This is a genomic window from Marinobacter sp. F3R08 (assembly GCF_018860425.1).
In the GTDB taxonomy this organism is placed as follows: Bacteria; Pseudomonadota; Gammaproteobacteria; order Pseudomonadales; family Oleiphilaceae; genus Marinobacter.
The window spans coordinates 55,860-113,349 of the sequence record NZ_JAHKPI010000020.1 but is presented as its reverse complement, the minus strand read 5'-3'; the positions used below and the strand labels follow the sequence as shown (position 1 = coordinate 113,349).

The window sequence follows — 57,490 nt, the reverse complement described above, 5'->3', positions numbered from 1 at the left end:
ATTATCGAAGGCCTGAATGGCGTGAGGGCTGATATCGAGGCCGGCGACTTTCAGTGGTCTGTGAGTCTGGAAGACGTTCACATGAACATCGAGGCACGCCTCACCGACCGTATCGGCATTACCGGCAAGAAGCTTCACACCGGTCGGAGCCGTAACGATCAGGTGGCTACCGATATCCGCCTTTACCTGCGGGATGAAATCGATGTCATTGCCGAAGAGCTGAAACGCCTGCAATCCGGGTTGCTGGATCTGTCTGAGCGGGAGGCGGATACAATCATGCCCGGTTTTACTCACTTGCAGACTGCACAGCCGGTGACTTTCGGACACCACTTACTGGCCTGGTATGAAATGCTGGTGCGTGATGCCGAACGCCTGCAGGACTGCCGGAAGCGGGTGAATGTGATGCCTCTGGGTGCGGCGGCGCTGGCCGGTACGACCTATCCTATTGATCGGGCTATGACGGCCAGGCTGCTGGGCTTCGATCGGCCGACCGAGAACTCCCTGGACTCGGTCAGCGACCGGGACTTTGCCATTGAGTTCTGCAGCTTTTCGGCACTGCTGATGACTCACCTGTCGCGGTTCAGCGAGGAACTGGTTCTCTGGACGTCTGCCCAGTTTGATTTCATCGACCTGCCGGACCGGTTCTGCACCGGCTCCTCAATCATGCCTCAGAAAAAGAACCCGGATGTGCCTGAACTGGTCCGGGGCAAGACCGGCCGCGTTAATGGCCATCTGATCAGCCTGCTGACCCTGATGAAGAGCCAGCCGCTGGCCTACAATAAGGACAATCAGGAAGACAAAGAGCCCCTGTTTGATACCGTTGATACCATCAAGGGCTGCCTGAAGGCCTATGCTGACATGATTCCGGCCATTCGCTCCAAGGCTGACAACATGCGGGTAGCGGCCAAGCGCGGTTTCTCCACGGCCACCGACCTGGCCGATTACCTGGTGAAAAAAGGCGTGCCGTTCAGGGATGCCCATGAAATTGTTGGTAAGTCCGTGGCCTTTGGTGTGGCTGAGGGGCGTGATCTGTCTGAAATGACTCTGGAAGAGCTGCAGCAGTTCTCCGATCACATTGGCGCGGATGTCTTTGAAGTCCTGACCCTTGAAGGTTCTGTTCAGGCCCGTGATCACCTCGGTGGAACAGCGCCGGACCAGGTTCGCGCGGCGGTTGCCCGGGCACGCGCTCAGCTGGACTGAGCCTGACGCCTGATACGGGGCTGGATGGCTAGCCGCCAATCCGCCCCGTGGTCAGATCCACCGCCGCCGGGGTGAGTTCGGCCAGGGGGCGAGGGCGGAACAGCCGGTAACCCTGGCCGTAATGAATGCCCAGGGTACGGACCTTGCGCAGTGCATCCTCGTTCTCGATAAATGTTGCCACTGTGACCTTGCCGGCGGCCTCGGCGATCCGGTGCAGGGCTTCGAGCATGACCTGCTGTACCGGATCCTCATCCAGTTTCTGAACCATTCTTCGATCCAGCTTGATGATGTCCACTGGTAGCCTGGCTGCCAGGCTGTAACTTTCGACGGAGGCCCCGGCGCCGTCCAGGGCAATGCGCAAGCCTGCCTGGTGCAGCGCGTCACACAGCACCGCAACGTCATCAGGATATTGGGTGGCGTGAGCCTCGCGAACTTCCAGGCAGAAACAACCAGGATCAAACGGTGATTCGCTCAGGATTCCGGCCATGAAATCGGGGAAGGTATCGTCCAGCACGCTGGCCAGCGACAGGTTGAAACCGCAGTATTTCAATCGTGGCTGCAGCAACGGTTGCCTGGCGAGCCAGTTCAGGGTTTGCCGGATTACCTGGCGGTCCAGCCGTTTGGCGAGGTCAAAACGCTCTGCAACAGGAAGAAAATCGTGGGGCTTGAGTGTCGTTTCGTTTTCTTCCGATGTCGGAATGCGGCAGAGAATTTCAATATGGTCACCCCAAGTGGGGCTCGCCACGGGTCTCATAGCCTGGTATTCGAGAATGAGATGTTGCTTGTCCAGTGCTTTGCGGATCTGCTCGACCCGTTTGCCGGCGGTTGAATCGTCGGCCTGATGGGCCGCAGCCCTGGCAGCGTGGACCCGGTTGCGACCGGACATTTTGGCGGTATGGCACAGGTCTGCCGCCTGGCTCAGCAACTGTTCCGGGTCGACGGGCGTGTCGTCGTCGAGAATCAGCAGGCCGCCGGAAGCGGTGGTCTGCAGCTTCTGGCCCTGCCACTCGAAGACAAAGTTACTGATCAGCTCAAGGGTCTCCTGGGCAATTTTTCGGGCTCGCGCTTCCGGACAGTTCTCAATGAACAGGGTGAAGGTGTCTCCGGCCAGGCGGGCCAGGGAGTCCCGCTGACGCACGCGGACACCGAGATTGCCGGCCAATTCCCGCAGATAGCGGTCGCACGTGCCACTTCCTGCGAGGTCGTTAAAGCGCTCAAACTCATCAAGGTCAAGGTAGAGCAGGCTGTCACAGGAGTCCCGGCGGGATGTGTGCCCCAGGGTTTTGAGTATCCGGGCGATGAATGTCTTGCGGTTCATCAGGCCGGTCACCGGGTCGTGTCGTATGCGATATTCCTCGCTTGAGGCATGGTTCAGTTTCGGTTGGATCCGTCGTGCCACGTGCACGGCGCCGGTCACTTCGCCCTGGTCGTTGGTCAGTCGCTGATAGTGGAATTCATGCACTGGCAGCTCACGGGATTGCTGGGCCATGGGCATTTCGACCACGAAACTGTCGCGTTCGAAGGCTCGATGCCAGAGCCGTTCCATCAGTCTGCGTTCGTTTGGAAACTCTTGCAGGAGGTCGCTCAGGTTATCGCCTGCTTCGGGTTGCCGGTCGAACGTCTCGGAAAACTGTCTGGCCCAGGCCTCATTGAAGTGAAGCAGGTTGAATGAAGCATCAACGGCGACAACCAGATCGGTGGTGGCCGTGGTGGTTGCAGAGAGAATAGTGCTGGCCTGCTGGCGAGCTCTGTCCAGTTGCATGTCGGCTGTGCGGTTTACCAGGGTGCCACCGAGTCGTGGAATCCTGCCTTCCTGTTTCAATGCCCGACAACTGAGAGTTACCCTGCGCTGATTCTGGCGCGAGGTGATAATGTCAAGATCAAGGGAAAAGGCCTCGCCGGTGCGCAGGCAGCGCCGGAACATCGCGCGGACCCTGGCTTGCCCGGTCTGGCAGTAGAAAAGCGCCTGTTCGGGGGTGATGTCGGTGCCGGCTTTCAGCTCAAGGAGCTGGAACATGCCCTCGGTCCAGGTCAGTTCATTTGTTTGTGTGTCCAGTTCCCAGGTACCGAAGCCGGCACCTTTCTCGGCTAATCGCAACAGACGAGGATCTCTGGTGGCACTGTCGCACAGTGTTATCGTGGCGCTCGCTGCCTTGTCGGAATCCCGCATATCAATCCGGAGGCTCAGGCAGGCCGTGTAAAAAAAACCTTCCTTGTGCCTGAAGGTCACTAACACATTCTGACCGCGTTCAATCCGGTGCCGGTTAGCTGGGGCGAAGGGATCATCCTGGCGTGAAGCCAGAATCCGGTGCACCGGTTGACCCTCCAGTTCACTGCTCTCATAGCCAAGAACGGCTTCGGCCTGATGGTCGGCGAAAAGCACTTTGCCTTCATCGTCGATGCGTAAGAGGGTCTTGCGTTCGGTCGCAGGAGCCTGCTCCGAGCGGTAGCGGCGGATGATGAATTCTTTCACAGTGGAAGAGCCTCGCGGGTTCTGCAGCTTTTATTTTTTTAAAGGTTTTGCCACGATGCCAATATCATACTCATACTGAACCTGAAAAGAACCTCTCTGCGGAGTCGCCTTGACTGCCCATGCTGCCCCGATTTCCCTCGATTTTGAGGAGGGAATAGATCGCAAGACTCTCCGGTGTCTGAGAGATCGGTTTCTACTGGTCAATCAGCAGCGCTGGAGCCGTGCTCATTCGGCGCTACCTTATCGCCAGCAAATGGTGCTGGAAATTCTGCCTCTGGTTTTCCATCTCAACCATCCGGCATTGCCCGGTTACCTTGACCGCGATTGCCCGTATGGTCTGAGCAATTACCAGCCGTCACCGACCACGATCAATGCGGCCCGCCGATTGGCCAGAACCTTTACGCTGAAGGATGAGGGCAAGCGGAAACCGGATCTGGACGCTATTTTCCTGATGGGCAGCCCTGGAACTCTGGGACATTCGGTGGCCAGTGATTTTGATGTCTGGCTCTGTCATCGCAATGATTTGTCGGAGCGTGGAATTCGTTGCCTCGAACGCAAAGCCGAAAAACTGTCCAGCTGGGCGGAATCCCTTGGTGTGGAGCTTCACGTTTTCGTCTTCTGTGCCTCGGACTGGCGGGCCGGACGGCAGCGGGCAGAGGTGACTGGCGAGAACTGTGGTAGTGCCCAGCACTTTTTGTTGCTGGATGAGTTCTACCGAACCAGCATTCATCTCGCTGGTGCCTGGCCCATGTGGTGGCTGATTCCCGCAGAGCAAGAGGCAAACTATAACGAGTGCATGCGCAAGTTGGTGGATTGCCGGTTTGTGCGGTCCGAGGACTACATCGATTTCGGGCCGGTGCCGGCGATCCCGGAAGCAGAGTTTCTCGGGGCCGGTGTCTGGCAGTTGTACAAGGGGATCGATGCGCCATGGAAGTCTATTCTTAAACTGCTTCTGATCGAATGCTATGCGAGTACCCGCGGCGAGGCCTTGTTATCCAGCGAGTTTAAACGGGCGGTTTTCCGGGGAGAGACTGATGCGGACGGTCTCGATCCTTATTTGATGTTGTACGATCGCCTGGAGGAGTGGCTTGCCGGTCCCGACAGTGCCGCCCGGCTGGATCTGATTCGTCGGAGTCTGTACCTGAAAGCCGGTTTGCCACTGACCCGGTCGGAGTCGGGGCAACAGTGGCGTGCCCGCTTGCTGCGTCAACTGGTAGAACGCTGGGGCTGGTCCGAGAACATGCTGACAGAACTGGATGAGCGTCAGCGCTGGCGGGCTGAGGATGTCACCATCTTGCGCCGCATTGTCGTCAACGAACTCACCCACGGTTACCGGTTGCTCTCTAAAATGGCCAGGGATCACGGTGAGCGTGCCGCTATCAGTGCTAACGATATCAACCTGTTAGGACGCAAGCTCTATGCCGCGTTTCAACGAAAAGCAGGCAAGGTTGAACTGATTAATCCGGGTTTGGCGCCCTCGTTGGCTGAGGAGAATCTGGCGTTCCATCATCAGTCGGAGCAGGGCGTAGATGCGGATGGCTGGTTGTTATACCGGGACCTGGAAGACCCGGCCGATGCCTTCTGGCAGCCCGTTATCCGACGCTCGGGCAATCTAGCCGAACTGATGGTGTGGTGTTACTGCAACGGTCTGCTGACCCGCTCTACACGTCTGAATGTGCGTTCCGGAACCAGTATTGCCTCGGTCAGCGAGTTACGGGAAATGCTGGATGCTCTTCGTGCGTTCCTGCCATTTCCGATTGCGTCGGCTGACCGAGCGGCATTGTCCCGGGGTGTTCGGCCTTTAAGAAATCTGCTGCTTGTGAACGTAGGCGTTGACCCGCAGGCGCACCTCACGGAAAAGGGGCTTCACAAACTCAGTTCGAGACACGATTCGCTGGGCTTCAGTGGTGGCCGGGAAAATCTGGTGATCAGCATTGACCAGATAACCTTCAACAGCTGGCATGAGGTCAGCCTGCAGCATTACGCCGCCGGCGACACCCTGATCCAATGCCTGAAAAATGTTCTGGCCTCTGTAGCGGCAAGTCCTGCCGAATTGCCCGACATTCAGGTTCACTGCCACAATCGGGGGCACGGCTCGGCTATTGCTCGTCGGGTCAAGGAATTGTTTGCCGATGTTCTCCGACCCTTTTTTGCCGGAGGTGCCGGGCCCCATCCGTTGCGCTACGTGATCGAGATGGATCGACGCTACTTCCTGTTGCAGTTTAATGGTATCGAGCCGGGATTCGTGGCACTCGAGAGCTTCGAGGCGTTGATGCAGCACCTGGCGTTGCCTCAGGATCGTTATCTGCCCGTGGTTTTCGATCGTTACGCGTTGCAGGAAGAAATGGCTCTGAGGGCCGTGTGCCTGGCCAGTGAACCGGATAATATCCAGGTGTTCTACCTCATTCAGGGAGAGCGGGCCCGGCTCTGGGTTGTTGACGAGTTAGGCTCGGTGTTCGGTTGGGAGCAGGCGGTGACCAGCCGAAGGCACCTGCTGGCGCCGGTGCTACGTTTTCTGGACAACCTCGTCGAGCGACGACTGTTGCGCAACGCAGATGCGTCAGGTGTTGTGGCTGGTGTTCAATGCTATGAGGTTGTTCGGCGTGACGGGGCCTGGCGTGCGGAGTACCGGCCGGAATCGGACTCGGGTATGCCATTGGCCGGACTGGAAGTGCATGCTGTTGGCATTCAGGAGGGCGACAGCCGTCTGCGCTTTGATATTTTTTGTGGTGATCAGGAGTTCAGCGTTCAGGAGTACGGCGATCAACTCATCCCCGCCGTGGCGCATTATATTCGTTCCCTGCGCCAGAACGATGAGCATTACCCGGTGTATCTGACCGATGTCCATCTGCCCCATGACCTCGCACCTCAGGGTTATCAGCAGGACATACAGACCAGTCAGTATCTCTATTACCGTTCGGTGCTGGAGAATTCCCTCAATGCGCAACTCGCCGGGGCGCGCTGACCTCGCGGCCCGGGGCGGGTGTCAGGTATACTGCGACCATAGTGAACTCAGGGGTAGTAGGTATGCGAGCTTGGACAACACCGTTCATCGTGCTGATGCTGGCTGTGATGGTCAGTGGGTGCGGTCAGAAAGGACCGTTGTACCGCGATGACCAGGGTCCTTCAATGGCATCCGGAACGGAACCTGTTCAGGACCAGCAGGACCGGGAACAAAGCAGCAACTAGCGCACTGACCCCGCTTAACGAATCAGGAATCTCATGGATTATTTCAATTACCGCGACGGCGAGCTTTACGCCGAGGATGTGTCTGTATCTGCCATCGCTGACCGTTTTGGAACGCCGGCTTATGTCTATTCCCGTGCAACGCTTGAGCGCCATTACCGGGCCTATGATGATGCCCTGCGGGAGCATCCACACCTGGTGTGTTACGCCGTAAAAGCGAACAGCAATCTCGCGGTGCTGAACGTATTGGCCCGGCTCGGTGCGGGGTTCGATATCGTTTCCGCCGGTGAGCTGGAGCGGGTGTTGCGGGCCGGAGGCGACCCGTCGCGGGTGGTGTTCTCGGGCGTTGGCAAGCAGGAGTGGGAAATGAAGCGGGCGCTGGAGGTGGGCGTGCGTTGTTTCAACGTGGAGTCCGATACCGAACTGGATCGCCTGAATGCGGTGGCGGGCGAGCTCGGGGTGAAGGCGCCGATTTCGCTGCGGGTGAACCCGGATGTAGACGCCGGTACCCATCCCTACATCTCCACGGGTTTGAAAGAGAACAAGTTTGGAATCGATATTGCGGAAGCCCCGAAGGTATACGCCCGCGCCGCCGGTTTACCCAATCTTGAGGTGAAAGGGGTGGATTGTCACATTGGCTCCCAGCTGACCAGCGTCTCGCCGTTTCTGGATGCTCTGGATCGGGTGCTCGACCTGATTGATACCCTGGCAGCCCAGGGTGTGCATATTCATCACCTGGATATGGGTGGAGGGCTGGGTGTTACCTATGACCAGGAGCAGCCGCCGCAGCCGTCGGATTATGTGAAAGCCCTGGCTGAACGTTTGGGGAACCGGAAGCTTGAACTGATTCTTGAGCCTGGCCGGTCCATTGCTGCCAATGCCGGCATTCTGGTGACCCGGGTTGAGTTTCTGAAATGCACTGAGCACCGGAACTTCGCCATCATTGATGCCGCCATGAACGATCTGATCCGTCCGGCGCTGTACAGTGCCTGGCAGGCGATTATTCCGGTTGCACCGCATTCGGACGGCGAGGAAAAAGCCTGGGATCTGGTTGGTCCGGTTTGTGAGACCGGAGACTTTCTGGGCAAGGACCGCAATCTGCGCCTTGAGGCGGGCGATCTGTTGGCGGTTCGCTCTGCCGGCGCTTATGGTTTTGTCATGAGCTCCAACTACAACACCCGAAACCGGCCCCCGGAACTCATGGTCGATGGTGACCAGGTGCATGTGGCGCGCCGCCGTGAAACTCTTGAAGATCAGCTCGCGCCTGAGAGCTGCCTTCCGGAATGAGCGGAGACGAAGAAATGAGTCAGCAGCGTCGGAATCAGGGTCCCATGCTTCGTTTTACCAAGATGCACGGGTTGGGCAATGATTTCATGGTGGTGGATGCGATCAGTCAGCCCTTTCGCCTGGGCCCGGACATCATTCGGGAATTGGCCAACCGGAACTTCGGTATTGGCTTTGATCAGTTGCTGGTGGTGGAGCCACCGGGTCTGCCCGATGTGGATTTTCGCTACCGCATTTTCAATGCCGATGGATCAGAGGTTGAGCAGTGTGGCAATGGTGCCCGCTGCTTTGCGCGTTTTGTGCGCGACCAGCGCCTGACCAACAAAACCCTGATTCGGGTGCAGACCGCCAAGGGTGTGATTGAACTGCGGGTCGGGCGCGATGGCATGGTTATGGTCAACATGGGGGTGCCCGAGCTTAACCCGCCGGCCATTCCCTTTGCGGCTGACCGTCGCAAGGATGTCTACACAGTGGATGTTGATGGCCAGACTGTGGAACTCAGCGCCGTGTCCATGGGTAACCCGCACGGCGTTATGGTGGTTGAGGATGTGGAACAGGCGCCCGTGGAGACTCTGGGGCCCAGGCTGGAGCGGCATCCGCGATTTCCGGCCCGGGCCAATATCGGCTTCCTGCAGATTCTCGATCGCACGCATGCCCGGTTGCGGGTATTCGAGCGAGGCTCGGGAGAGACTCTGGCCTGCGGCAGTGGTGCCTGTGCTGCTGTTGTTGCCGGCTGTTTGCGAGGACTGCTGGATTCCCGTGTCGAAGTAGAACTTCGGGGCGGCAAGCTGGTTATCGAATGGCAGGGTGAAGGGTCCCCTGTTATGATGGAAGGGCCTGCGGCCAGCGTATTTGAAGGGCAGCTGAGGCTGCCGGGTGAGTCTGGTGGTCGCCGACGCAGGCATGGTCGCCCCCACAAACCACGATCCTGACAGGCAGGAGAACGCCATGACAGAACAAACGGCCCGCCAGAAGGCCGGTGAGCTCACCCGGGAAGAGGTGGCGGATTACCTGCGAGCCAATCCCGATTTCTTTGTCGAACAGGACGAACTGTTGCGCAGTCTGACCCTGCCCCATGACAGTGGCCGCGCCATTTCCCTGGTTGAGCGGCAGGTACATCTGTTCCGGGAGCAAAGGGATACACTGCGTCGGGAGCTGGTGGAGCTGGTATCCATCGCCCGTCACAACGACCGGCTGTTCGAGAAGAGCAAGCGTTTGTTGCTGCAGGTGATTGAGGCGCGAACACTCAACGATATGGCCGCGGCCATCGATGACAGTATCCGGGGTGATTTTGGTCTGGATGCCGCCTCCGTGCTGCTGTTCACCGACGTCGAGTTGCCCGAGGCATCCCAGGGAGCTTTGCATGTGGTGAGCCCATCGGTTGCCCGGGAGCGGTTGGGCAGCCTGCTGGAAGGCGAGCGGGCCGTTTGTGGCCAGTTCCGCGAAAGCGAGCGGACATTTCTGTTCCCGGACCGGGAGGAGCCGATTGCTTCTGTGGCCCTGATGCCCCTGAGACATGATGAGCTGGTTGGTGTGTTTGCGGTGGGTAGTTGCGAGTCAGGTTATTTTGATCAGAGCATGGGGTCGCTGTTCTTGAGTTATATCAGCGATACCCTCAGTCGCTTGCTACCGCCCATGGTTCAGCGCCATACCTCGGCTGCTGCGGTCACTGATATGGCAACGGAGTCCCGCTAGGGTGTCCGGGGTTCCGGAAAGTCCTGCGGTGTCCGGTGAGTTGTCCGGGCCGCTAACAGACTTTATCCGGTACCTGGCTTCTGAAAAACGTCACTCCCCCAGAACCTGCGAGAGTTATCAGCGAGACTTGCTTCGTCTTGCAGGCTGGCTGGCCCGAGCTGAGTTTTCCTCGTGGCAGCAGGTCACCAACCATGATCTGCGACGCTATGTGGCCACGCTCAGTGGTGAGGGCTTGTCTGGCCGGAGTATTGCACGGCACCTTTCCGCGATACGGCGCCTGTACCAATTTCTGCTCAGGGAAAAGCGGGCGTCGGATAATCCCGCACTGGATATACGTGCGCCCAAAAGCGCCCGTCGCTTGCCACGGGTGGCGGACGTGGATCAATTAAATTACCTCCTTGATGGCCAGCCGGATGATCCTCTGGAAGTTCGGGATCTGTGCATGCTTGAATTGATGTACTCCTCTGGATTGCGGCTGGCGGAACTCGCGAATCTGAATCTCGATACCGTCGATCTGCGCAGTGGTGAAGTCCGGGTGCTCGGCAAGGGTAACAAGGAACGGTTACTGCCTGTTGGCCGGAAAGCGGTAGCGGCCGTTCAAGCGTGGCTGCCAATCAGAGCTGCACTGGCTAACGACGGAGAATCTGCCTTGTTTGTCAGCCAGAGGGGCGATCGACTCAGTCACCGCAGTATTCAGGCTCGACTCAGTCGCTGGGGGGTGAGTCGCGGAGCCGACCAGAAACTTCATCCACATCTGCTTCGACACTCGTTTGCCAGCCATATGCTTGAGTCCAGTGGCGACCTGCGTGCGGTTCAGGAATTGCTGGGGCACGCCGACATTGCGACAACCCAGGTCTATACTCACCTTGATTTTCAACATTTGGCACGGGTTTATGATCAGAGTCACCCCAGAGCCCGCCGTGATAAGTATCATGGGAAACCCATTGATGAGAGTTCCTGAGCCCCCCAAAGGGCGGGGTGGGCTTTTGCAATCATTAACTGTACAGCAAGGATAGAGGCGGGAGCGCTCCATGGCATCGGATCAGTCCTGGAAGGAAAAATACCTTCAGGAACTAGAGTCTGCAGATAATCGGGAAAAGCAGTGGCAGGCGGAACGAAATACTCTTGAGCGCATGTTGGTGCGCACCTGCTTGGCATCCGAAGGACAGGCGCCGGAACTGGATCGTTTGCTGGTCCGGATACGACAGGACCTACGCAAGAATCGGGTGGATGTGGATACCTGGAAAGAACTTCAGGACCAGATCGACCGGCAGGTTGCGCTGCTTGATGAGCAACCTCCTGGCAATGACCGGATTCCCCCGGTGTCTTCCGACTCTGTACGGGAACCCGCTCCGCAACCTGCGATGGCCCCGCAGCCGGAAAGCTCTGGCCAGGAAGAGACTGTGCCTGGCCACGACCACGATATTCAGGACCATGTCCAGAGGTTGCGTATTGCCCGTCGGGTGGGGCAGTTGCTGGGGCACCTGCTCACCCAGGTTTCGCTGGAGCCGGAAGCCGAGACCAGGGCCAGGGCGCTGCAGCAGTCCCTTCTGACCAGCAACGACTGGAACGAGTTACGAGATGGGTTGAACCATGTTGCTGAGCTGATCATTGCTGCGGTTACCCGCAGCAAACGCGAGTTTGAGGCCTTTCTGAAGCGTCTGGATGAGCGACTGGTGGTTCTGCAGGAGCATTTTTCGCTCCAGTCCTCGGCTCAGTCCGGCCGGCTGCACGCATCCGAAGCTCTTGATCGCGAAATTCGTGATGAAATTGAGCGGGTAGGGCAGCAATTGCAGGAGAGTGGCAATCTGAAGGACCTCAAGAAGTCCGTCAGCCTCCACCTTGAGTCCATTGGTCAGGCGGTGGGCCGTTTCCGGATTCAGGAGTCGGAACGTGAGCGCGCTCTGGCGGATCAGCTCGAGGCGATGCAAAAGAAAGTCGCGGCAATGGAGGCTCATTCCGAGCAGATGCAGGAGCAGGTTCGCACGGAAAGGTTGCGCGCCATGACTGATCTGCTGACCAAATTACCCAATCGGGAAGCCTGGCAGGAACGGCTTTCCTTTGAGTACAACCGGTGGCAACGCTATAGCTATCCACTCACAGTGGGTGTGCTGGATATAGATCTGTTTAAACGGATCAACGATGGATACGGCCACAAGGCCGGCGACCGTGTGCTGCAGCTGGTAGCAAGGGAGTTGAGAGATCGCCTGCGGGCCACAGACTTTGTGGCCAGATTTGGCGGTGAGGAATTCGTGGTGCTGTTTCCGGAGACCAAGCCGGCGGACGCCCGGATGGTGGTCGATAAATTGCGCGAGCATGTCGGCAAGCTGCCGTTTCATTTCCGCGGAGAGCCGGTGACGGTGTCTTTCTCCGCTGGCCTGGCAGGCTTTGCTGACGGTGACACCGAAGAGTCGGTCTTTGACCGTGCTGACCGCGCCCTGTACCAGGCCAAGGACGCGGGCCGCGATCAGGTCGTTATCGGCGGTCAGTGACGCATCATTGCATCCAGCTCGTCGATGACCTCTGCCCAGTCACTGTCTTCCTCAAGGCCTTCCTCGAGGAAGTGGGATTGGCTTTCGGACCATATAGGCGCATCCTGGATTGCAATTTCGCTCGGCAAGGGTGAGTTCCTGGCAACGAAATCCTCAATGCTGTTGGCATCGGAGGCCAGGCCAAGTTGCTCGAACAGAGTGCTGAGGGTGTGTTTGCTGGTATCCATGTGGATTAGTCTCCGATTGGCTTTTTGCCTGAATGAAATCAATGGCGTTTGCAGGTATTGTTCCCTGAAATGTAGCGGAACCCTTGAGGATATCCAGTGAAGGTTACCCTTGCCTTTCTACTATGCTGCCTGTTGGCGCTGTTTCAATCCCCGGTTCGCGCGGATCCCCCGCAAGTATCGCCAGCACCTGTGCTCGGGCAGCAGGAATTGGCCTGGCTGGATGATCAGGAACGGTTCCGGATCGGCATTCGCGGCGACCAGGTGCCTTTGGTTTTCGATACCGGTAACGGTGTCCTTGCCGGCACCTATATTGACTATCTTGCCCAGTTGTCGGAAAAGCTGGGCATTGCCATGGAGCCGGTTGTTCTCGAAACCGGTCGGGACCATGGCCCGGTTCAGAATGAGTTGTCTGCTGATGCTGTTCTGACGACCCGGATGCCGGGAATGCCGGTAGTGCCAGGTAAGCGCTTTACTGACCCTCTCATGACACTCACCTATGGTCTGTTTGTCAGCGCCGGAGATGCCGCCATTCGAACCCTTGCTGATCTCGAGGGTACGCGCGTTGCCGTGGTTGAGGGCGATCCCAACCAGTACCCAATGCTTGATTCTGTGGAAGAATTCACGCCCGTGCCCGTGACCAACGTCAGCGAGGCAGTGGGTCAGATTCTTTCCGGGCAGGCCGATGCCTTTCTGGCGCCAGTGCCGGTGGTATCGGACTATCTGCAATCAGCAATGGTGAATGGTATCGGGCTGTCGCTTCTCCTCGACAACAGCCCGGTGGATGTGGTGTTGCGGCTGGATACCGACCGGGATCTTCTTTTCCGGGTGCTGAATAAGGCTATCGCGGCAATAAGCCATAACGAACATCGTGCCATTCGCCAGTTATGGCTTCAGGCAGACCAGCCGGCGATGGAGCGCAGCGGACTCGAGTTGTCCGCCTCGGACATTGACTGGCTTGAACACCATCAAGATTTGAAGGTTGCCTTCCGTGCTGACTGGCCTCCGTTTGAATATACTCAGGATGATCGCTCCACCGGGCTTGTTCCGGATCTCCTGACAAGGCTTGAAACCGAACTGAATGTCCGCTTTACACGCACCGTGGCTGAGAGTCGGCTGGCTGCTGAGGAACAACTCAGATCCGGTGAGGTGGATATTTTGCCGGGCTTGTCCCGGACACCCCGGACAGAAGAGGCGTTCCTTTTTACCCGGGCTTATCTGACGGTGCCAATTGCGCTCGCTATCCGGGATGATGGCCGATTTATCGGCGATCTGCGTGAGCTTCGCAGCGAACGTGTGGGTGTCGTTAACCGGCATGCTGCCCATGACTACCTGCTGATCAACCATCCGAATCTGGATCTGTACCCGGTAGATACCGTCGAGGAAGGGCTTCTGGCGCTGTCAAATGGCGATCTGGATGTCATGGTTACACACATCCCCGCAGTCAGTTACACCGTGGCCAGACTGGGACTGTCGAATCTCAGAATTACCAGCATCACGCCCTACCAATACGATCTGCGCCTGGCGGTGCGTAAAGACAGCCCGGAACTGCACCGGGTACTGAACAAAGCTCTGGGCAGTCTTGAGGCCAGCGAGACAGAATCCATCTACAACCGCTGGATTCATCTGGATATCGAGCAGGAAACCGATTACACCGTGGTGCGACGGGTGGTGCTGATCGCCGTTCTGGTGGTACTGATCTTCCTGTACTGGAATCGCAAGCTATCCAGGGAGGTTGATGAGCGCATCCGTTCCGAAAATGCGCTGCGCCGGAGTGAGGATGAATTACGGGCGGCCAAACTGGAGGCGGAACGCCTTGCACGCGAAGCGGAAGCCGCGAGTCTGGCGAAGAGTGAGTTTCTCGCGAATATGTCCCACGAAATACGGACGCCAATGAATGCGGTGATCGGCTACAGTGATCTGCTCAGCAATAGTGTGACCGACCCGCAGCAACGAAACTATCTGGACGCTATTCGGGCTGGCAGCCGTAGCTTGCTGATGTTGATCAACGACATTCTGGATCTTTCCCGAATCGAGGCGGGCAAGATGCGGCTGGACTATTCCGCAGTGTCGGTGCGTCGTCTCCTGGATGATGTTCGGCACATTTTTGACCTGCGGGCCCGCGAGCAGGGCATTACTCTGGAAGTGAGCGTCGATTCACAAATGCCCGGAGCTATGATGCTGGATGAGACTCGTCTCAGGCAGGTTCTGTTTAACCTGGTCGGCAATGCCATCAAATTCACCCATGAAGGTGGTGTGACGGTAAGGGCAACCGCGACGCCTCTCAGAACGCAGCCTGCAACAGAAGAGACGGAATCGTCAGAACGCCAGTGTTATGAGCTGACGGTCACGGTCAAGGATTCCGGTATCGGTATTCCGCAGGATCAGGTTGAGCGGGTTTTTGATGCATTTGAGCAGCAGGAGGGGCAAAACACCCGGAGATACGGGGGGACTGGTCTCGGACTGGCAATCAGCAGGAAACTCGCCCGGATGATGGGTGGCGAACTGGAAGTGGAGAGTGAGCCGGGCACCGGTTCGGTCTTTACGGTTGTGCTGCCACGAGTGAAGGTCACCGGAGAGCAGGCGGAAGATGAGGGGACGCCGAAAGAATCGGATCGACTGCTGGCCCAGACACTCAGTATGCAGGAGCGGGGTTGGCTCAAGGAGCAGCTGGCCGCAGACTTCGGTGACGAATGGCAGGCAGTAAGAGAAAGCGGTGATCCGGAACAAATGAAAGACTTTGCCCGCCGGGTGCTGGCCTGGGGCCAGCGTTTCCGTTCACGGTCCGTCACCCGCTATGGGGAAAAACTACTTGCTGACGTCGAGGCTTTCAATCTGGACGCGGTCAATAGTGCCCTTGAGGCGTTTCCGAAGCTGCTCGGACGCGAAGGGTAAGTGTGTGTCGGATGCCTCAGAGGCAATCGAACTGCGAGCGCCGGTCGAAAGCGACCGAGACCATGTCATAACCGGAATCTGACAGCTGTTGGACCAGGTCGCGGTCTTTCAGCAAGGTCATGCAGACCTTGTGCACACTGGCCTGAAGCTGTGCTGACGCCACCTGATTTGAGGCAAGGCGGAAGTCCACAATCAGGTATTTGCGATCGATGGCGGTGTTTGCAGGAATGTCTTGCCGTTCGACACTCTCGTACCCTATGTACGTTGCCTGGGCTTCCGGGAATACCTGGCTCATCAGTACATCGAGGTTTTCACCATGGGCGAGGGGTGTCGATAGCAGCAGGGCGGCGGCAGCGAGACGAAAAGGTTTCTTGGTAGTCATTGGAGGTCGCTCCCTGGTGACGATCCGATTCAACTGTAACCAAATGTAAACTTTGGTTACAGTTGATTATTGCAGAGTCTGTCGCATTTTGCGCGGTATGTAATATTAATTTTTCAATCTTTTGCAGTGTCGATACAGCGACTGACGGATTAACAGGCTCCCGGTGTGCCACTCGATCAACTATGATGTGAGAGAGACGAACATTAAGAGGAAGACGCATGTTTCAGCTTGTCTTTAAAGGGGATTGCGTTCCCGGAACGGATCAGGAAACGGCGCGCAACAATGCCCGAACGCTGTTCAAGGCCTCTCTTGAACAGGTTGATCGCATGTTCAGTGGCCAGCCGGTTGTTATTCGCAACAAACTGGAGGAGGTTCAGGCTGAAAAATACCGTGCGGTCCTTGAAAAGCACGGCATGGTAGCCTTCGTGCAGCCCATGGCCGACCCCCGGCCTGCTGCCGGTGAGGCGCCTCAACCGCGGCCCGCAGCCCCGAAAGTCCAGCCACAGGAGCAGGCGGTGCCAGTTGCTCCATCCAGGGAGGAGAATCCGGGTGAGGTTCCGGAAACCGAGCCTGGAGATCGTCTTCCGGTGGCGGGCGAGAAGGTGGACGCGATTCTCTCCGGCACAGGTTTGAGTCTGGACCCGGTCGGGGTAACCCTGGCAGAGCCAACTGAAGCAGAACCACCGATGTTCCAGCACCTGGAAGAGTGGAGCCTGGCGCCGCCTGGCGTCGATCTTGGTGTGGAAAGTGATCTCCCGCCCCCGATAGTGCCTGATGTGTCCCATCTGTCACTGGCGGACGAAGATTCCAGCGAGCCGAAATGACCGAATCGTGAATCGGCGAATCTGTTGGGGTCGGATCGCCCCATGGCTGCTAATTGCGACGCTGCAGCTTCTGGTATCACCGGCACCGGCTGAGGAACGCCCCAGGGTCGGCCTGGTGCTTAGTGGTGGCGGCGCCAAGGGTATGGCTCATGTTGGCGTATTGAGAGTGCTGGAGGAAATGCGGATCCCGGTTGATCTGGTGGTTGGAACCAGCGCGGGGTCTGCAGTTGGCGCACTGTACGCCAGCGGCATGCCCGTCAGTGACATCGAACAGCGTTTTATCGGTATGGACTGGTTGTCGAGCTTTCGGGATGATCCTGGCCGGGTCTACAAGCCTGTAAGGCGCAAGCAGGATGACTGGCGGTTTCCGGTAGTTCCCGGCATCGGTGTGCGCGCTGATGGACTGCGTGTCGGTGGTGGCCTGATTGCCGGTCAGAATCTTGGTTTTATCCTGAACGAGCTGACCCGCAACGCCTCTCTGGTTGAAGATTTTGATCGCCTGCCGATCCCATTCCGCGCCGTTGCCACAGATCTGGAAACTGGTGAACAGGTCGCTATCGGTGACGGCAATTTGTCCGAAGCCATCCGGGCGAGCATGAGTATTCCCGGGGTTTACGCCCCGGTGGAGCTCAAGGGGCAGTTATTGGTTGATGGTGGCGTAGCGAATAATCTGCCAATCAGTGTTGCCCGTGAAATGGGCGCCGACGTCATCATCGCCATCGATATCACCGACAGTCTTCTGAAAATCGATGAGCTGCGGGGTGCCTTCTCCGTTGTCGGGCAGCTTACGACCATCATGACCCGAAGAAATACGGATCGCCAGCTGGACCTGCTGGCGACCGGCGATATCCTGATACGCCCGAACCTGGAAGGATACACATCCGCCGATTTCTACGATGCTCCGGTCCTGTTTGAGCTTGGGGCCAGTTCGGCGCGAGAGCATGGGGTCGAGTTGCGACCACTCTCTCTATCCCCTGATGCATGGGCTGTCTGGCGGGGCAACCTGGCAGCACGGGGTGCGAGCGCAAACATCGTTTCACGTATCGAGATAGAAGACAGCCGGAGACTGGCTCGTGACTTCCTCAAGGAACGAATTCGCCAGCAAACCGGCGAGCCGCTGGATACCCGGCAGCTGGAGGCAGATCTAAAGCGCATATATGGTCTTGGGTATTACGAAATTGTGTCCTACTCGACGTCGCCGTCGCCCACGGGAACGGTCCTGAGTATCCGGGTCCAGGAGAAGAGCTGGGGGCCGGATTATCTGTCTTTTGGCCTCAATTATGAGGACAACTTTGACGGTAATACACGCTTTAATCTCGCATCCTCTTTGCGAATGACCGAGCTGAATGAACTGGGTGGGGAGTGGCAGACCGGTGTCCAGCTGGGCACAGAACCCTGGGTTAGAAGTCAATGGTACCAGCCTCTGGACTATGGCTATGAGCGGTTCCTGGAGCTTGGGGGCGAGTACTACCGGAATACAATCAGCCTTTTTGACGCCTCCGGTGACCGCGTCTCGGAGGCAGACGTGACGTTCCGCAAAGCGGATCTGGCATTGGGTATGGAAATCGGAGGCAATGCCGAGATCCGACTGATCTATGCCCGGGGTTACGCCACGGTGGATGAACAGATAGGCCAGCCATTGGCTCCGGAGGAGGCGGTGCATCAGGGAGGAATCGCCGTACAACTGGTTCATGATTCGCTGGACGATACGTTTTTCCCTGGTGAGGGTGCTTTTGCCGGAGTTCGGGGGCGCTTTGAACGCGAGGGCCTGGGATCAGACCGGAAATTTGATTCGGTGACCGGCCTGGTATTGGGCACGGAGAGCTGGAAAGGCCTGACGTTAACAGGGCTGCTTTATGCCCATGCGGTAACGCGCGGTACGCCAGGCGTCGAAAATGCGGTTCGTCTTGGTGGTTTCCGCCGACTGTCGGCTTACGCACCGGGAGAGATTACCGGAGACAACGCGTTAATGGTTTCAGCTTACGCCAGTCAGACCTTTGGTGGGCCGCTGGTGCCCTGGTTCGTTGGTGCCGGGTTCGAGGCGGGTAACGCCTGGGCGTCGCTGGAGGCGGCCAGCTGGGACAGTTCGGTCAAGTCTTCCAGTGTGTTCGCCGGCGTGGATACCTTTCTGGGCCCGGTGCAGCTGGCAGCGGCCTATAATAACGAATCCAACTGGACGGCCTATCTCAATATAGGTTTCTCGTTCACCCAGCTTTTCTATTGAGCGCCTTCAGGCGGTTTTGTTGCCGGTCGTTTCTATGGCGGCAAGTACCTGCTGGCATTGTTGAAGGGCATACCTGCTCAGGATCTCTGCGAGGCGGTCCTCGTCACGATCCTTGATGGCGCTGATAGACTGTTCCATGTGTGACAGGTTGTCTTCGAGAATCCGGTTACCTCCCTGCTGAAAGGCGACAAAGGCACAGCGTTTGGCGGATGGCCAAAGGTCATCAATTGCAGAAACAATGAAGTAGTTATCGGCGTAGACCAGGGACGCCTTGGTGTACTCAATACCCAGTTCCAGGAACGCCATCAGATCGTTTTTTTCGTAGCAGGTCCGCATCCGCTGATTCAGGTCTTCCAGTTGCGCCATGTCTTCCGGTTTCCAGTTGCGCACCAGCTTTCGTCCGGTGTGGGAGAGATAAAGCTCCAGGGTTTCGTACAGGCTGCGGACAAAGAATTCGTCCAGCGGGGTTACGAAGGCCCCCTTGCGGGGTACATTGCGCACCAGATGCCGCTTTTCCAGCAGCAACAGGCCCTCCCGGATGGAGCCATGGCTGACGTCCATGTGCTTTGCCATAGCGCCCTCGTAGATCCGTTCTCCGGACCGAAGCTGGCCAAAGGCAATCAGATCCTCGATGTGGCGCGCAACTTGTTCAGTCAGTGTTTCTCTGGGTTTGAAGACATTCATTGGGATATGTCGCTACTGCGTACTTGCTGAATCGTTCCGGCATGGTCGCACATCGTGTATTCCGGAACCAGAGGGCGGACAGTCTATAGCAGCGGCGCCAGCAGACGCACCGCTCGGCAAGCCAGGCGGAACAGGATTGAGCGCTCCTTATAATCTCTCTCGGTCATCAGACGCGAGCCATCCAGATCCTGTTCCAGCATGGATTCGACACTGCGGATAAAGTGCGGTGCGGTGGTAATGGCCGTGATCTCGAAATTCAGTCGCATGGAGCGGTTGTCCATGTTGGCGGTTCCCACGGCGGAATACCGGTCATCCACCAGAATGACTTTCTGATGCATGAACCCTGGCTGGTAGCGATAGATGCCGATTCCGGTCTTGCAGGCCTGGACCAGGTAGGAATAGGCGGCCAGACCAATCAGGCGGCTGTCCGATTTCTCAGGTATCAGGATTCTCACATCCACGCCCCGAAGCGCCGCAAGCTGCAGCGCATTCATGATCTGGAAGTCCGGCACGAAGTAGGGCGAGGCGATCCAGAGGCGTGTTCGCGCGTTGTTGATACAATTCAGGAAAAACAGTGTGCAGGTTTCCCAGGTATCGGCTGGTCCTGTCGGCAGCACCAGTACCTCATCGGTTCCTGGCTGGTTGTCGGCCGGTTCCCAGTCAAGGGCGGGCATATCATTGCTGGCCCAGGTCCAGTCTTCCAGCCACGCTAGCTGCAGGCCGGTCACTGCCGGACCTTCAATCCGGCAATGGGTGTCTCGCCAGGGCTCCTGATCCATGGCGGTGCCCAGATATTCGTCCCCCAGATTAATCCCGCCCACAAAGCCGACTCTGCCATCGCAAACCAGCAGTTTACGGTGGTTCCGGAAATTGATCTGGAATCGCCGTCGGCGGATGTTACCGTTTCCGAATGAGGCAACCCGGGCGCCAGCTGCGGCAAGTTGGTTCAGATAGTTGCGTGGCAGCCAGACGCTGCCGATGTCGTCGTACAGAAACCAGACTTTCACACCCTGGGCCAGCTTGCGTTCAAGAATGGACTTGATCCGACGACCAACCCGGTCTGAACGCACGATATAGAATTCCAGAAGAATATAATGTTCGGCGTCTTCCATGGCTTCAAACAGAGCCTCGAATGTTGCCTCTCCATCCCTGAGCAGAGTGCATCGGTTGCCGTCAGTAAATGGCTGCCGCCCGAGTCGGCAAAGCACCTGCAGTTCGTCTGTGAAGCGGTCACTGCCTGGAATCGGAATGGAGGTGGTCTGCTGTTCGAACCGATTCAGGAGACTGGTCAGCGATTCATCGCCGAGGCGGCGGGCCCTCAGGTAACCTCCAAAACGATAACGCCCGAAAAGGATGAACATGGGGACCGAAAGATAGGGTAGTCCGATCAGTGCAATGATCCAGGCGATGGCCCCCTGGGTGGTACGGTAGGTCAGCAGAATACGGTAGACGCAGGCAAAGGCGGCCAGGTAAATGGCGCCCACCGCAATCGCGACCAGCGACACGTCGTTCATTATCGGTCTCCGTCGGGAGCGCCTGGCCCCGGGCTTGCGACTCTCTGGGTTGCAAGATGCCGCGCCCGGTATTCAGCAGGAGAAGTTCCGGTCCAGCGTTTGAACGCCCGGCTGAATGCACTTAGTTCAGAGAATCCCAGCAGGAAGGCAATTTCGCCCAAAGCGTAATGATCCCCCGCTACATATCTTAGTGCCTTATCCTGCCGGACCTGCTCCACCAACCCATGAAAGCTCAGATCTTCCTTCTTGAGCTTTCGGTACAGCGTCTGGCGGCTCATGTGACATTGGCGGGCCAGACTGTCGGCATCAATTTTCTCGGTTGCCATCTGTTTTGAAATCAGCCGGCGAATCTTGCGGCCGAAGGAACGGCGCGTCTGCAGTCTTGCCAGCAGTGCGTTGACCTGTTTCAGGACCGCTGAGTAGACATAGGGGTTGCGGCGGGGAATCGGATGGCCAAGATGACGGCTGTTGAACGCGAGGCGGGTAATGTCGCAATCAAACCGGACTGGACCACCAAGGAGCTTCTCATACTCGTCCGCGTACGCAGGTGCGGCGTGGGCAATCTCAACCCACTCCGCCCTGATGCCAGGGTGTATAAAGTGCCGGGTGCGGGTAATGGCTGCTGCGAGGGTTCGGTCCATATCCTGCCGGCAGTAGTGTTCTCTCGCATCCGCTTGCCAGCAAAGGATCGCCTGGTCTGCAGTCTGTTCGAAGCTTAGAAACACGGATTCATTGATCAGCCGGTGCAGGCGCACATATTGGGTAACGGCCTCACCCAATGTGTCGCAATTGAAAAACACGTGTCCAACCAGCCCCATCCGCTCCGGATCGACGACCTGTCCTGCATGCAGTCCGACTCCCGGATCGCCTGTTGCCAACTCGGCATGCTCCCAGAGCCGGTAGTGGAGATCTGCGGTTACACGCCTGTCCGGGTCGGTGAGTTCCACCATCGTCAATCCGGTCAGTTGCTCAACGCGCGCTTCATTGAGCACGCCCTGGCGTTCAAGGTAATGAGCCAGGGCCAGCGTGCTGGAGGCAGCGACCTGCGGAGCACTGGTGGGTTCTGATTGTGCAGATGTCACGTTGTTCGGCCCGATAGTTAACGACCTGTCACGATGGATGGTACAAAATGTCAAGTGTTTGCAACCGCCTGTCAACGGTTACCCGAGGCATTAACGATAGCATCAGAATATCAGGTTGATGCAATGGAAAGGCAAACAGGAGGAGTCTTATGGAACACGAAATCTTCATCCCCCATACCGAGCTTGAGCGCAAAAACGTGATTGAGCTGGCGGAATATCTGAACAGCATCTTCTATTGCTGATTCTTCGGACGAAACGTCTATGACCTCTTTGCCGGGCTCTGCCCGGCTTTTTTTCGTCTTTGGAAAATGACCGCCAAAACCGCTACTTGCTCGCAACTCTGGCAGTGGTAATGTATCCGCTTTGAGAATGCAGACCAATCCGGAGACTGATCACCCATGACTGTTGCCCTGAATCACCGTATTACCGGCGAAGGCTCGCCGCTTATTCTGTTACACGGGTTGTTCGGATCCCTCGACAATCTGGGAGGCATAGCCCGGCGTCTTGAAGATCAGTGGCAGATTCACGCGCTGGATGAGCGCAACCATGGCAGCTCGCCCCATACGGATACGATGGACTATCCGGCCATGGCGCGCGATGTGGTTGCCTATATGGACGAACAGGGTCTGGACAAGGTCAGTTTGCTGGGGCACTCCATGGGCGGCAAGGTGGCTATGCAGGTGGCCCTGCAGTCGCCTGAACGCGTGGATAAAGTGATTGTGGCCGACATTGCACCGGTTTCCTACAAGCCCCGTCACGATGCCATTCTGGAGGGGCTGAGCACCATCGATCTGACCGCTGTGAGCTCCCGCCAGGACGCTGACAGGCTGCTGGCCGGATTTGTTGAGGAGCCGGGTGTACGGCAGTTCCTGTTGAAGAATCTTGAGCGCATACCCCGGGAACAGCAGGAAGAAGGTGGTCCGGTGTTTCGCTGGAGGCTCAACCTGCCTGTTATCGAGGCCTGCTACGAAAATCTTGCCAAGGCGCCTGAGGGCGATGGCCCGTTTACTGGACCGGTCCTGTTTCTCAAGGGAGCGGATTCGGCCTACATCCAGGAGAAGCACCGGGAGGCTATTGAGGGACTGTTTCCCGAGGCGCAACTGCGCATAATTGAGGGTACTGGTCACTGGTTGCATGCCGAGAAAGCAGACTCTTTTACGGCTTTGTGCCGCCGTTTCCTGAATGCCGACGAGTGACCGGTCCGGGCCACTGTATTTTCCCGCTCGCGGGCCCGTCTGCTAAGGTAATCCGATCGAGGCATCGGTAATGGGTTCGACGACAGGCGGGGAGAGAGTATGAAATGGATGGTAGGGTTGCTGGTTGTGTTCCTGCTACTTGGCAGTTTCCTGCTGACGCCCTCGCCTGTCGACAGTAAAGCCTGGAATCCACCATCGCCACCACCGATGACAGGGCTGATGGCACCGAACGAGCGTCTTCGGCTTGCAGATCTGTTGGCCAGGGGCCAGGTTTATGGCCCCGAGGATACTGCGATCAGTGAGGATGGGGTGCTTTACACCGGAACCCAGGACGGATATATCGTGCGGGTGTTTCCGGATGGCCGGGTTGAGACCTGGCTATCCACCGACGGACGACCGCTGGGTCTGGTGTTTGACCGCAACGGCAATCTGATTGTTGCGGATGCCTGGAAAGGTCTCCTGTCCATAAGCCCCGATGGAAACGTGACAGTACTGACCCGGGAAGCAGAGGGCACCCTGTTCCGCTTCACCGACGATGTCGATATTGCCGATGATGGTCGGATCTACTTTACCGACGCCAGTTCCCGGTTCCGGCAACCGGAATACCTGCTGGATCTGCTGGAAATGCGGCCTTATGGACGGTTATTGCGTTACTCCCCTGAGACCGGAAAAACCGAGGTTCTGCTTGGTAACCTGCATTTTGCCAATGGTGTGGCGGTGTCCCCGGAGGGCGATTACGTACTGGTTAATGAAACCTGGAAATACCGTATCCTCAGGTACTGGATTCATGGCCCGCGAGCCGGAGAGGCCGAGGTGTTTGCCGATAACCTGCCAGGTTTTCCTGACAACCTGGCGGTGGATGATGACGGACGCTTCTGGGTCGCTTTTCCTACCTTGCGTAATCCCAAGGTCGATGCCATGCACCCGAAACCCTGGCTGAAGGATCTGGTAGCGAAACTGCCGGACAGCTTCAAGCCTGCGCCTCAGGACTATGGTCTGGTGGTCGCGTTTGACCGGAATGGCGAGGTTATTACCAGTCTCCATGACACCCGGGGGAGCCATTTGCAGGAAATTACCTCGGTTAATCCCCACGCCGGCCACCTCTACTTTGGTTCACTGCATAACGACCGTATTGGACGACTCCCGTTTCAGGCGATTCCTGGCCTTGGAGAAGGTAACTGATGGAGCACAATGACATTGTCTGGGATCTGCCGGATCCCTTTGTAATTGATATCACGGTGCGGGCGGAGGATACCGACCGGCTCGGGCATGCCAACAACGTTGTGTACGTGCGGTGGCTGGAAGACGTCAGCTGGGCCCACATTGAAAGGCTGGGCATGACCTGGGCGCTGCATGAAAAAACCGGAAAGGCGATGGCTATTACCCGCACCGAGATTGATTATCTGGCATCCGCGAATACCGGGGATGCGTTGTTGCTGGGGACCTGGCTGACCGGGTATGACGGCCGGTTCCGATCGGCCCGGCAATTCCAGCTGGTGCGACCGGTTGACGGAAAAACTCTGGCGAGGGCAGTATCAACTCATGCCTGTGTCGATTTGAAAAGCCAGCGGCCTGCCCGTGCGCCCAGGGAATTTGCCGAGATTCTGGGCGCTGCCGTTGTCGCGGGTGGTCAGCCGCTGTAGGCTGCCAGCGCTCTTTTGTGCTTTACTTCTGCTAGTCCAACCCCGTTTGAACAGGTGTCCGGAGATCTTCATGGAAATGACTGCCGATCAGAATGCTGAATCCAAGATGCGCCATGTGATCTACGATCGCTTTGGAGATCGCGATGTCCTGCAGGTGGTGCGCTCTGACATCCCGGCCCCGGCCGATGCTCAGGTGCTGGTCCGGGTGCATGGGGCAGGGCTTAATCCCATTGACTGGAAAACCCGCAAGGGGCTCGGATTTGCCGCCCGGCAGATCGAACATTCGCTGCCCTGGACGCCGGGTTACGATGTTGCTGGCGAGGTGGTTGCGGTTGGTGAGAATGTCACCACCCTGGTTCCCGGTGACCGGGTCATGGGGATGATCGGATTTCCCGCCCGTGGCGGTGGCTATGCGGAATACGCGCTGGCTGCGGCTGATGAACTGGCCATCGTACCGGAAGAGTTGGATCTGGTGACGGCGGGTGCTTTGCCGCTGGCGGCATTAACTGCCTGGCAGGCGTTATTTGAAATGGCGAAGCTGGAATCCGGACAAAAGATCCTGATTCACGCTGGCGCTGGCGGTGTCGGACATTTCGCGGTCCAGTTTGCGTTGGAGCGTGGCGCTCATGTCATTGCCACGGCTTCGGCCGGTAACCGGGATTTTCTGGCCGAACTCGGGGTTCATGAAGTGATTGACTATCGCACCACGGATATTGCTGAAGAGTGCTATGGTCTGGACGTGGTGCTGGATCTGGTTGGTGGCGATACCGGCAAACGCTCACTGCATACCCTGGGCGAGCAGGGTGTCCTGGTAACCATACCCACGGTCACCGCCGACGATATCATCAGCGTTGCGGAGGAAATGGGGTTACGCGCCCATGGCATGACCGTGCGCCCGGACGTGTTTCACCTGGATGAAATTGCCGAGCTGATTGAAGACGGCGATGTAAAAGTGCATATCGAGAAGGCGTTCCCGATGGAGGATGTCGCGCAGGCCCACGAACTCATCGAGGGTGGGCACGTACGCGGCAAACTGGTCTTAGACTGTCGCTGAGGGAGCGCTGTCACCGGATGGATCGTTATCCGTCGGGGCTACCTTTTCGTCGGACAGTTCTTCCTCGCTGTCCTTCTCTTTTCGTTCCTTTCTCGCCTGGGGTGGCACCAGGCTGATCAGGCTCCAGTTGTCTTCCGGCTTCAGGTTTTCCATGCTGAGAACCGGTGCGACGTGGTCTTTGCTGTTGAAGGTGAACAGCACCAGAGCCTGATTCTGGTATTGGTTCAGAAACTCCTCATAACCGAATTCCTCACTCAGCTGAGTGGTTTTCATGGTATAGCCCTGACTGACCAGGCTGGCCAGTTTGGCGTAACTCACACCGTCGAACAGGCCCCTGGTCATCTGGATTTTCTCGGCGGTCTGATGTCGGGCCTTTTGATCCTGATCGCCCTCGGCGAGGCTGAACACGCAATTGTTTCCGAACCAGTCCAGGAAATGATACGTGGCCAGGGAGTTCATGTGCTTGTAGGGGGAGATGACCAACAACTTACCAATACCGGTCAGGTCCAGATGGGTGGACGCGTGCTCGGACACCGGATTGCCGAAGTACACCTGCAGGTTTTCCATGCGTGCCTGACGGACGTTTTCCCAGTTGGTGTCGGCCAGGGTCACCGGCACCTCGTATTTCTTCAGGGCTTTGCCGATCATCCGAGCTACCGGGTTAGCTCCCAGGATCAGGAAGCCGTACTCCGCCGGTTCGGCAACATTCAGCAGGCGCGCAACCGGGCGCGCAGTGATGCTCTGCAGTGTGACGGTGGCAATAATGAGCATGAATATCAGTGGCACCAGAGCGCCGGCACTTTCATACCCGAGCTTCTGGAGCTGGAAGGCAAACAGTGCTGATACGGCTGCGGCGACAATCCCTCTGGGGGCGATCCAGCTCAGGAAGAGCTTTTCGCGCCAGTTCAGGTTGGTGCCGATGGCCGACAGGAAAATACTCAGCGGACGGGCCACCAGCATCAGCAGGGCCAGCACTGCCGCCAGGCCCCAGCCAAGCTCGGCAATGGCAGAAAATTCCACTCTGGCAGCCAGGATAATAAACAGGGCAGAAATCAGCAGAACGCTCAGTGATTCCTTGAATTCCAGAATGCTGTCGATGGGCACCTGCTTCATGTTGGCCATCCAGATGCCCATGACGGTCACGGTCAGCAATCCGGATTCATGGGCCATCTCGTTGGAAATGGCGTAGACGCCGAGCATGAAGGTGAGGGTGCCGGCGTTATGCAGATACTGGGGAATCCAGTGTTTGCGCAGCACGATGCCATTGAGGTAGCCCGCGACGGCGCCGATCAGGAAGCCCACCGCAAGGGTTTTGCCGAAAATATACATTGAATGGCCAAAGACATTGCCCTGGCCCCAGGAAACAATCCCCTCGAATACCAGGACGGCCAGCAGCGCCCCTACCGGATCAATGATGATGCCTTCCCAGCGCAGGATGTTGGCCAGTTTCGAGTCCGGGCGCACGGAGCGCAGCAGTGGTGCGATTACCGTCGGGCCGGTAACAATGGAAATCGCACCGAACAGCAAGGCGACGGCCCAGGAAACGTCCAGTAGCCAGCGTGCGGCCAGGGTACCGATGACGCAGGTGACAATGGAGCCTACAGGAATCAGGTTCCGAACCATCTTGCCGTGACCGCGAATTTCCTCGTAGCGCAGGGTAAGGCTACCCTCAAAGAGGATAATGGCGACAGCCAGGGAGATGACCGGGAACAGCAGGTCACCGAACACCGCTTCCGGGGCCAAAAAGCCCAGAACCGGCCCGGCAGCGATGCCGCCTGCCAGCAGAAACAGGATCGCCGGCATGCGAACCCGCCAGGCAAGCCACTGGCAGAACAGGGAGAGAACGCCAATGCTGGCAAGGAGCAGGACAGTGCTGACAGGCATAATGGTCTCAGTTCCGTTGATCTATTGGTTGGCGCGCCGGGCAATCCGGTTAAGAAGCCTGGAGGCCGCAAAAAAACCGAAGCTGGCGGTCACCGGGCTGGCGGCGCCAAAGCCGGAGGCGCAGTCCAGTCTAACCGGGCCGTTGGTGGCCGGTTTTTGCAGGCAGACTTCGCCGTCTCCGGCAGGATACGTCAGCTGCTCCAGTGAGTATACGGCCTCAATGCCAAAGCGACGCTTTGGGTTTCGGGAAAAACCGTATTCCCGGCGCAAAAGGTTGCGTACCTTGGCCAACAGCGGATCCTGGGTGGTTTTACTGAGGTCGGCGACCTGTATCTGGGTCGGGTCGATCTGGCCACCGGCGCCGCCGGCACACACCAGCGGTATTTTCCTGCGCTGGCAATGAGCGATCAGTGCGGCTTTGGCCTTGACGCTGTCGATGGCGTCGATCACGCCGGTCATGTCTTCTGTGATCAGCTCACCGACATTCTTTGTCGTCAGGAAGCCAAAGTGCACCCGGATATCGGCCTCCGGATTAATGGCCCGCAGCCGATCGGCCATGACATCGGTTTTGGTGCGCCCATACTGCCCCTCCAGGGCATGGAGCTGGCGGTTGGTGTTCGACACACAGACGTCGTCCATGTCGATCAGGGTAATGGTGCCGATGCCGCTGCGAGCCAGTGACTCAGCGGCCCAGGATCCGACACCGCCAAGACCGACGATGGCTACGTGGGCATGGCGAAAGGCATTCAGGGCCCGTCGACCATAAAGTCGTTCAATACCACCGAAGCGGAATGCGTAATCGTCGGCGTTCATGATATCCCCGTGCTGGTCCGCCGAGTGGTCGGACTGAATCAAAGTGCGCAATTGTAACCCAGTGATCGCACCGACAAAAAAAAGCCGTAAAAAAGCCACGCGGAGCGTGGCTATAAAAAGTATCCGGTCGGGGACAGGGAGTCGGCCAGGTCGGAGACACGCTGGCCGGTGTCCGGATCAGGAAGCCCAGTGTTGGTCTGAAAACGCCATCAGGCTGTCCTTGCCGCTCTGGATATCGCCCAGTAACCAGTCAACTTCCGGCAGCAGTTTTTCAAAGTAGAAGCGGGCGGAGACCATTTTGCTTTCCAGAAGTGGCTTGTTGCCTTCGCCGGAGGCGAGTTGCCGGCTGGCAACACTGGCCATCCGGGACCAGAGGTAGCCGATAACCGTCAGTGCCATCAGACGCAGGTAAGGGGTTGCGGCAGCACCCGCCTGCTCCGGGTCGTTCGGTGCGTTGCTGGCAAGCCACACGGTGGCACTCTCCAGTGCCTTCATGGCATTTTTCAATTCCTCCCGGTGCGGCGCTTCCGGGTTTTCCCTGAGATACCCGGTCAGTGTGCCGAACAGGGTGCGTACCAGCTGGCCACCTTTCAGTCCGAGTTTAAGCCCCACAAGATCCATGGCCTGGATACCGTTGGTACCCTCGTAGATCCGGGCAATACGACCGTCCCTGACCAGCTGTTCCAGCGGCCAGTCGGTGGTGAAGCCTGAGCCACCAAGTACCTGAAGGCCGGTATTGGCGTTGTTGAAGCCTTCGTCCGTGAGGAAAGACTTCACGACGGGGGTCAGCAACTGAACCAGATCATCGGCGGACTCCCGCACACTTTCGTCAGGGTGGGCGACCGAGAGATCAAGCTGGAGACCGGTAAACAGTGCCAGCGCACGCATGCCCTCGTTCAGCACCTTCTGGCGCATCAGCATACGCCGTACGTCCGGGTGCACGATGATCGGATCAGCCGGATCATCGGGGTTTTTGGGGCCGCTTAATGAACGGCTCTGCAAGCGCTCACGGGCAAAGCCCAGGCTCTCCTGATAGGCCATTTCCGCAAGCCCAAGACCTTGCATGCCGACCATCAGGCGGGCCTCGTTCATCATGGTGAACATCGCGCGCATGCCATCATTAGGCTCGCCGACGAGCCAGCCCCTGGCGCCCTCGAAGTTCATGACGCAGGTGGCGGAACCCTTGATGCCCATCTTGTGTTCGAGACCGCCGCAGAACGCGGGGTTGCGCTCACTGGAATCCGGCAGAAATTTCGGAACCACGAACAGAGAGATGCCCTTGGTGGTATCCGGAGCGTCGGGTAGCTTGGCCAGAACCAGATGAGCAATGTTATCCACCAGGTCGTGTTCGCCGCCGGTGATCCAGATCTTGGTGCCTTCGACGGCATAGCTGCCATCGTCGTTCGGGGTTGCCCGGGTACGGATCAGCCCCAGGTCCGTGCCGCACTGGGGTTCAGTCAGGCACATGGTGCCCGTCCACTCGCCGGAGATCAGTTTCTCCAGATAGATCTTTTTCAGCTCGGCGGAACCGTGGGCATGCAGTGCGCTGATGGCACCGTGGGTAAGGCCCGGATACATGCCGAGGGAGAGGTTGGTGGAGCAAACCATTTCATCGACCACAAACTTGAGCGTGTGGGGCAGGCCCTGACCACCATACTCCAGTGGTGCATCCAGTGCGGTCCAGCCACCCTCGACAAATTTTCTGTAGGCGTCCTTGAAACAGGCAGGTGTTGTCACCGAACGGGTTTCAGGATCGTAGATGCAACCTTCCCGGTCGCCCGCCTGATTGGTGGGCTGGATGACTTCAGCCGCCAGTTTGCCAGCTTCCTCGATGACTGCGGAAATCAGGTCCGGGGTGGCGTCGGCGTATGTTTCCAGCTCATGGAGCCGGTCTGCGCCCAATACATCAAACAACAGAAAGCGAAGGTCATTCGCCGGAGCCTGGTATTGCATGGTTACTCTCCTCAGTATGCTGTTTTTAATGTGAGCTTTGCCGGGGGCGGCAGCGCTCTGGAAAGGCTTTGAGTACCAGATTCATACGCCCGTTTTAATAGGCCGGTTCACCGTTCGTGCAGTCCGGACGATAGATTTTTCGTATGTCCTCTGAACCGAGGAGGTATTTAATGAAACGAGTCGTGATAGCCGGAGTGTCCGGTGCAATTGGTGGTGCTTTGGCCACCCGGTTGATCGAGCGTGATCCCGAGGTCCGAGTCATCGGCTTGTGTCGCAATCCCGAGAGGGCTCCGGAGGCTTTGCATGCGCATGGGCGCAGTGCGGTGCTGGCGTGGGATGCCGAGGGTGAAAACGCGGCAACAGCGGCGGCTGCGGCACTGGAGTCGATTCTGTCCAGGGAGGAGGGGATTGATACCTTTATTTACGCCGCAGGCCTGCTCCATGGCACTGATATATTCCCGGAGAAGCGCCTTGAGGATTTGAGTGCAGCAAGTCTGGCACGGTCGTTTGCCGTGAATGCAACCGGGTTCAGTATGCTGGCGCAGGCGCTGTTGCCATGGCTGCGACATCGGGAGTTCAAGCGGGTCGCCGCCATTTCCGCAAAAGTCGGATCGATTACCGATAACGGGTTCGGGGGCTGGTACGCCTATCGAAGTTCGAAGGCGGCACTGAATATGCTGGTGCGCAACCTGTCCATTGAGTTGCCGCGTCGCTGCAAGCCGGTTGCCTGCGTTTCCCTGCATCCGGGCACCACAGAATCTGCGTTGAGTGAACCCTTCAGTCAGTCCCTGGCAAAACTGAAAGTGCACAGCGCAAGGGCAACGGCCTGCAACCTGCTGGATGTGCTCGATGCTGTCGTTGATGAGGACAATGGGCGATTTTTGAGCTGGGACGGCTCAGAGCTGCCCTGGTAGCGGGAATGGCGCAGAGAATCGTCACAAAAAAGGGGGCGCTCCATGGTCGTCCCCTTGTTTCCGCGTCCCTGGGTCAGCGGATAAACGGATTCAACATTCGGGTGAATGTTCCTGTCAGTTTCACAGGCGCGCTGAGGACGGAAAGAGTGATGCAATCCTCACAACCAACGGCCACAGGTTTGTGTTCATCCTTGTCGGTCAGAACGACAAAATCCCACTGGTTGAACACCCCTTTCTGGTCAGCAAATGCCCCCTGCAAAACGATGGTCGTCTCTTCACCGCGGTGAGTGTGGGCCGGTGCTTTGCCGCCTGCGGCGAGTTTTTGAAGAACAACCTGCTCTTTCTGACCAGGGAACCGGTCCGTGATATCCAGGACACTGACGTCGCCCAATTGCCGTTTCCACGGCAGGCTGGCGAGATTTTCGCCAAGCAGTTTCTGCAGCGGGTTTACTCTCGGAGCGGGCGCTATTTCAGGTTCGTCCGTTATTGCAGTCTCATCGTCAATCTTTGACAGAATGCTGTCGAACATATCGTTCGACATGCTTACCTTCGGCTGCTGTTCCATCATTACAGCACCAAGACTGTTCAGCGTATCCACGCGACTGCGGCAAAGGGGACACTTGTCCAGGTGAAGCTTGATGCAAAGCGCATGGGGCTCGCTCAGATTACCTGCGGCGTACTCCATCAGGCTCACGCTGTCGGGATGGTGCCGTGTCATACGTTCTGGTCCTGCAAAATCACTTTCAGTTTGTTCAGCGCCAGGCGAACCCGGCTCTTGACGGTTCCCAGTGGAATGTCCAGTTCGTTTGCAACCATCTGGTGCGACTTGTTTTCCATGTAAACCTTGGCAATGACGGTAATCTGCTCTTCCGGTAAAAGGCTCAGAGATTCCCTGACCCGTCGCTCGGACATCAGTCTGTGCAGGGAGGTCACCGGCTCATTTTCATTCTCACCCGGGATCTGCCACAAATCTTCAGTCTCAACCGGCATTTCCGCACTGGTACGCTGCATTTTCCTGAGCATATCGATGCGCTGGTTCCGGGCGATGGTGAATATCCACGTTGACGCTGCGGCCTTGCGCCAGTCATAGAGGCAGGAGCGCCTCCAGATGGAGACAAACACTTCCTGAACCAGCTCCTCTGCATGACTCGCCATGCCGTTTGCCATGGCGTAATACTTGATCTGGGGGCCAAAATGCTCAAACAGGGCGTGATACGCTTCGCGATCCTGATGTTTGCCCACTTTTTGCAATAATTGACTCCATGGATCCTTTCGGCCCTCGGAACTGGCTGGTGTTTTATCCAGTGTGGTCACCGGATGCTCCTTGGCAGTCGCATGATTTGAGCTTGTTGTGTTCATCATTCTATGCACTCGTCCCGGGTTTGTCAGTCCCAGGATTTACGCACCGGTTTGTCCGTTGGATCAATTGGCCTGAACAAAACAGCCGTGCTGCAGGCAATTATTCTTCGAGGTAGGTGTATCCATCCAGCCCGGCGGACAGTTCGGCCAGCAACGCCGACTGGGTGTCTGGTGCAAGGGTGGAGGCCGCAAATTTACGCCGGTAGGCTTCCAATAACGCGTCAGGTTCGAAGTTTACATAGCGCAGTACCTTCGCCACGGTATCGCCGGTGATGGTTTCACTGATGCTGTGGCCTCCCTCAGCAGTCAGGCGGACATCCACAGAGTGGGTGTCACCGAACAGGTTGTGCATGTCCCCGAGAATCTCCTGATAGGCGCCTGTCATGAAAAATCCCATCAACAGGGGTTCGCCTGTTTTCGCCTCCGGAAGCGGCAGGGTGGTTTCGGTGCCCTGACCATCCACGTATCGGTCAATCCGGCCATCGGAATCGCAGGTGATGTCCTGTATCACCGCGCGCCGGGTAAGCGGGCGGTTCAGGCCGTTGACCGGCATGACCGGGAAAATCTGATCAATGCCCCAGACATCGGGCAGCGACTGGAACAGAGAGAAATTTACAAACAGCTTCTCGGCCAGTTTCTCGTTCAGCTCGTCAATGATTTCCCGGTGGGCCCGATTGCTGCTGTCGAGCTGATCCCGAAGCAGCCGGCAACATCGGGTGTAGAGGGTTTCGGCATTTGCCCGCTCCTGAAGGGAGAGCACACCGTGGGCAAACTGGGCGTGAACATCGGCCATGGCATGCAGTACGTCGTGATAGATCTCGGCCAGAGAGCGCGGTGTGGCGCTGTCCTGAAGGCTTTTCAGGTCTCGCCAGAGATCGTGCAGAGGGGCGGGCGCCTTTTCGTCTGGCTGTTGTGGCGTCCGGTTCTCCGGGGCTTCGTGGTCGATCACATTGGTTACCAGCACCGAATGATGGGCCGTTAGCGCTCTTCCGGATTCGCTGATCAGATCCGGGTGAGGAATACCATGACGATCACACTCCGCCTGCAGGACATGCACGACGTTGTAGGCGTATTCATAGACACTGTAATTCATGGAGCAGCTGCTGCGGGAGCGGGTGCCTTCATAGTCCACACCCAGGCCGCCCCCGATATCAACGGTACCGACAGGTGCCCCCATCTGGCGCAGTTCACTGTAAAAGCGCGCGCATTCTCTGAGTCCGGTCTGGATGTCCCGGATATTGGCAATCTGGGAGCCAAGGTGAAAGTGCAGCAGCTGCAAGGTATCAAGTGCCCCGGCTTCGCGCAGGGTATTCACCACATCCAGCACCTGGCTGGCGGACAGACCGAACTTGGACTTTTCCCCACCGGTATTCTGCCAGTTGCCCTTGCCGATGGTTGCCAGTCGGGCCCGGACCCCGATCAGTGGCGATACCCCCAGGCTTTTCGCTTCCTCCAGAATGAGTGGGAGCTCGGACTTTTTTTCCACCACAATGAACACCCGGTGACCGAGTGCCTGACCAATGAGGGCAAGACGAATGTATTCCCGGTCCTTGTAGCCGTTGCAAACGATCACTGAGCCCGGTTGTTGCGACATTGCCAGCACCGCCATCAGCTCGGGTTTGCTCCCTGCCTCAAGGCCGATCTGTCCTTTTGAGGCTGCAGGCTCGGAGGCCAGTAGTTCCTCAACCACCCGGCGCTGCTGGTTGACCTTGATCGGGTAAACCGCGGTGTAACGACCTTGATAGGCGTGTTCATCCGCCACTTTGTTGAATGCGTTGCACAGCTTGTTGACCCGGTCATGGAGGATATCGACGAAACGCACGAGCACGGGTAGCTGAACTCCGGATTCCGTCAGCGTGCGGGTCAGCTCCGGGAGATTGATCCGTGCCGGGCTATGGCCCCGGTCGGGCCGGATCAATACCTGGCCTGCATCGTTGACACCGATGTAACCGTCACTCCAGTGGGCGATGTTGTAGACCTTGTGGGCCGGGGTGGCACTGGCTTCGCTCATGCTTGCTATCCTGTCAGGAAACACTGGCCGGCGGGGGATCTGTACGGGGCCGGCCTCTGGCCGACATTGTATGGATTCCCACCCCGGGCTAAAAGAACCGGGTGCGGAAAATATATGGCTGGCTCCTGCGATTATCGCTTTAGCTCATGATAGGGCAGCCCTACAATACGCCTTTTAACAAAGGCCAAGGCCCACAACGGGAGGCATAAATGACAGCGCTCAATGATGGCTGGTTCACCGAGGTATTCCAGGACCAGGGAACCGCGTTCTCCCTGGACGTAAAAAAGAAGCTTCACGAGGAACAGACAGCGTTCCAGAAACTGGAGATTTACGAGACCAAAACGTTCGGCAATCTGATGGTACTGGATGGCTGCGTGATGCTGACCAGCCGCGATAACTTCCTGTACCACGAGATGATGACGCATCCGGCTCTGTTCACCCATCGCGATCCGAAAAAGGTGGTCATTGTGGGCGGAGGTGACTGTGGCACCCTGAAGGAGGTGCTCAAGCACCCGGGTGTTGAGGAAGCCTGGCAAGTGGAAATCGATGAGCGGGTCACCCGGGCCTCCGAGAAGTACTTCCCGGAGCTGTGTGAATCCAATGGCGATCCACGCGCCAATTTTTTCTTTGGCGACGGAATACAATGGATTCGAGACATTGAGCCCAGCAGCCTTGATCTGATTATCATCGATAGCACCGATCCGGTCGGTCCCGCCGAAGGCCTGTTTGCCCTGGACTTCTACCGTGATGCCATGCTCGCCCTGCGCGATGGTGGTCTGATCGTGCAGCAAAGCGAATCCCCGCTGTTGCATACCAGTACCATCATCAAGTCAATCCATGAGGACATGCGCAAGGCGGGATTTGATCACGTCCAGACCCTGCCATTTCCGCAGCCGGTGTACCCAACGGGCTGGTGGAGCTGCACCATGGCCGGCAAGGACAAACCGGTACGGTATTTCCGAGAGGAGGATGCCGAGAACCGTCCCTTTGTAACCCGTTACTACAACCCGGGGGTCCACCACGGTGCACTGGCGATGCCTCAGTTCATGGTTGATGAGCTGGAGGATCATGTTATTCCCGGCGAGGGTTAGGCCAACGGTTGCGAACTGAAGCCGATATTCCCTTCGGCTATGAGCGACCGACTGCTTTGGTCCAGACGTTCTCTCCGGGGACCGGGGCATCGGCTAGACTTGTGAGGCAGTAAGCGCTGATTGGTAATAAGGATCTGTGTCAGGAGGGGAGCCATGATGGTGCGACAGGGTGAGTCTGAGAAGAACTGGTTCCGGTCTGAGCGGCTGAGTTCGGTAAACGGTGCCTGGTATTTTGAGACCCGAGAGGGCTCAATTGAGGGACCTTATGAGAACGAGCTCGAAGCGCTTCTGGAACTGCGCGTCTATGTAAAAAAGGCGGAGTATAGTTCGTATTCTGCCTAGGCAGTCAGGTCGATCAGGCTCACACAAGCAATAAAAAAGGGGCGCCCGCAGGCGCCCCTTTTTCGTTCGTGGTATCAGCGCTTATTGCTTGCCGCTGACAAATTCCGGATAGGCTTCCATGCCACACTCGGACAGATCCACGCCTTCGTACTCTTCTTCTTCGCTGACCCGGATACCCATCACTGCTTTCAGGATGCTCCAGACGATCAGGCTGGTTACGAAAACCCAGACGAAGATGGTCAGCATGCCGACGAGCTGACCCATGAAGGTCGCGTCTGCATCGGACAGAAGAACCGCGAAGACGCCCCAGATACCAACCACACCGTGTACAGAGATGGCACCGACCGGATCGTCAATGCGCAGCTTGTCCATGGTTACGATGGAGAAGACCACCAGGGTGCCGCCGATAGCGCCAATGATGGTGGCCAGCAGAGGAGAAGGATCTGCAGGCTCTGCAGTGATGGCAACCAGGCCAGCCAGGGCGCCGTTCAGGGCCATGGTCAGGTCAGCTTTGCCAAACATCAGGCGAGCGACGATCAGGGCCGCAATCAGACCACCAGCTGCCGCGGCATTGGTGTTCATGAATACGTTCGCTACTTCGTTGGCTACGCCGATACCACCCAGCTTGAGGGTAGAGCCGCCGTTAAAGCCGAACCAGCCCATCCACAGAATGAAGGTACCAAGTGTTGCCAGCGGCAGGTTGGCGCCCGGGAACGCACGGATTTCACCGTTGGCGCCGTATTTGCCTTTACGGGCACCAAGCAGAAGAACGCCTGCCAGGGCTGCTGCTGCACCGGCCATGTGGACGATACCGGAGCCGGCGTAGTCACTGTAGTTCAGCTCATACATACCGAAGACCGCGTCGCCGTTCCAGGTCCAGGAACCCTGCATCGGGTAGATGAAGCCACACATAACAACGGCAAATGCCAGGAAGGCCCAGAGCTTCATGCGCTCAGCCACGGCACCGGAGACGATGGACATGGCTGTTGCAACGAAGACAACCTGGAAGAAGAAGTCAGACGCACCGCTGTATTCACCCATGTCGCTGAAGCCAGCTTCGGTGGATGCGGCAATGATGCCGGCGATGGCTGCATCGTCCATTTGAGCGACAGTTGTGACGCCGCTCAGGAAAATACCGCCGCCGTACATGATGTCGTAACCGCAGATGAGGTACATCGTACAGGCAACGGCAAACAGGGAGACGTTTTTGGTCAGGATTTCAGTGGTGTTCTTGGCGCGTACCAGGCCGGATTCCAGCATGGCGAAACCAGCGGCCATCCACATGACCAGGGCACCACAAATCAGGAAGTAAAAGGTATCCAGCGCATACTGGAGTTCAAAAATGTGATTGAGATTGCTTTCCATATGAAGCCCTCCGCACGAGGCTTTTCAGGTTATAAGTTTTTTTGCGTTGGCTGTTCAAAAATCAGAGCTGGTTCAGACCGCTTCTTCACCTGTTTCGCCAGTCCGGATCCGGATGGCCTGTGCCAGTTCAGTCACGAAGATTTTGCCGTCACCAATCTTGCCGGTGTTGGCTGCTTTGGTGATGGACTCGATGACCTGGTCCAGCAGGTTGTCGCCAATGGCAACTTCTACCTTCACCTTGGGCAGAAAATCCACCACGTATTCCGCGCCACGATAGAGTTCTGTATGGCCTTTCTGTCGACCGAAGCCTTTGACTTCAGTGACGGTTACGCCTTGTACGCCAATCTCGGATAGTGCCTCACGGACATCATCCAATTTGAAAGGCTTGATGATCGCTGTCACAAGTTTCATTGCTTTCTCCTTGGTAAAGCCGTCCCAACAGTGAGGGCCCGCCGGCCTAGTGTTGAGCTCGGGATGCTGCCACCTCGCACACCTATTGTGCGGATTGTGTACGGGAGCTTTAGCATCGGGTATGCCAACGCAAAAAAATACTTTTAAAACATTGGTTTACGATATCCGCGTACCAGAATGGCGCAAAGATGTGCACCAAAGTGGGGCGGTTGGTTGATCAGTGAGCCAAATTGGAGCGGGCTCGCCTGACCGTTCGACCATTATTATAGGATCGATCGCCTACAGTATGGCAGGGGCTGCGGTGTGATACACTCCCGCGGAGCGGTAACAGGTCTTCTCTTTTAGTCGAAGCCGCATCTTTCAGGAATTTGTGAGGTAACGTGTGAAAGGTCCACAGGATATTTTTACTCAGCTGCAGGGCCAGTTTGGCCAGTTTGTTCCCGATATGGCCCGCGCTGCGCGCGAGGATTTTGAAACCCAGGCCCGGGCAACCGTGATGGCTGTTCTTTCCCGCCTGGAACTGGTAACCCGCGAAGAGTTCGATGCTCAGCAGGCAGTGTTGTCGAAGACTCGCGAAAAGGTGGACGCGCTGGAGCAGCGGGTTGCCGAGCTGGAAACTAGTCTGCAGGAAAAATAGACCCCGGCAGAGCCCGGCAGGATGCCGGGTAATCGTTATTGGAATAACCATGGAAGGTTGTCATGCTTGCTATTGTTCACTCACGCGCCTCAATTGGCGTGTCTGCCCCCGCTGTTACTGTTGAAGTTCACCTTTCCGGCGGCTTGCCCGCGCTCTCGATTGTTGGTCTGCCGGAGACCGGAGTTCGAGAGAGCAGGGAACGGGTTCGCAGTGCTCTCCTGAATGCCGGATTTGAATTTCCCGCCCGCCGAATCACCATCAATCTGGCGCCTGCCGATTTGCCCAAGGAAGGCGGTCGCTTTGACCTGCCGATCGCCCTTGGAATCCTGGCCGCCTCGGGACAGATTCCGGCACAGAGCCTCTCTGACTGTGAATTTCTGGGTGAACTGTCTCTGGATGGCGCATTGCGGCCCCTCAAGGGTGTTCTGCCGGCCGTGCTGGCTGCCAGACAGGAGCGCCGGGCGTTGCTCGTGCCGCAGGGCAATGCCGAGGAGGCGGCCCTGGCCAGCCAGGGTGATGTGCTGGCGGCCAGTCACCTGCTGGTCGTGTGCGAGCATCTGAGTGAGCGAGCCCGTCTGGTGCCGATTCCCAGAACGTCGCTGGAACACATACCAGACAGCGCCGGTGATACGCCGGATCTCTCGGACGTCTGTGGTCAGCGGGTGCCAAGGCGGGCCCTGGAGGTGGCTGCAGCAGGTGGTCACAATCTGTTGTTCTTTGGCCCTCCGGGAACCGGCAAGAGCATGCTTGCCAGCCGTTTGCCCGGTATTCTCCCGGGGCTGGATGATGCGGCTGCCATGGAGGTGGCCAGCGTGCATTCGGTGGCAGGTTTTCCGGTTCGTGCGGGGGGCTGGCGCGAGCCACCTTTCCGGACGCCTCATCATACCGCATCGGCGGTGGCGCTGGTTGGCGGTGGTAGCAGCCCGAGACCGGGAGAAATCTCCCTGGCTCACCGGGGCGTATTATTTCTGGACGAGCTGCCGGAATTCGAGCGACGAGTGCTGGAAGTCCTGAGGGAGCCGATGGAAACCGGTGAGATCTCGATCAGCCGGGCTGCGCGCCAGGTGACTTTTCCGGCTCGGTTTCAGGTTGTTGGCGCGATGAACCCATGCCCCTGCGGGTATGGTGGCCACCCGACGATTGAGTGTCAGTGTACGCCGCAACAGGTGATGCGTTACCGGTCGAAAATATCCGGGCCTTTGCTGGATCGTTTTGATCTGCATGTTGAGGTTCCGGTGCAGGGTGGCGATGTCCTGATGCAGCAGGGCGGTGACGGCGAGACCAGCGCTACCGTCCGCAAGCGCGTAGTCGCAGCCAGGGCTCGACAGAAAGAGCGGGGTTGTCTGAATGCAGCCCTGGCAGGGCGGGAACTGCACGACGCCTGCCGACTGAACCGTCAGGGTGAGCTGCTGCTCTGTGGTGCGATGGAAAAGCTGGGGCTTTCAGCCCGGGCGCTGCACCGGATAATTCGGGTGGCCAGAACCCTTGCGGATCTGGAGGGCTGTGAGGCGCTTGCTCAGGGTCACCTGGTTGAGGCGTTGGGATACCGCCAACTGGATCGGCAGCAGGGACGGAGCTCGGTGGTTTCGGCCTGACGGAGCCACTCTGGTAAACTGTCGGTCACGACCGTTTAACAATACCCGCTACCTGTGGTTAAGGATTGCAGATGACAGACCAGAATGAACCGCAAGACCCCAAAGACGCGTCCGCTGAATCCCCTGTTACCACTCGACGGGGTGTGCGCAGCTTTGTTTTGCGCCAGGGTCGGATGACCGAAGGACAGAAAAAAGCGTTTGAGCGAAGCTGGCCGAAGTACGGTCTGACCCGGGAGCACGGAATGATCGACCCTCGTCAGGTGTTTGGGCGGGACGCCGTGCTTAATCTGGAAATTGGTTTTGGTATGGGACGATCGCTGGCAGAGATGGCAGAAGCGGCTCCCGAGCAGGATTTTATTGGCGTTGAAGTTCACCAGCCGGGTGTTGGCGCTCTGCTCAAAGACATAGAAGATCGCGGACTGGAGAACGTCCGGATTTACAGCATCGATGCGAACGATGTGATCGATCTGTGTTTGCCGGACGCCTGCCTGGATCGGGTTATGGTGTTTTTCCCGGATCCCTGGCACAAGAAGAAACATCACAAACGCCGGCTGATTCAGCACGAGTTTGTCCAGCGGGTTCGCCACAAGTTGCGAGTCGGCGGCATCCTGCATCTGGCGACCGACTGGGAGAATTACGCTGAACACATGATGGAGGTGATGAACGAGTCTGAAGGCTTTGCCAATACTCAGGCAACTGGAAGCTACTCACCGCGCCCCGATGACCGCCCCATCACCAAGTTCGAAAAGAGAGGTGAAAACCTGGGGCACGGCGTCTGGGACCTGTTGTTTCATCGGACCAACTGATCGCCGGTCAGATGAGATCAGTGATTTGCCAACGGATGGCGCCTCGCCGCCCTGATAATTACCAGTCCGGCAATGCCCAGGGTGAGCGCTGTGAATTTGATCAGCGCGCAAAGGGTCGCGGACAGGCTGATCTCGTCGGTGGGCGGGTTGAAGTTGTTCAGGAGCAGTATGTTCTCCGCACCATCGCTGAGCCCGCCAGTAACGAACAGGGCACGAATCCATCGTGCTACCATTCGCTCCCGAACACCGGGCCGGTCTCGTGTGAAATGCCTCGTCAGATGGATGAGGGCCAGCATGTAGGCCGGGATGAACAGGAAGTCCAGCCACAGTGAAACCTTCGCCCACGCGGCACCGTCACTTCTCCAACTTCGAAGAATGGCATGGGCCTGATCTGCGGTACCGGCCAATTGATAGCTGACGATACCCTGGGGCGCGGAGGCAGTCTGCAGCGGCTGATTAATCATAAGCAGGGCGAACAGCAGCATTGCCGCCACGACGAGGCTGACTTTCAGGCTTTTGGGATAGGCTGCCATTCCTTGTGCGGGATCCATTACAGAAAACGCTCCAACAGGCTGTTCAGGTATCTCTGGCCGAGGTGAGTTGCCTTGAGCCGGTCCATCTCCAGCAGCTTTTCATTTCGCAACACTGCAAGTTGTACCCCAACTGTTGTCAGGGGTAAACCCGTTCGCTGAGAAAAAAGGCTTTCCTCTACTCCTTCACTGAGTCTCAAGGCATTCATCAGGAATTCCAGAGGTAGATCCGCGTCTGCGATAACGTCACTGCCGGCTGTGCGACTGCCGATCCGGTTCAGATAAGCGTCGGGCTGACGGGTTTTCCAGTATCGCCTGATCGTGCCATCAGCGAGACTGATCTTGCCGTGTGCACCTGCTCCCAGAGCCAGATAATCCCCGAACGTCCAGTAATTCAGGTTGTGTTGTGAGGCCATGCCATCACGACACCAGGCCGAGACTTCATAATCCTGATAGCCACTGTGATGGAGGAGGTTCGCCCCTTTGCTATAGATTTCCCAGAGCCGGTCGTCGTCTGGCAGGTCTGGCGGTCGGCTGTAAAACTCGGTATTTGGTTCGAGGGTCAATTGATACCAGGACAGGTGCGGCGGGTTGTAATCCAGAGCAGTCTGGATATCCAGCAGCGCCTGGTCTGGTGTCTGGCCCGGCAGGCCATGCATCAGGTCGATGTTGAAATTGTCGAAGCCGGCCTGGCGCGCAGCACGAATGGCACGATGGGCGGCGCCGCTGTCATGAATGCGACCCAGAGCGGTCAGGTGATCTGGATGGAAGCTCTGGACTCCGATAGACAGCCGGTTAATTCCGGCATTGCGGAACGCCTCGAAACGGCCGGCTTCAAGCGTCCCCGGGTTGGCCTCAAGGGTGATCTCGGCATCGGGGTCAAAGGTGAGCCTTTCCCGTAAACGACTGAACAGGCGATGGTAAAATTCCCCGCTCATAAGGGAGGGCGTGCCACCACCAATGAACACCGTCTTTATTGGTCGGTCTGCGGCGAACGCAAGATCCTGATCCAGATCTTCAAGCAGAGCTTCAAGATAGGCAGACTCTGGAATGGTCCCGCTAAAGGCGTGGGAATTGAAGTCGCAGTAAGGACACTTTCGCACGCACCAGGGCACATGGATGTACAGGCTCAGCGGCGGACACACCGCCGCCGGCCGGTGGCTGATCATCGGCTCAGGGCCATGCACCCGACTCAGGCCTCGGCCCGGAGCTGATCCAACAGTATTCTCAGGGCACGTCCACGGTGACTGATGCTGCTTTTTTCGGAACGGGATAATTCGGCCGCACTGCATCCGTGTTCCGGTGCCAGAAACACCGGATCATAACCAAATCCGCCGTCGCCTCTCGGTGTTCTGAGAATTGAGCCCGGCCAGCGGCCATGACAGATGACTGGCGTCGGGTCATCGGCGTGGCGCAGGTATACCAGCACACAATGAAACTGTGCCCCTCGTTGCTCGTCAGGGATGTCGGTCATGGCTTCAAGCAGGGCCTGGACGTTGTCGGCGTCGGTTGCATCTTCGCCGGCAAAACGGGCCGAGCGGACACCGGGGCGGCCCCCTAGGGCATCCACGGCCAGGCCACTGTCATCCGCCAGGGCTGGAAGCCCGGTTTCCCGGGCGGCGTGGCGAGCCTTGAGAATGGCATTTTCGACAAAGGTGACCGCCGGCTCCTCGGCTTCCGTTACACCAAGCTCTCCCTGGGCAACCGGTGTCATTCCCAGTGGGGCCAGTAAGTCGGTTAACTCGGCAATTTTGCCGGTGTTATTGCTGGCGATGACAAGTCTGCTGGTCATAGGGCGTTAATCGCTGAACAGTGTGTGGGCAAATCGAATAGCCAGATCCTGCGGATACCCGGCAGCGCGGGCAGTGACATTGAATGTCATCAGTTCACCCGAGGAATATTGGTATTCGGCTATGAAGTATACGGAATCGCCCTCCTGAATCCTGCGGAACGCCAGAAAACGAACCTGCTGGATATCATTGGACACCTGGCCTTCTACCTGGCCGCTTACCGGGGACATGGTGCCGTCGTCATTTTCCTTCATGATCGAAATATTGACGATGCCAATGCCCTTGCTTCGCTGAAGGTTGTTTGCTTTGGCGACCTCTGGTGCCAGGAAGGTACTGGGCAGCACGCTCCAGAGCACTGTGTAATCACCGAAATCCTTTGAGCCCGCCTGGGCCTGGATGCTGATCAGGCCAATGAGCATGGCGGTCAGCATGTTGCGGAATACTGAAATGTTTTTTGCGATCATTACTCGGTCTCCCGTGTGATGCGGTAAATGGCAATCTCGCCCAACAGGTTAGGCCACAGGCGTGCCAGCCAGCTGTTCTGATGCTGGCCGTCTACCACGCGCCGGCTTTTGATTCTGATACCTTTCTGGCGGCACAAAGCCTCAAAATCCTTGAAGGTGCACAGCCTGATGTTGGGCGTGTTATACCATTTATACGGGAGTGCGTCGGATTCGGGCATACGGCCGTTCAGCGTCAGTCCCCAGCGCAGTCGCCAATGGGCAAAGTTCGGGAAAGTCACTATGCCTTCGCTGCCAACCCGCAGCATCTCATCGAGCACCTTATCTGGTCTCCGCACCGCCTGAAGCGCCTGGGTCATCAGGACGACATCGAAACTGCCATCGTCAAAATTGCCGAGGCCCTGAGTGTCCAGATTCTGTTCAATAACCGCAACGCCGCGACTCATGCAGCTGGTGATATGAGCCGGATTTATTTCAAGGCCAAAGCCGCTGGCGCCGCGCTCCCGTTGCAGAAAGTCGAGCAGCGTGCCGTCACCACAGCCCAGATCCAGAACATGGTGGCCGGGCTGAACCCATTGTTGAATGATTTCGAGATCCGGTCTCATGCGCCAACCTCCCGTGCCACGCGGTCCATGTAGGCATTGAAAATGTCGGTGTATCTCGGGGTCGGGATCAGGAAAGCGTCATGGCCCCAGGGGGCATCCACCTCGGCATAGCTCACCTTGCGGCGGGCCCCTATCATGGCATTGACCAACTCTTCCGAGCGGGCGGGGGTGAAGCGCCAGTCAGTACTGAAGGAGAGCACGAGGTATTCGCACGTGGCGGCGGCAAGCGCCCGGGAGAGGTCACCGCCAAACTCGTAGGCCGGATCAAAGTAATCCAGAGACCGAGTCATCAGCAGGTAGGTATTGGCGTCGAAGGATTCGGAGAAACGTTCACCCTGGTAACGCAGGTAACTCTCTACCTGGAATTCAGCGTCATAGCCAAACTTGTAGGCCTGATCCCTCAGCTCACGGCCAAATTTTTCGCCCATGGATGCATCAGACAGATACGTAATATGGCCAACCATCCGTGCCAGCATAAGGCCGCGGCGAGGAACGGTATCAAAATCGTAGTAGCGACCGTCGTGGAATTCCTGGTCTGAGGTGATGGCCTGTCGCGCCACCTCGTTAAAGGCGATGTTCTGGGCAGTCAGTCGCGGAGTGGAAGCAATAACCACGGCATGCCGAAGGCGGTCCGGATAGTCCAGGCTCCACTGCAGGGCCTGCATGCCGCCAAGGGAGCCACCGACAACCGCTGCCCAGCATTCGATTCCCAGCCGGTCGGCCAGCAATGCCTGGCTTTTGACCCAATCGCTAACGGTAATCACGGGAAATTCCGGGCCAAAGGGTTTGCCGGTCCTGGGGTTAACGCTGCTCGGGCCAGTACTGCCGTGGCAGCCTCCGAGGTTGTTCAGGCTGACAACAAAAAACCGGTTGGTATCGATCGGTTTTCCGGGGCCGATGCAGCTGTCCCACCAGCCGGGTTTCCGGTCGTCGGTGGAATGGTATCCGGCGGCATGATGATGTCCGCTCAATGCGTGGCAGATGAGGACTGCGTTGCTCGCATTGTCGTTCAGGGTGCCGTAGGTTTCCACCACAAGGTCATAGTTTTCAAGGGTCTGGCCGCAGGCCAGATCGATGGGAGCGTCGAAATGATAGGTTTGCGGGGAGACAATCCCAACAGAGTCCGCAGGCAGGGAATCGGGCATCGGCGCGAGTGGTTCCTGGTTCGATCCAAAAGTGTCTGGAGAAGTAATGACAAAGCCATCACGAGCCCAGCAGTTTAAAGCCGGGGCGTGATGGCTGCAACCGCCTGCATGGTCGCTCTTGCGGGGCTTATATCGCCCCGGAGATGTTCACCACTTTCTGTTGGATCAGGGTCGGGGCCGGCATGCGGATCTGGCGTTGCATGGCGTCGGCCAGTTCCAGTTGTCTGCGCAGATCGGCAATAGTGTTGGTCAGGCGCTGACGCTCGGTTCGGCTGTCCTTGTCATTGCGGACCATATCGCGGAGGCGTCGGATCTGATGCTCAAGTAACTGCTTCTGCTCCATGGAATATTGCATGATCGGCAACAAGGCTTCGGATGGCCACCGTTCCACGTCCTGTCGGACCCGGGCGTGCAAGGTACGGGCTTCTCCTACCATGACATTGTGGAACCGGCGAACCAGAACGGATTGCTCGGTGAGCAGGTTTTTGGGGTTGACCCGGAAACGCCGGGCTTTCTTGCGTAACTCACGAATGGCAATGACGTGGCGACCGGCTCGAAGCGGAATTGGTTCCAGGTGTCGGGCCCGGCTGTCGTCGTTGTAGCGACGATAGATGGCGCTCACCATCTTTTCTGCCAGATTTCCCTCGCTCAGCAGGTTGGTCAGATCGTTTTCAAGTAAATCAAAGAACTGATCCATTGCGCGGTTCATACCCGCAGTGGTCCAGCTCTTCGACATACTGGTGCGCACGCTTTCCGCATGGGCCTCGAAACGATCCTCGTCCACCAGCTTCTTCAGCAGATCGCCCTGGGAGTCCATCAGGCGCCGACTTGAGCGCAGAGTGATGAGTTTTTTGTAATAGAATTCGTAATCTTTCTGGGCGCGCTCTGCCAGTCGGGAGAGGGCGGCTTTGTCCATGGTGACTCCGGCACAGGCCTGAAGTTCCTCTTCCAGGGATTCCAGACGATACTGCATTGCCGCCTGGCTGTTCTGGAGCATGCCGAGAAGATCATTGATCAGGCTCTGAGTGATCAGCTGCTCCTTGTGCATCAGGATGCGCTGAATAATCAACTGCTCAAGCTGGCCGATATTGGACCGTTCAAACAAGTCGTTGTCGTCCTTGACTCTTGCGAACAGCCCCTGTTTGGCAGAGACCGGGATTACGTCATGCTGGCGCATGCCCAGGTGGTCAGCTGTGTAGCTGCGCACCCTTTCTATGGCTTCGTGAGTGTGGCGCTCTCCCTGAAGGTCGTCCCACAGCACGTCAATCTTGTTCAGTACGGCAAAGCGCCCGGCACGATGGTCTGCGTGCTGGGTGTCGATGTGTTCTTTCCAGATGGTCATGTCACTGGCAGTCACGCCAGTGTCGGCGCTCAGTACAAAGATGACGGCATGCGCGCGGGGCAGCATGCTGATGGTCAGCTCTGGCTCTGAGCCCAAGGCATTCAGGCCCGGAGTGTCAAGAATTCGCAGGCCGCGCTCGAACATTGGGTGGCGGATGCTGATCTGGGCATTTCGCCATGCGGGTACGAGCACATTGCCCGGATTGTTACGGTCATGCTCCAGCATGCCTTCGTCGAAGCCGAGTCCACGGGCCTCTTCAGGTGGCACACTCTTGACCCGGGCCACTTCGGCGAGGACTTCCCGCATGATTTCAGGGTCGCGCTCATCCAGCTCATGTTTGACCCAGCGGTGTGGCTGCTTGCGCAATTGCTGCAGGGACATGTCACCAGTTCGGGTTTCAATGGGCAGCAGGAGCAGATAATTCTCGTTGGCGCTGCGATCAAAGAAAAGCTCGGTGGGGCACATGGTGGTGCGCCCTGCCTGGGAAGGCAGCATGCGCTGGCCATACTCGGAGAAGAACAGAGCGTTTATCAGCTCGGTTTTTCCACGGGAATATTCCCCGACAAACGCAATGGTCAGCTCATCTTCGATCAACAGTTCCAATCCGTGACGGATGCGGGAGCTGATATCGTCGGAAAACAGGTTGTTATCCTGCAACCATAGTCGATACCGGCCGATCTGTCGGATCAGCTCTTTTTTCCAGTTGTGGTACGCCTCTACCTGCTGCGACAGAGTTCCCTGTTGGGTCATCGGATTATCCTTCTGCACGACTTCCGGGAATCCCGGTCAACACGGGGTGCTAACGGGTAACGGATTAATTGGCGTTAATATTAGCCTGTTCTGTCCATGTTTGCGGCAGGGTTATGGCGAGGGGTTAGGTAAAAATACAGAGGGGATCCTGCAAAAGACTGCAAAATCAATAATTTGAAGATGCAGTCTTGCAATGATGGATTTCGTGGTCAAGTGTTACAAAATGTATATTTGAGACATGGTTTACAGGCCCAGGCCAATGGCGCCAAGCCCTGCTGCCATTTTCATATGGTCGATGACCACTGAAATCACGTTCAGAATGAGGAACACGATGATTGGTGACAGATCCAGGCCGCCCATTGAGGGCATGAGGTTGCGTACCGGACGCATTACCGGCTCGGTGATCTGGGCAACCAGTTGTATGGCGGGGTGTCCGCTGCCGGGGGCGATCCAGCTGACCACCACAACCGCAATCACTGACCAGAAATAGATCTTCACGATCAGATCCAGCACGCTCAGTACGGCCCAGACCAGAAGTGTGATCGGATTTATGGCTGGAATACCACCGCTCAGGGCAATGAGTATCAGGAAAAAGGTGAGACCCTGAATGAGTACCGCAAGAACCAGTGAGGCACCATCCACACCTCCCCAGCCCGGAATAAAGCGCCGGAGCGGTCGCAGCAGGGGATTGGTTGCCTTGACCGCGAACTGTGAGATCGGATTGTAGAAATCCGCTCTCGCTAATTGCAGCAGGAAGCGAAGCAGTACGATCGTCAGGTAAAAGGTGGATGCGATCATCAGGATGGTGATCAGAATATCTGCCAGCATGAAGCCGTGTCTCCGTTGTCGGTTACTGTTTGCCAGCCAGTTCTTTGGCCATTTCTTCCGAGCGCTTGAACGCTGCCTGGTATGCCTTGGACACCAGATCACGCATGCCACCGTCTTCAAAGGCATTGATGGCCTGCTCGGTGGTTCCGCCAGGAGACATCACATTGCGTTTTAGCTGGCCAGGGTCGTGTTCGCTTCGGGCGGCCATCTCTGCGGCTCCTGCCATGGTTTGAATGGCCAGCTCTCTTGCGGTTCCGGGTGCAATGCCCGCGTCGGTTGCAGCGTCCTCAAGAGCTTCGAGCATCAGGAAGAAATACGCCGGGCCGCTCCCGGAAAGGGCTGTGACACCGTGCAAAAGATTTTCGTCTTCCACCCAGAGCGCTGAACCGATGCTCTTGAACACCGATTCGACCGTTTCTTTCTGTGCTTCCTGAACCTCATTGTTCGCAAACAGGCCGGCAGCGCCTTTGCCGACCAGGGAGGGTGTATTGGGCATCACCCTGACCATGGGCAGGCCACCGCCCAGCCAGCCGTCCAGAGTGTCAGCCGTCAAGCCGGCGGCAATGGACACCATGAGGGGGCGGGTGTTCTGGACTACCGGTGCAATGTCACGGCAGACATCCGCCATCACCTGGGGTTTTACCGCGAGAACTACCATTTCGGCTTGCTGTGCGCAGTAGCGATTGTCTGTGGTTACGCTCACGCCGAAACGTTTGCGGATTGTTTGCAGGTGCGCGTCATCCGGCGCGCTGACCCAGATGCTGCCAGCCTTGTAGCCGCTATCCAGCATACCGCCAATGATGGCGCTGGCCATGTTGCCGGCGCCAATAAAAGAAATGGTGGGTGATGTGCTCAAGGTTAACTCTCCGGTTGATCGTTTAAGCGTCTGGTTCTGATCATAACAGGAACCGGCCGGCTCAGCTCTTTGCCGGGCGTGTGCCGAAAAGCGCGGTGCCTACCCGGACCCAGGTGGCCCCTTCGTCAATCGCGACCTCAAGATCTCCGGACATACCCATGGAGAGTGTGTCCAGCGGGCCTGCGTCGGGATGATCTGTGCGTAGTTGTTGCAATGTCTTGGCCAGCTTCCGAAAGCTTGATCTCAAATCTGCTTCAGGCTGATCCGGGTCCGGAATGGCCATCAGCCCCCGTAGTGTCAGGCCTGGTAGTTCACCGACCGCGGCCACCAGGTCTGGTAGCTCCCCGATCGTGCAGCCGGATTTGCTGTCTTCTTCATTAATGTTGACCTGAAGGCAGATATTCAATGGTGACAACTGAGGATTCCGTTGTTCGCTGAGCCGACGGGCAATCTTCAAACGGTCCACACTGTGGACCCAGGCAAAGGCAGAGGCAATCTGTCGTGTCTTGTTGGATTGAATCGGGCCGATGAAGTGCCACTCGATGCCCTCAAGGTCAGCCAGCGCGTCTATTTTGTCGAGCGCTTCCTGAAGATAGTTTTCACCAAACGACAGTTGCCCTGCATCGTAGGCCTCACGAAGCTCGCCGGGAGGGCGGGTTTTGCTGACGGCGAGCAGGTGCACAGCCCCCGGCTCGCGGCCCGCGTGCAATGTTGCTTTTTGTATGCGTCGGGTTACGCTCCCGATGTTGTCTGCTATGCTGCTCATAGTATGAGAATGCCACGCTCGGTCTGTCACTTTGTACGGTGACACGTTACCCGCAGGTCACTGAAATGCCAAGTGAACCACGTCGGGGCGCCACCGGGTGGGAGCTGTCGGGATAAAAGAAAAAGCCTTCCGAGGATTTCTATGGATATTACTGAACTGCTTGCCTTTTCGGCGAAACAGGGTGCGTCTGACTTGCACCTCTCTGCCGGTCTGCCACCGATGATTCGCGTTGATGGTGATGTGCGTCGCATCAATCTGCCGCCTATGGAGCATAAAGAAGTCCATGGCCTGATCTACGACATCATGAATGACAAGCAGCGCAAGGACTACGAGGAATTCCTGGAAACTGACTTTTCATTCGAAGTTCCTGGTGTTGCCCGTTTCCGTGTTAACGCATTTAACCAGAATCGTGGTGCAGGTGCGGTATTCCGGACTATTCCCTCCAAGGTGCTGACCATGGAGGATTTGGGAATGGGGCAGGTATTCAAGGACATTTCCTCGGTGCCTCGGGGGTTGGTGTTGGTGACCGGGCCGACCGGTTCCGGCAAGTCCACCACCCTGGCAGCGATGATGGACTATATCAACGACACCCGTTACGAACATGTCCTTACCATTGAGGACCCCATCGAATTCGTACATGACTCCAAGAAATGTCTGGTTAACCAGCGTGAGGTCCATCGGGATACCTTGGGCTTTAACGAGGCATTGCGTTCGGCGTTGCGGGAAGATCCTGACATTATCCTTGTAGGTGAGCTCCGGGATCTGGAAACGATTCGTCTGGCGCTGACGGCGGCTGAGACAGGCCACCTGGTCTTCGGAACACTGCACACCACCTCTGCCGCCAAGACCATTGACCGGGTTGTCGACGTGTTCCCTGCGGAAGAAAAGTCCATGGTTCGGTCGATGCTTTCGGAATCGTTGCAGGCGGTTATCTCCCAGACGCTGATGAAGAAAATGGGTGGCGGGCGGATCGCGGCACACGAGATCATGATCGGTACCTCGGCCATTCGTAACCTGATCCGGGAAGATAAGATCGCCCAGATGTACTCGTCGATTCAGACCGGGGGCTCCCTGGGCATGCAAACACTTGATCAGTGTCTGGAGCGGTTGCTGCAGAAAGGACTGATCTCCCGCGAAGCCGCGCGGGCGAAGGCGAAAATGCCTGACAATTTCTAACAAGCGTGCTTCCTGGGCTGGCAGCGTTGGCACCAGGAGCAGAAGGGAAACCATCTGACTCCCCGGATAGAGTTTGAAAACAGGGTGGGTGTCAGAAAATGGAGGCTGTGTAAAAAATGGAATTCGAAAAGCTGTTACGGCTGATGGTGGAGAAAGGGGGTTCGGACCTGTTCATTACGGCAGGTGTGCCACCGAGCATGAAGGTGAACGGAAAAGTGCTGCCGGTTACCAAGAACGCATTGACGCCGGAACAGACCAGGGAGTTTGTCTACGGTGCAATGAACGACAAGCAACGCGCCGAGTTTGAGGAATCCCACGAGTGTAACTTCGCGATCAGCGCCCGGGGCATCGGACGTTTCCGGGTTTCCGCGTTCTTTCAGCGCAATCTCTGTGGCATGGTCTTGCGGCGGATTGAGGTGAAGATTCCGCAGATTGATGATTTGTCGTTGCCGGAGGTGGTTAAAGAACTGGCCATGACCAAGCGTGGTCTGATCATGTTCGTAGGCGCAACGGGCACGGGTAAATCCACCTCACTGGCAGCCATGTTGGGACACCGGAACAGAAACAGCCGCGGTCACATCATTTCCATTGAAGATCCGATCGAATTTGTGCATCAACACCATGGTTGTATCGTCACCCAGCGTGAGGTGGGTATCGATACCGACAGTTTCGAGGTGGCGCTCAAGAATACCCTCCGGCAGGCACCTGATGTGATCCTCATCGGCGAGGTGCGGACCCGGCAAACCATGGAGTACTCGGTGCAGTTTGCTGAAACGGGTCACTTGTGTCTCGCCACGCTGCACGCCAACAACGCCAACCAGGCGTTGGATCGGATTATCCAGTTTTTCCCTCCTGAACAGCATAACCAGATCTGGATGGATCTGTCTCTGAACCTTAAGGCTATTGTGGCCCAGCAACTGGTACCGACGCCGGACGGCAAGGGGCGGAAGGCGGTTATCGAGGTGCTGATCAATACTCCGCTGGTCTCGGATCTGATCCGCAAGGGCGAGGTGCATCGGCTGAAGGAGCTGATGTCAAAGTCCAATGAATCCGGTATGCAGACTTTCGACCAAGCCCTGTATCAGCTGTATGCAGAAGGCTCAATTACGTACGAGGATGCTTTGGCTCATGCGGACTCTGCGAATGATCTGCGCCTGCTGATCAAGCTGGGTGCGGATGCCCAGGGGGCGGATAAGCTGTCCTCTTCTGTCGACAAACTTACCATCCAGGATGACTGATCGTTGGAGCATTGCTGGACTGGCTGGCAGAAAGTTAGGGGGCTGAACCGTTAGGGATGGCATTTGAGGACAGTAAGGGGTGGTGCGTATACTCCGCGCGTTTCAAAAAGGAGATACCATGCACCACCGTCCTTCAATGCTTGCACGAGCTGTACGTTTTACCACTGTCGCCGCACTCGCGACGCCTGCCGGAGTCCTGGCGGGTGGGTTTTCTCTCAACGAGCAGAGCGCCAGTGCCATGGGCACTGCCAACGCCGGTGCCGCAGCCAATCCTGAAAACGCGACCACGGTATTGTTTAACCCTGCGGGGATGAGTCAGCTGTCCGGCACCAATGTTTCGTTTGGTGCAGCGATTCTTGATATCGATGCCGAGGCCAGGTCAGGCACGGCAAGCGCGACCGACACCCTCGGGCGCCCGGTTACTGGCAGTACAGGCGGTGACATTGCCGATCCAGCGATTCTTCCCAATATTTATCTCACCCACGAAGTAAATGACTCGATAGATGTGGGCTTTGGCATTCATGCGCCCTATGGCTTGGCGGCTGACTACGACGATGATTTTGTGGGTCGTTACTTTGCGGACGAGACTGAGTTGACGGTTATCTCTTTCTCTCCCGCTATCTCGGTCAATAACGGGCAAGGTCTGTCCATGGGTGCCGGCATCAACATCATGTATGCGGAAGGGCGTCTGACGAAGTTCCAGGATTACTCGGGTATCTACGGTCGCTGGCAGCAAGGTTACTCGGGCCTTGATTCGGCGCTTGGAGCTGCCTCGCCAGAAGATTTTGGTGTGCCCGTACCATCAGGGCTTGAGGAAGGCTATGCCGCCATCGAAGGTGACGACATCGCGGTAAATTTCCGCATTGGTTTTCTTTACGAGTTGTCTGAGAGAACCCAGTTCGGCCTGACTGCCCAGACGGGTACAGAGTTCAATCTGGATGGTGATGCGAACATATCCAACTTTCCCGAAACAACGGCAGTGGATCTCTCTGCCATCGGTCAGGGGACGCAGGCTTTTCCAACCGGTGCCCAGAGTGGTGTGAGTGAAGATGTCCGGGTACCTCTGGCCATACCTGAGAGCATCACGGTTGGCGCCAGGCATAGGTTGACACCGGAAGTAACTCTTCTTGCTGGCGCCACTTACGCAAGATGGAGCCGATTCGAAGAGCTCGATATCATCAGCCGTGAGGGAGGAGCTGGTTCGATATCTGCGGCGACAGGTAATGAGGTCATCACCCACATCACCGAAAAGTGGAAAAACACCTGGCAGTTCAATGTTGGTGGTATCTGGCAGGCTACTCCAGAGTGGGCTTTCAAGGCCGGTTACGCGTGGGATGAATCGCCTGTGGACAACTACCTTACTGCACGAATACCGTCAAGCAATCGTCATTGGTTGACGCTGGGCTCGCAGTGGAAAAACGCGGATAGCGGCTGGACGGTTGATGCCGCCATCGGAACGCTTATCTTCACTGATGACCCGCGTGTAGACGAGTTTGTCTATTTGCATGAGGCGCCTGAGCAACAGGATCCTTCCTCTGGAGCATCAAACTACAAAGGGGAATACGATCTCAGTGCCTGGAGTGCGTCCATCGAAGTCAGCAAGGCTTTTTAATCGTTTGCCCATCGGTTGACCTGCCCGCAGGCGGGTCAGCCAACCACCTGGCCACGGTAGATCACCTTCTTCTTCCGTGGCGGGTTCATCTCTCCTGTACTGCCTTCATTGGCTGATGTTGTTGGCGCATCGGCGATCACCTGGCCCCGATAGTTGCGTTTCAAGCCGTCGTCTTCGTCTTCGGGTTCGATGTTCAGTTGTGGAACCTGCTCCGTCAGGGTTTTCCAGGTGCGGGTCAACTGCGTTGAGCGAGTCTTTCGCGCGTAGTCGGCCAGCTGTTTTTCGAGATGCTCTTCTGTGAGGTGAAGTTTGACGCCGAATTCTGTGTGAATCTGGCGGCGGCACTGGTGAACCAGTTTAAGTACACTACGGTCCATCAGCCAGCTACGTTCAGATGCCAGAGAAGTCATGGTTTGAGCCTCGGAAATAGATGTCACAACATGGCGCTGCCCAGATTGCTTGATGAGGCAGTACGCCGACGGGGATTCTGAAGCGAATATCGTGCCGTAACCGCTGCCCGGTCAGCCAGCGGCCTGTTTTCTCGGGGGCTGCTGGCAAGTCGCCAGGGGGGAAGGGCGCGGTCGAGCGTTTGTCGGGGTGTCTCGTTGTGGTGCGTGACAGAGCCTCCTTGCTCTGTTTTGGGGCGCCCTAGTGAGCTTCGTCCCAGTTATTCCCGACGCCAGCTTCAACCAATAAGGGAACGTCCAGTTCGGCTGCTGCAGACATCCGTTTCACCAGTCCGGCCCGGATTTCGTCAACGACGGATTCCTTTACTTCCAGAATCAGTTCATCGTGAACCTGCATGGTCATGCGGGCGTCGTCGGCATGTTCTTCAAGAAGCCAGCTTTCCACATCCACCATGGCGCGTTTGATGATATCCGCAGCAGTGCCCTGCATGGGGGCGTTTATGGCGGTGCGCTCGGCCGCCTGCTGCAGCTGCTTGTTGCGGGCGTTGATTTCCGGAAGATACAGTCGGCGACCGAACAGGGTTTCTACGAAACCCTGTTCGTGAGCCTGTAGACGGATGTTATCCATGTATTTCAGAACACCGGGGTAGCGTTCGAAATAGCGATCGATGTATTGCTGGGCGAGTTTGCGCTCAACGTCCAGTTGCCGCGCCAGACCAAACGCGGACATGCCGTAGATGAGGCCGAAATTAATGGCTTTCGCACTGCGGCGCTGATCTGACGATACGTCCCCCAGATCGACTCCGAATACTTCCGATGCGGTAGCCTTATGGATGTCCTCACCATTCTCAAAGGCTTTGAGCAGGCCTTCATCACCTGAAAGGTGCGCCATGATCCGGAGCTCAATCTGGGAATAGTCGGCAGCCACCAGTTTGTAACCCTCGGGTGCGATGAAGGCCTGGCGTATACGGCGTCCCTGTTCGCTACGAATGGGGATATTCTGGAGGTTTGGTTCCGACGACGATAACCGGCCGGTGGCGGTGACAGCCTGATGGTAAGAGGTGTGTACACGGCCGGTGCGGTAATGAATCAGCTCCGGCAGGGTGTCCGTGTAGGTCGACTTCAATTTGCTCAGGCTGCGATGTTCAAGAATCAAGCGAGGCAGTTCGTGTTCGTGGGCCAGTTCCTGCAGAACCGGTTCTGCCGTTGATGGCGCGCCCTTGGGGGTTTTTTTGATGACCGGGAGCCCCATCTTGTCGTAGAAGATTGCTTGCAGTTGTTTGGTGGAGCCCAGGTTAAAGGTCTCGCCGGCAACCTCGTGGGCTTCCTTTTCGAGTTCTCCCAGGCGTTCTGCGAGTTCCTGACTGTGCCGGCGCAGAGTGCTGGCACTGATCAGGGTTCCGCGCTGCTCCATACGGGAAAGCACCGGAACCAAGGGCAGGTCAATGTCCTCATACACCGAAGCCAGCCTTCCGGTTTCTTTCAGTTTTGGTTCCAGGGTCTGGTGCAGACGCAGGGTAATGTCCGCATCTTCGGCGGCATAGGGGCCAGCCTTTTCAAGTTCGATCTGGTTGAAGGTGAGCTGTTTTGCGCCTTTGCCTGCAATCGACTCGAAGCTGATAGTCGCCTCGCCCAGATAGAGCATTGCCAGACTGTCCATATCGTGGCGGGTAACCACAGAGTTCAGCACATAGGATTCCAGCATCGTGTCCTTGGCAATGCCCTCAAGAGAAATGCCATGGTTGGCCAGAACATTCTTGTCATATTTCAGGTTCTGGCCGACTTTTGCTAATCCGGGATCTTCAAGCAGAGGTTTGAGCTGGTCCAGAACCGTTTCACGGTTCAGCTGCTCGGGAGCGCCCATGTAGTCGTGTGCAAGGGGAATGTAGGCGGCCTCGCCCGGTTCGAGAGCGAAAGAAACACCGACTATTTCGGCATCCATGTACCGGAGGCTGGTGGTTTCGGTATCGAAGGCAAAGAGTTGCGCCGCCTTCAGGCGCTCCAACCATTGATCCAGTTCTTTCTGATCAGTGATGATGCTGTAGTTCTTTTCGGGCGCTGGTTGCCGGGCGCCGGCCTGCGCCTGCGCAGATGTGGTGTTGTCGCTGGTTTCCAGCTCTGCGACCCAGGTCTTGAACTCGTATTCCCTGAACAGCTCCAGCAGTTGCTGATCATCCTGTTCCCGAAGTTTCAGATCTTCCAGCCCGAAATCCAGCTCTACGTCGGTACGGATAGTGGCCAGTTCCCGGCTCAATGGCAGGGTCGTGGTGGCTTCGCGCAGGTATTCCCCGATCTTTCCCTTGATCTCACCGGCGTGTTCGATAACGTTGTCAACGTTATCATAGCTCTGTAGCCATTTTACGGCGGTTTTCGGGCCGCACTTGTTCACTCCGGGAATGTTATCAACCTTGTCGCCCACCAACGCCAGATAATCAACAATTTGCTCCGGAGTGACTCCAAACTTTTCCACAACACCGTCCCGATCCATCCGGGTTTCGGTCATCGTGTTAATCAGGGTCACGTGATCGCTGACCAGTTGTGCCATATCCTTGTCGCCGGTGGAAACCACTACATCGATGCCTTTGTTGGTGGCTTCGTCGGCCAGTGTGCCGATCACATCGTCGGCCTCTACGCCGGTGACCATCAGCAGTGGCAGGCCCATGGCTCTGACGATCTGATGAATGGGTTCGATCTGGCAGGCCAGATCTTCTGGCATCGGTGGCCTGTTAGCCTTGTACTCTTCGTAAAGAT

Annotated in this window: 50 protein-coding genes (2 of these 50 only partly in view); 24 read left to right on the top strand and 26 right to left on the bottom strand. The window is 57.2% G+C overall.

What is annotated here, in order from left to right:
* Positions 1-1,200: the 3' portion of an argininosuccinate lyase gene (gene argH, locus KO499_RS12865; RefSeq protein WP_215984157.1), read on the top strand. Its footprint begins 210 nt before the window's first position; 1,200 of the gene's 1,410 nt are visible here — the last part of the coding sequence; its start codon lies off the left edge, out of view; the stop codon is at positions 1,198-1,200.
* Between the two features lie 28 nt (positions 1,201-1,228).
* Here the strand turns inward: argH and KO499_RS12860 are convergent, their stop codons facing one another.
* Positions 1,229-3,673 (bottom strand): EAL domain-containing protein, encoded by a 2,445-nt coding sequence (locus KO499_RS12860; RefSeq protein ID WP_215984156.1) that lies wholly within the window; start codon positions 3,671-3,673, stop codon positions 1,229-1,231.
* Positions 3,674-3,782: 109 nt separating this feature from the next.
* On the opposite strand from KO499_RS12860, the gene KO499_RS12855 reads away from it, so the two are divergent.
* The 7 genes from KO499_RS12855 (at position 3,783) to KO499_RS12825 (ending at position 12,330) form a co-directional block, all read left to right on the top strand.
* Positions 3,783-6,638, top strand: a complete 2,856-nt coding sequence (locus tag KO499_RS12855) for a class I adenylate cyclase (protein WP_215984155.1) — start codon at positions 3,783-3,785, stop codon at positions 6,636-6,638.
* A 62-nt stretch (positions 6,639-6,700) separates the two neighbouring features.
* Positions 6,701-6,862, top strand: coding sequence for an LPS translocon maturation chaperone LptM (gene lptM / locus KO499_RS12850; protein ID WP_228339946.1), 162 nt, complete (start codon positions 6,701-6,703; stop codon positions 6,860-6,862).
* Positions 6,863-6,895: 33 nt separating this feature from the next.
* Positions 6,896-8,146 (top strand): diaminopimelate decarboxylase, encoded by a 1,251-nt coding sequence (lysA, locus tag KO499_RS12845; RefSeq protein ID WP_215984154.1) that lies wholly within the window; start codon positions 6,896-6,898, stop codon positions 8,144-8,146.
* Between the two features lie 14 nt (positions 8,147-8,160).
* Positions 8,161-9,075: a diaminopimelate epimerase gene (gene dapF, locus KO499_RS12840; protein ID WP_215984153.1), complete on the top strand. Its 915-nt coding sequence runs from the start codon at positions 8,161-8,163 to the stop codon at positions 9,073-9,075.
* A 16-nt stretch (positions 9,076-9,091) separates the two neighbouring features.
* Positions 9,092-9,838, top strand: a complete 747-nt coding sequence (locus KO499_RS12835) for a DUF484 family protein (protein WP_215984152.1) — start codon at positions 9,092-9,094, stop codon at positions 9,836-9,838.
* A gap of 28 nt (positions 9,839-9,866) precedes the next feature.
* A complete protein-coding gene (gene xerC, locus KO499_RS12830) occupies positions 9,867-10,799 on the top strand; it encodes a tyrosine recombinase XerC (protein WP_215984506.1) in 933 nt (310 codons plus the stop codon).
* A 70-nt stretch (positions 10,800-10,869) separates the two neighbouring features.
* A complete protein-coding gene (locus KO499_RS12825) occupies positions 10,870-12,330 on the top strand; it encodes a GGDEF domain-containing protein (RefSeq protein WP_215984151.1) in 1,461 nt (486 codons plus the stop codon).
* On the opposite strand, the gene KO499_RS12820 is transcribed toward KO499_RS12825, so the two are convergent.
* Positions 12,324-12,557, bottom strand: coding sequence for a DUF2789 domain-containing protein (locus KO499_RS12820; protein ID WP_215984150.1), 234 nt, complete (start codon positions 12,555-12,557; stop codon positions 12,324-12,326). The two genes, KO499_RS12825 and KO499_RS12820, sit on opposite strands and share 7 nt — an antisense overlap.
* Before the next feature lie 96 nt (positions 12,558-12,653).
* On the opposite strand from KO499_RS12820, the gene KO499_RS12815 reads away from it, so the two are divergent.
* The gene (locus tag KO499_RS12815) at positions 12,654-15,449 is read left to right on the top strand and encodes an ATP-binding protein (RefSeq protein ID WP_215984149.1); all 2,796 of its coding nucleotides are present in this window, start codon (positions 12,654-12,656) and stop codon (positions 15,447-15,449) included.
* A gap of 16 nt (positions 15,450-15,465) precedes the next feature.
* On the opposite strand, the gene KO499_RS12810 is transcribed toward KO499_RS12815, so the two are convergent.
* The gene (locus KO499_RS12810) at positions 15,466-15,831 is read right to left on the bottom strand and encodes a hypothetical protein (RefSeq protein ID WP_215984148.1); all 366 of its coding nucleotides are present in this window, start codon (positions 15,829-15,831) and stop codon (positions 15,466-15,468) included.
* Between the two features lie 218 nt (positions 15,832-16,049).
* Between KO499_RS12810 and KO499_RS12805 the strand changes: the two genes are divergently transcribed.
* On the top strand, positions 16,050-16,655 hold the full coding sequence (locus KO499_RS12805; protein ID WP_215984147.1) for a hypothetical protein: 606 nt from the start codon (positions 16,050-16,052) through the stop codon (positions 16,653-16,655).
* A 142-nt stretch (positions 16,656-16,797) separates the two neighbouring features.
* Positions 16,798-18,879, top strand: a complete 2,082-nt coding sequence (locus KO499_RS12800) for a patatin-like phospholipase family protein (RefSeq protein WP_416240391.1) — start codon at positions 16,798-16,800, stop codon at positions 18,877-18,879.
* A gap of 6 nt (positions 18,880-18,885) precedes the next feature.
* Here the strand turns inward: KO499_RS12800 and KO499_RS12795 are convergent, their stop codons facing one another.
* From KO499_RS12795 to KO499_RS12785, 3 genes are all read right to left on the bottom strand, one after another.
* The gene (locus KO499_RS12795; protein ID WP_215984145.1) at positions 18,886-19,563 is read right to left on the bottom strand and encodes a GntR family transcriptional regulator; all 678 of its coding nucleotides are present in this window, start codon (positions 19,561-19,563) and stop codon (positions 18,886-18,888) included.
* 83 nt (positions 19,564-19,646) lie between these two features.
* Positions 19,647-21,077: a cardiolipin synthase gene (cls, locus tag KO499_RS12790; protein ID WP_215984144.1), complete on the bottom strand. Its 1,431-nt coding sequence runs from the start codon at positions 21,075-21,077 to the stop codon at positions 19,647-19,649.
* Entirely contained in the window at positions 21,077-22,159 is a 1,083-nt protein-coding gene (locus tag KO499_RS12785) for an AraC family transcriptional regulator (protein ID WP_215984143.1), read from the bottom strand. Before KO499_RS12785 ends, cls begins: the two co-directional genes overlap by 1 nt.
* A 398-nt stretch (positions 22,160-22,557) precedes the next feature.
* On the opposite strand from KO499_RS12785, the gene KO499_RS12780 reads away from it, so the two are divergent.
* The 4 genes from KO499_RS12780 (at position 22,558) to KO499_RS12765 (ending at position 26,052) form a co-directional block, all read left to right on the top strand.
* Positions 22,558-23,355: an alpha/beta fold hydrolase gene (locus KO499_RS12780; RefSeq protein WP_215984142.1), complete on the top strand. Its 798-nt coding sequence runs from the start codon at positions 22,558-22,560 to the stop codon at positions 23,353-23,355.
* A 99-nt stretch (positions 23,356-23,454) separates the two neighbouring features.
* Positions 23,455-24,537, top strand: a complete 1,083-nt coding sequence (locus KO499_RS12775) for an SMP-30/gluconolactonase/LRE family protein (protein ID WP_215984141.1) — start codon at positions 23,455-23,457, stop codon at positions 24,535-24,537.
* Positions 24,537-24,998 carry an acyl-CoA thioesterase gene (locus tag KO499_RS12770; protein WP_215984140.1) on the top strand — a complete coding sequence of 154 codons (462 nt, stop codon included), beginning with the start codon at positions 24,537-24,539 and terminating at the stop codon, positions 24,996-24,998. The genes KO499_RS12775 and KO499_RS12770 overlap by 1 nt, the downstream gene beginning before the upstream one ends.
* Before the next feature lie 70 nt (positions 24,999-25,068).
* Positions 25,069-26,052 (top strand): NADP-dependent oxidoreductase, encoded by a 984-nt coding sequence (locus KO499_RS12765; protein ID WP_215984139.1) that lies wholly within the window; start codon positions 25,069-25,071, stop codon positions 26,050-26,052.
* Here the strand turns inward: KO499_RS12765 and KO499_RS12760 are convergent.
* The 3 genes from KO499_RS12760 to KO499_RS12750 all read right to left on the bottom strand — a co-directional run bounded on the left by KO499_RS12760 (position 26,038) and on the right by KO499_RS12750 (position 30,702).
* Positions 26,038-27,936: a cation:proton antiporter gene (locus tag KO499_RS12760; RefSeq protein WP_215984138.1), complete on the bottom strand. Its 1,899-nt coding sequence runs from the start codon at positions 27,934-27,936 to the stop codon at positions 26,038-26,040. The genes KO499_RS12765 and KO499_RS12760 overlap by 15 nt on opposite strands.
* A 21-nt stretch (positions 27,937-27,957) precedes the next feature.
* Positions 27,958-28,749 (bottom strand): tRNA cyclic N6-threonylcarbamoyladenosine(37) synthase TcdA, encoded by a 792-nt coding sequence (gene tcdA / locus KO499_RS12755; protein ID WP_215984137.1) that lies wholly within the window; start codon positions 28,747-28,749, stop codon positions 27,958-27,960.
* A 177-nt stretch (positions 28,750-28,926) separates the two neighbouring features.
* Positions 28,927-30,702 carry an acyl-CoA dehydrogenase C-terminal domain-containing protein gene (locus KO499_RS12750; protein ID WP_215984136.1) on the bottom strand — a complete coding sequence of 592 codons (1,776 nt, stop codon included), beginning with the start codon at positions 30,700-30,702 and terminating at the stop codon, positions 28,927-28,929.
* Positions 30,703-30,872: 170 nt separating this feature from the next.
* Between KO499_RS12750 and KO499_RS12745 the strand changes: the two genes are divergently transcribed.
* On the top strand, positions 30,873-31,616 hold the full coding sequence (locus tag KO499_RS12745) for an SDR family NAD(P)-dependent oxidoreductase (protein ID WP_215984135.1): 744 nt from the start codon (positions 30,873-30,875) through the stop codon (positions 31,614-31,616).
* Positions 31,617-31,689: 73 nt separating this feature from the next.
* Here KO499_RS12745 and KO499_RS12740 read toward each other — a convergent pair whose 3' ends face one another.
* The 3 genes from KO499_RS12740 to speA all read right to left on the bottom strand — a co-directional run bounded on the left by KO499_RS12740 (position 31,690) and on the right by speA (position 34,986).
* Positions 31,690-32,334, bottom strand: a complete 645-nt coding sequence (locus KO499_RS12740) for a ChrR family anti-sigma-E factor (protein WP_215984134.1) — start codon at positions 32,332-32,334, stop codon at positions 31,690-31,692.
* On the bottom strand, positions 32,331-32,978 hold the full coding sequence (locus KO499_RS12735; RefSeq protein ID WP_228339945.1) for a sigma-70 family RNA polymerase sigma factor: 648 nt from the start codon (positions 32,976-32,978) through the stop codon (positions 32,331-32,333). The genes KO499_RS12740 and KO499_RS12735 overlap by 4 nt, the downstream gene beginning before the upstream one ends.
* A gap of 97 nt (positions 32,979-33,075) precedes the next feature.
* On the bottom strand, positions 33,076-34,986 hold the full coding sequence (speA, locus tag KO499_RS12730; protein ID WP_215984133.1) for a biosynthetic arginine decarboxylase: 1,911 nt from the start codon (positions 34,984-34,986) through the stop codon (positions 33,076-33,078).
* A 209-nt stretch (positions 34,987-35,195) separates the two neighbouring features.
* On the opposite strand from speA, the gene speE reads away from it, so the two are divergent.
* Both speE and KO499_RS12720 read left to right on the top strand, forming a co-directional pair.
* Complete coding sequence (gene speE / locus KO499_RS12725) at positions 35,196-36,077, top strand: polyamine aminopropyltransferase (protein WP_215984132.1); 882 nt, start codon at positions 35,196-35,198, stop codon at positions 36,075-36,077.
* A gap of 153 nt (positions 36,078-36,230) precedes the next feature.
* On the top strand, positions 36,231-36,419 hold the full coding sequence (locus KO499_RS12720) for a DUF6316 family protein (protein ID WP_215984131.1): 189 nt from the start codon (positions 36,231-36,233) through the stop codon (positions 36,417-36,419).
* Between the two features lie 81 nt (positions 36,420-36,500).
* Here KO499_RS12720 and KO499_RS12715 read toward each other — a convergent pair whose 3' ends face one another.
* Together KO499_RS12715 and glnK are read right to left on the bottom strand one after the other, a co-directional pair.
* The gene (locus tag KO499_RS12715) at positions 36,501-37,784 is read right to left on the bottom strand and encodes an ammonium transporter (protein WP_215984130.1); all 1,284 of its coding nucleotides are present in this window, start codon (positions 37,782-37,784) and stop codon (positions 36,501-36,503) included.
* Between the two features lie 72 nt (positions 37,785-37,856).
* Positions 37,857-38,195: a P-II family nitrogen regulator gene (gene glnK / locus KO499_RS12710; protein WP_008173268.1), complete on the bottom strand. Its 339-nt coding sequence runs from the start codon at positions 38,193-38,195 to the stop codon at positions 37,857-37,859.
* 382 nt (positions 38,196-38,577) lie between these two features.
* On the opposite strand from glnK, the gene KO499_RS12705 reads away from it, so the two are divergent.
* The 3 genes from KO499_RS12705 (at position 38,578) to trmB (ending at position 41,233) form a co-directional block, all read left to right on the top strand.
* Positions 38,578-38,832 carry an accessory factor UbiK family protein gene (locus KO499_RS12705; RefSeq protein WP_215984129.1) on the top strand — a complete coding sequence of 85 codons (255 nt, stop codon included), beginning with the start codon at positions 38,578-38,580 and terminating at the stop codon, positions 38,830-38,832.
* Positions 38,833-38,894: 62 nt separating this feature from the next.
* Positions 38,895-40,427 carry a YifB family Mg chelatase-like AAA ATPase gene (locus KO499_RS12700; protein WP_215984128.1) on the top strand — a complete coding sequence of 511 codons (1,533 nt, stop codon included), beginning with the start codon at positions 38,895-38,897 and terminating at the stop codon, positions 40,425-40,427.
* Positions 40,428-40,498: 71 nt separating this feature from the next.
* Entirely contained in the window at positions 40,499-41,233 is a 735-nt protein-coding gene (trmB, locus tag KO499_RS12695; protein WP_215984127.1) for a tRNA (guanosine(46)-N7)-methyltransferase TrmB, read from the top strand.
* 17 nt (positions 41,234-41,250) lie between these two features.
* On the opposite strand, the gene KO499_RS12690 is transcribed toward trmB, so the two are convergent.
* The 10 genes from KO499_RS12690 to KO499_RS12645 form a co-directional block, all read right to left on the bottom strand.
* Complete coding sequence (locus tag KO499_RS12690) at positions 41,251-41,784, bottom strand: hypothetical protein (protein WP_215984126.1); 534 nt, start codon at positions 41,782-41,784, stop codon at positions 41,251-41,253.
* Positions 41,784-42,932, bottom strand: a complete 1,149-nt coding sequence (gene hemW / locus KO499_RS12685) for a radical SAM family heme chaperone HemW (RefSeq protein ID WP_215984125.1) — start codon at positions 42,930-42,932, stop codon at positions 41,784-41,786. The genes KO499_RS12690 and hemW overlap by 1 nt, the downstream gene beginning before the upstream one ends.
* Positions 42,933-42,955: 23 nt before the next feature.
* Positions 42,956-43,555, bottom strand: coding sequence for an RdgB/HAM1 family non-canonical purine NTP pyrophosphatase (rdgB, locus tag KO499_RS12680; RefSeq protein ID WP_215984124.1), 600 nt, complete (start codon positions 43,553-43,555; stop codon positions 42,956-42,958).
* 6 nt (positions 43,556-43,561) lie between these two features.
* Positions 43,562-44,017 carry a DUF4426 domain-containing protein gene (locus KO499_RS12675; RefSeq protein ID WP_215984123.1) on the bottom strand — a complete coding sequence of 152 codons (456 nt, stop codon included), beginning with the start codon at positions 44,015-44,017 and terminating at the stop codon, positions 43,562-43,564.
* Positions 44,017-44,619, bottom strand: coding sequence for a methionine biosynthesis protein MetW (gene metW, locus KO499_RS12670; protein ID WP_215984122.1), 603 nt, complete (start codon positions 44,617-44,619; stop codon positions 44,017-44,019). The genes KO499_RS12675 and metW overlap by 1 nt, the downstream gene beginning before the upstream one ends.
* Positions 44,616-45,764 (bottom strand): homoserine O-succinyltransferase MetX, encoded by a 1,149-nt coding sequence (metX, locus tag KO499_RS12665; RefSeq protein WP_215984121.1) that lies wholly within the window; start codon positions 45,762-45,764, stop codon positions 44,616-44,618. Before metX ends, metW begins: the two co-directional genes overlap by 4 nt.
* A gap of 127 nt (positions 45,765-45,891) precedes the next feature.
* Positions 45,892-47,856 (bottom strand): dynamin family protein, encoded by a 1,965-nt coding sequence (locus KO499_RS12660; protein WP_215984120.1) that lies wholly within the window; start codon positions 47,854-47,856, stop codon positions 45,892-45,894.
* Positions 47,857-48,099: 243 nt separating this feature from the next.
* Positions 48,100-48,684, bottom strand: coding sequence for a YggT family protein (locus KO499_RS12655; protein WP_215984119.1), 585 nt, complete (start codon positions 48,682-48,684; stop codon positions 48,100-48,102).
* Between the two features lie 22 nt (positions 48,685-48,706).
* Entirely contained in the window at positions 48,707-49,540 is an 834-nt protein-coding gene (gene proC / locus KO499_RS12650) for a pyrroline-5-carboxylate reductase (RefSeq protein WP_215984118.1), read from the bottom strand.
* Between the two features lie 61 nt (positions 49,541-49,601).
* Entirely contained in the window at positions 49,602-50,306 is a 705-nt protein-coding gene (locus KO499_RS12645; protein WP_215984117.1) for a YggS family pyridoxal phosphate-dependent enzyme, read from the bottom strand.
* 141 nt (positions 50,307-50,447) lie between these two features.
* Here KO499_RS12645 and KO499_RS12640 point away from each other — a divergent pair, with 141 nt between their 5' ends.
* The 3 genes from KO499_RS12640 to KO499_RS12630 all read left to right on the top strand — a co-directional run bounded on the left by KO499_RS12640 (position 50,448) and on the right by KO499_RS12630 (position 54,332).
* Positions 50,448-51,482, top strand: a complete 1,035-nt coding sequence (locus KO499_RS12640) for a type IV pilus twitching motility protein PilT (protein ID WP_215984116.1) — start codon at positions 50,448-50,450, stop codon at positions 51,480-51,482.
* Between the two features lie 116 nt (positions 51,483-51,598).
* Positions 51,599-52,720, top strand: a complete 1,122-nt coding sequence (locus KO499_RS12635; RefSeq protein ID WP_215984115.1) for a PilT/PilU family type 4a pilus ATPase — start codon at positions 51,599-51,601, stop codon at positions 52,718-52,720.
* A gap of 118 nt (positions 52,721-52,838) precedes the next feature.
* Positions 52,839-54,332 (top strand): OmpP1/FadL family transporter, encoded by a 1,494-nt coding sequence (locus tag KO499_RS12630; RefSeq protein WP_215984114.1) that lies wholly within the window; start codon positions 52,839-52,841, stop codon positions 54,330-54,332.
* 35 nt (positions 54,333-54,367) lie between these two features.
* Here KO499_RS12630 and KO499_RS12625 read toward each other — a convergent pair whose 3' ends face one another.
* Positions 54,368-54,742, bottom strand: a complete 375-nt coding sequence (locus KO499_RS12625; protein ID WP_215984113.1) for a hypothetical protein — start codon at positions 54,740-54,742, stop codon at positions 54,368-54,370.
* Positions 54,743-54,980: 238 nt separating this feature from the next.
* Positions 54,981-57,490 carry the 3' portion of a DNA polymerase I gene (polA, locus tag KO499_RS12620; protein ID WP_215984112.1) on the bottom strand. It continues 214 nt past the right edge of the window, so the window shows 2,510 of its 2,724 coding nt (coding positions 215-2,724); its start codon lies off the right edge, out of view — the gene reads right to left on this strand; its stop codon occupies positions 54,981-54,983.

What these genes read in the sequence shown, in the direction of transcription:
- lptM (WP_228339946.1), top strand. Translation starts at nt 6,701, where the DNA reads ATGCGAGCTTGGACAACACCGTTCATCGTGCTGATGCTGGCTGTGATG.
- lysA (WP_215984154.1), top strand. Translation starts at nt 6,896, where the DNA reads ATGGATTATTTCAATTACCGCGACGGCGAGCTTTACGCCGAGGATGTG.
- dapF (WP_215984153.1), top strand. Translation starts at nt 8,161, where the DNA reads ATGAGTCAGCAGCGTCGGAATCAGGGTCCCATGCTTCGTTTTACCAAG.
- KO499_RS12835 (WP_215984152.1), top strand. Translation starts at nt 9,092, where the DNA reads ATGACAGAACAAACGGCCCGCCAGAAGGCCGGTGAGCTCACCCGGGAA.
- KO499_RS12825 (WP_215984151.1), top strand. Translation starts at nt 10,870, where the DNA reads ATGGCATCGGATCAGTCCTGGAAGGAAAAATACCTTCAGGAACTAGAG.
- KO499_RS12820 (WP_215984150.1), bottom strand. Translation starts at nt 12,557, where the DNA reads ATGGATACCAGCAAACACACCCTCAGCACTCTGTTCGAGCAACTTGGC.
- KO499_RS12810 (WP_215984148.1), bottom strand. Translation starts at nt 15,831, where the DNA reads ATGACTACCAAGAAACCTTTTCGTCTCGCTGCCGCCGCCCTGCTGCTA.
- KO499_RS12805 (WP_215984147.1), top strand. Translation starts at nt 16,050, where the DNA reads ATGTTTCAGCTTGTCTTTAAAGGGGATTGCGTTCCCGGAACGGATCAG.
- KO499_RS12800 (WP_416240391.1), top strand. Translation starts at nt 16,798, where the DNA reads ATGGCTCATGTTGGCGTATTGAGAGTGCTGGAGGAAATGCGGATCCCG.
- KO499_RS12795 (WP_215984145.1), bottom strand. Translation starts at nt 19,563, where the DNA reads ATGAATGTCTTCAAACCCAGAGAAACACTGACTGAACAAGTTGCGCGC.
- cls (WP_215984144.1), bottom strand. Translation starts at nt 21,077, where the DNA reads ATGAACGACGTGTCGCTGGTCGCGATTGCGGTGGGCGCCATTTACCTG.
- KO499_RS12780 (WP_215984142.1), top strand. Translation starts at nt 22,558, where the DNA reads ATGACTGTTGCCCTGAATCACCGTATTACCGGCGAAGGCTCGCCGCTT.
- KO499_RS12775 (WP_215984141.1), top strand. Translation starts at nt 23,455, where the DNA reads ATGAAATGGATGGTAGGGTTGCTGGTTGTGTTCCTGCTACTTGGCAGT.
- KO499_RS12770 (WP_215984140.1), top strand. Translation starts at nt 24,537, where the DNA reads ATGGAGCACAATGACATTGTCTGGGATCTGCCGGATCCCTTTGTAATT.
- KO499_RS12765 (WP_215984139.1), top strand. Translation starts at nt 25,069, where the DNA reads ATGGAAATGACTGCCGATCAGAATGCTGAATCCAAGATGCGCCATGTG.
- KO499_RS12760 (WP_215984138.1), bottom strand. Translation starts at nt 27,936, where the DNA reads ATGCCTGTCAGCACTGTCCTGCTCCTTGCCAGCATTGGCGTTCTCTCC.
- tcdA (WP_215984137.1), bottom strand. Translation starts at nt 28,749, where the DNA reads ATGAACGCCGACGATTACGCATTCCGCTTCGGTGGTATTGAACGACTT.
- KO499_RS12750 (WP_215984136.1), bottom strand. Translation starts at nt 30,702, where the DNA reads ATGCAATACCAGGCTCCGGCGAATGACCTTCGCTTTCTGTTGTTTGAT.
- KO499_RS12745 (WP_215984135.1), top strand. Translation starts at nt 30,873, where the DNA reads ATGAAACGAGTCGTGATAGCCGGAGTGTCCGGTGCAATTGGTGGTGCT.
- KO499_RS12740 (WP_215984134.1), bottom strand. Translation starts at nt 32,334, where the DNA reads ATGACACGGCACCATCCCGACAGCGTGAGCCTGATGGAGTACGCCGCA.
- KO499_RS12735 (WP_228339945.1), bottom strand. Translation starts at nt 32,978, where the DNA reads ATGATGAACACAACAAGCTCAAATCATGCGACTGCCAAGGAGCATCCG.
- speA (WP_215984133.1), bottom strand. Translation starts at nt 34,986, where the DNA reads ATGAGCGAAGCCAGTGCCACCCCGGCCCACAAGGTCTACAACATCGCC.
- speE (WP_215984132.1), top strand. Translation starts at nt 35,196, where the DNA reads ATGACAGCGCTCAATGATGGCTGGTTCACCGAGGTATTCCAGGACCAG.
- KO499_RS12720 (WP_215984131.1), top strand. Translation starts at nt 36,231, where the DNA reads ATGATGGTGCGACAGGGTGAGTCTGAGAAGAACTGGTTCCGGTCTGAG.
- KO499_RS12715 (WP_215984130.1), bottom strand. Translation starts at nt 37,784, where the DNA reads ATGGAAAGCAATCTCAATCACATTTTTGAACTCCAGTATGCGCTGGAT.
- glnK (WP_008173268.1), bottom strand. Translation starts at nt 38,195, where the DNA reads ATGAAACTTGTGACAGCGATCATCAAGCCTTTCAAATTGGATGATGTC.
- KO499_RS12700 (WP_215984128.1), top strand. Translation starts at nt 38,895, where the DNA reads ATGCTTGCTATTGTTCACTCACGCGCCTCAATTGGCGTGTCTGCCCCC.
- trmB (WP_215984127.1), top strand. Translation starts at nt 40,499, where the DNA reads ATGACAGACCAGAATGAACCGCAAGACCCCAAAGACGCGTCCGCTGAA.
- KO499_RS12690 (WP_215984126.1), bottom strand. Translation starts at nt 41,784, where the DNA reads ATGGATCCCGCACAAGGAATGGCAGCCTATCCCAAAAGCCTGAAAGTC.
- hemW (WP_215984125.1), bottom strand. Translation starts at nt 42,932, where the DNA reads ATGATCAGCCACCGGCCGGCGGCGGTGTGTCCGCCGCTGAGCCTGTAC.
- rdgB (WP_215984124.1), bottom strand. Translation starts at nt 43,555, where the DNA reads ATGACCAGCAGACTTGTCATCGCCAGCAATAACACCGGCAAAATTGCC.
- KO499_RS12675 (WP_215984123.1), bottom strand. Translation starts at nt 44,017, where the DNA reads ATGATCGCAAAAAACATTTCAGTATTCCGCAACATGCTGACCGCCATG.
- metW (WP_215984122.1), bottom strand. Translation starts at nt 44,619, where the DNA reads ATGAGACCGGATCTCGAAATCATTCAACAATGGGTTCAGCCCGGCCAC.
- metX (WP_215984121.1), bottom strand. Translation starts at nt 45,764, where the DNA reads ATGCCCGATTCCCTGCCTGCGGACTCTGTTGGGATTGTCTCCCCGCAA.
- KO499_RS12660 (WP_215984120.1), bottom strand. Translation starts at nt 47,856, where the DNA reads ATGACCCAACAGGGAACTCTGTCGCAGCAGGTAGAGGCGTACCACAAC.
- KO499_RS12655 (WP_215984119.1), bottom strand. Translation starts at nt 48,684, where the DNA reads ATGCTGGCAGATATTCTGATCACCATCCTGATGATCGCATCCACCTTT.
- KO499_RS12645 (WP_215984117.1), bottom strand. Translation starts at nt 50,306, where the DNA reads ATGAGCAGCATAGCAGACAACATCGGGAGCGTAACCCGACGCATACAA.
- KO499_RS12640 (WP_215984116.1), top strand. Translation starts at nt 50,448, where the DNA reads ATGGATATTACTGAACTGCTTGCCTTTTCGGCGAAACAGGGTGCGTCT.
- KO499_RS12635 (WP_215984115.1), top strand. Translation starts at nt 51,599, where the DNA reads ATGGAATTCGAAAAGCTGTTACGGCTGATGGTGGAGAAAGGGGGTTCG.
- KO499_RS12630 (WP_215984114.1), top strand. Translation starts at nt 52,839, where the DNA reads ATGCACCACCGTCCTTCAATGCTTGCACGAGCTGTACGTTTTACCACT.
- KO499_RS12625 (WP_215984113.1), bottom strand. Translation starts at nt 54,742, where the DNA reads ATGACTTCTCTGGCATCTGAACGTAGCTGGCTGATGGACCGTAGTGTA.